Genomic DNA, 57671 nt, shown 5'->3' with positions numbered 1-57671 from the left:
CACTTCCCCACTGCTCGAACGCTGCTAAGCTTTGATCATATGCCTGCTTATTATTCTCTGACAAAAAGATATAAGGCGTATTTGGAATGGAAAGTGCGTCGTACCAGAGTTTGGACGTGATTTTGTTAAAGCTATTCGTACTTGCTTCAGGTCCACAGCCTAAATAAGGAATGCCTGTAAGTTCGAGCATCGATTGGATATCACCAGTTTCCCCCGGAAAGCCATGAATACATGGAACAACAAAATCCAATTTTGTTGCATTTACTTCAGAGTTCAAGGTTCCAGCGTTTGTATCGAGATAAACCAGTTGCTCACCTTGATACCAACCTTCAGGTTTCATTTCTACTCGAATCACCTCAAAGTCAGGTGTTAGCTCAAGTTGGGATTGTACGAAATCTGCTGAAACGAGCGACACTTCATGCTCAGCGGAACCGCCACCACAAAGTAGTAAAATTGTTGTATTCGCCATTAAGGATCTTTCCGTGAAATAACAGAGGGATTAGTAGAGTTAATCATAATAAAAACTCGGCAAGGATTCATCGATTTAACCGAATTATGACCGTTCTGACAGTTTGTTTGATTGATTAATACGCATTAAAAAAGGGGCTGATGCCCCTTTTTATGAAATTAGTTAAGCTTATTCAGCGTTGGGAACTCGGAGTTCTTAATCGCATCAATACTCTTAACGAAAGGTTTCATGTCTTGTAGCTCGCCTGGCAGTTTAGAAATGGCTTTCTTCGCATCAGCGCGAGTGGCGTAGTCACCGTAAAGGACTGTGTACCACTTTGTGCCGTTGACGACTTTATAGTTTTCCCACACTGGCTCGCCATCACGTGGTAGTTTACGTGCAAACTGGTCCACTTTGGTTTGGCTACCAACCGCAACAACCTGAATCGTGAAACCATAACGTGGGTTCATCGCTTTTTGTTTTGCTGTTGGAGGGATAATCGCGACTGCTGGCTTAGCCTTCTTCTGAGGTTGCATAGTAGTCATTTGCTTCTCAGCCATCGGCCTTACAGTTTTAACCGCTTCTTCCGTGACGCCGTTGGTAACGCCTTGCTCTGAAACAATCGGCTTTTCTACTGCCGCTGTTTTGTAATCCTCACGATAGCTTTCAGAGGACACGTCAGTTACGTAATCACTCGATACACACGCTGAAAGCACCACTGATAAGCCAACTATTGCGATTTTTTTCATGAATTCTTCAAATGCCTTTTGTAGAAATTACTGTAAATCATGCCGTTAGATAGGATTAGAATCAACCCAACATTCTAATTATATATCAATACACTGTGACACATGGCACAAAGTCGGAGTCACGTCAGGTGATCTGATTAAAACAACGCCTATTTAACTCTGAATTCGTTTAAGTGCTTGGTTAATATTAGCTTAAACGCTGAATGTCGGAGTGTAGAAATGAATAGTCTAAGCCACTTGCTTAAACCAAAGTCAGTCGCTGTTGTTGGAGCTTCGACCAGAACGATGCGAGCAGGCAATATCGTTATGAAGAATCTTCTTCAAGGCGGATTCGAAGGTGCGATTATGCCCGTCACCCCACGTTATAGTTCAGTGTGTGGCGTTCTTGCTTATAAAGATATCGCGTCTCTTCCAATTACACCCGATGTCGCTATTTTATGTACAAACGCGAGCCGGAATTTAGAGCTCTTCAAACAACTCGCGGATAAAAGAGTTAAAACGGTTATCGTGTTATCAGCGGATATGCACTTAGCGACCGATGAAGGCATCAGTATTCAAGATGCCTGTCTTACCATCGCTCAGCAGTCAGGTATTCGGATATTGGGTCCAAATAGCCTTGGCATTATTCTCCCCTGGCTCAACTTTAACGCGTCTTTCTCACCAGTAACGGCACAGCAAGGAAAGATAGCCTTCATCTCTCAATCGGCAGCTATGTGCACGACGATCTTAGATTGGGCGAACGACAAAAACATTGGCTTTTCAGCTTTTATCTCTCTAGGTAACGCTTCCGATATCGACTTCGCGGACTTACTCGATTATCTAAGCACTGACTCCCACACTGAAGCCATATTGCTCTACGTAGATACGATTAAAGACGCCAGACGATTTATGTCTGCAGCTCGTGCCGCCTCACGAAATCGTCGAATTCTAGTGTTAAAGGGGGGAAAAACCTCCGCAGGTAGATTGGCCGCTCAAGCACATACCGGCGGTGACGATACGCTCGACATTATCTATGACTCCGCAATTCGCCGTACAGGCATGCTAAGAGTAAACAATTCCCATGAATTGTTTGCTGCAGTAGAAACACTCACCCACTCAGTTCCGCTTCGGGGTGAACGTTTAGCGATCATTACTAATGGCGGTGGCCCTGCAATCATGGCAGTTGATACATTGTTAGTCCGCGGTGGCAAATTAGCGGCGCTGCCCGATGACGTCGTGGACAAACTGAGCAATGTGCTCCCTTCAAGTTGGAGTTATAACAACCCTATCGATCTGGTAGGTGATGCAGGACATCAGCGCTACATCGACACACTAAACATTTTAATGGACAGTGACTGTGCAGATGCCATTCTGATCATGCACAGCCCCTCAGCGATTGCACACTCAGAGCAAACGGCCTTAGCGATTGTGGAAGCAATTAAAGGGCATCCTAGACATAAGCGATTTAATATTCTGACCAACTGGTCAGGTGAACTCACCGCGAGACCTGCTCGTCAGATATTTACTCAAGCTGGCATTCCTACCTACCGAACACCGGAAAGTGCTGTCGTCGCGTTCATGCACTTAGTTGAGTACCGGAGAAACCAGAAGCAGTTGATGGAGACTCCAACTACAGCGGAACCAGTGCACGTTGGTGAGTTAAACGAAGCCAAAAAGTGGATAGATGAAAAGCTACTGGATAAAGATACAGTAGCTTTGGATACTCACCAAATTGGCCACTTTCTTAAGCATTTTGATTTTAATGTCCTACCGACATGGATAGCTTCTGACGCTAGTGAAGCAGTTCATGTTGCTGAACAAATCGGATACCCCGTTGCTGTTAAGCTACGTTCCCCTGACATTGCTCATAAGTCAGATGTGCAAGGTGTAATGCTAAATCTACGTAACAGCCAAGAGGTCGCGAGTGCTTCTCAAGCTATACTCGATAGGACTAAGCTCTCTTACCCTTCAGCTCATATACACGGCTTGTTAGTACAGGGCATGGCGAAACTTGCCGGCGGCGAAGAAATTCGAATCAAGGTTAAAACCGATGAAACATTTGGCCCCGTCATTTTGATTGGGCAAGGTGGCTCGGAATGGGATGAGTCGATTGACGCAGCTTCAGCGTTGCCTCCACTTAACATGACGCTCGCACGCTATTTGATCGTTAGGGCCATTAAGAGCGGTAAGATACGCCCGCAGAAACTGCCCGTTCCGATGGATATTCAAGGACTCTCAGAATTATTAGTTCGAATTTCCCAGATGGTGGTAGATTGCCCTCAAGTACATGAACTGGATATCCATCCAGTACTTGCGATTGGAGATAGTTTTACGATCCTAGACGCAGATTTAGTGCTCAAAGAATACCAAGGTGATGCCCAGAAACGCTTAGCCATTCGTCCTTACCCTGTTGAGTATGAAGAAAAGATAGAATTGAGAGATGGCGACACGATCTTAATGCGCCCTATTCTTCCCGAAGATGAGCCTGGTCATGCAGACTTCATCAACAATGTCTCTAAGGAAGATTTATACAAACGATTCTTTAGCGATGTCGGAGAGTTTAATCATGAGGCTTTGGCGAACCTAACACAAATTGATTACGACCGTGAAATGGCGTTTGTCGCGGTGGCTAATTATGATTCAGAACCTAAAATCATCGGTGTATCGCGCGCATTGATTAACCCAGAAAATACGGATGCTGAATTCGCAATATTGATTCGCTCGGACTTGAAAGGGAAAGGGCTGGGTAAAATTTTGATGAACAAAATCATCGCCTATTGCCGACACAAAGGCACGAAGCAAATATCTGGAATGACAATGCCAACCAACAGAGGAATGTTGATGCTGGCTCAGAAGCTCGGTTTTAAGCTGGATGTGCAGTTCGAGGATGGCGTTGCTGACATGGTTTTACCATTAAATGAACCGGTGGATCGTGGGTGATCCACCAGCTTCAACAGGATCACTCTTTAAGTGGCCAATTCTTTTTTAGGTATTTGATACACCAAGATTTTGCTTCACCCATCTGATTGCGTTTCCAAGCCAGAATGATATCTATTTCAAATTCTTCAGTATCTGAGATTTGAGCTAACGACCCTTTCTCTATTAATTCTTGGGCAACCGATTTCGGCAATGTTCCGATTCCCAAACCTGACTGCAGGGCATCAACCTTAGCCGACAAATTTGTTACAGTCAGTCTCGGTTGTCTCTGGAGGATATTTACACTAATTGCTGGCTGCTCTCTCGCCGTATCGGCAATTGCAATAACTCGATACTTGGCTCTGGCCTCTTCGTCAAACGGCCCATTTCGCTTGTGGACGTAATGGTTCGGTTCCGCAACCCAAATCATTTTCATCGAACCAATCGATTCAGCTTTGACATCAAGCGATAACGTTTCCGGTTTTGGGCAAACCAATAGATCTGCCCTACCTTCATCGAGTGATTCCCAACAACCCGCTAGGATTTCTTCTTGTAGTCGGATCCGTGTTGAGCTGACATTCCCTAGAGCATCAACCATAGGGAAAAAGTTCTGAACAGGCACAATACCATCGAAAGCGAGTGTGATATCGAGCTCCCAACCATTAGCGAGAACGCTAGCATCATTAACCAGTTTTTCTGTTGCAGACAAAATGACTCGCCCTCTTTCAAGAATCAGTTTTCCTGCTTCTGTAAAAGTGGCTTTATGGCCAGAGCGGTCAAAGATCATGATATCGAGATCTTGCTCAAGCTTTTGAATCTGATAGCTTAATGACGATGGCGCCCGATCGAGCTCATTAGCTGCTGCCGCGAAACTTCCTCTGCGATCTATCGCATCAAGGATATGCATCGCCTCTAGTGTTATTGGACTTTGCAATATTATTCTTCCTATTAATACACTCAATGAATAACGTGATTTAAATCACACCATCGACACGTAAGTCGAACCTTTACAATTGTTAACAGAATGTTCATCTGTTTGTATTTTAAAGATTTATCTCTAATTGAAACGCAGATCGGTAAAAAAGCCATCAATTACCAATAATGCGAACGATAGTAATTATCATTTAGATCCTATAGAGTTCTTTGCGTTCAAACATAAGCCTAATTATGGATTTAAAGGTAATTACAACAATGTATAAAAAATCATTATTGTCAGCTTCTATTGTACTCGCCCTAGCGCCGAGTGTGCATGCTGAAGAGTATGCACTATTTGATGAAGTAGTGGTATCCGCTTCACGTACAGAACAGCAACTTGAAGATGTTGCTGGATCGGTATCTGTTGTTACAGATAAGCAAATTGACAAAAATCTAGCTTCTAACGTTGATGACGTACTGAAATACACACCGGGTGTTGACGTCATTTCTGATGGACGAATGGGTATTCAGCAGATAAACATTCGAGGTATGGAAGGTAACCGAGTTAATATTTTAGTCGATGGTGTAGCCCAACCGTACCTTTATGACCAATCTTATACATTCATCTCTTCAGGTCGTATTGCGTTAGACACAGATATGATTAAAGCGGTCGAAATCGTTAAAGGTTCAGCTTCAAGCTTATACGGCTCAGATGGTATTGGCGGTATTGTTGCGTTCCAAACTAAAGACCCAAGCGATTTCCTAGGTGAAGGAGATGGGTTTGGAGGGCAAGTAAAATTAGGCTTTGCTTCTCGTAATGATTCTTTCACTGAAAATGTTGTTCTAGCTAATCGTAGTGGTGATTTAGAAACACTCGTCGCATATACTCGCAACGATGCAGGCTTGACAGACAATTTTGCTAATGGTGACTATCAGGATTACTCACCAAAAGACTTAGACTCTAAAGCCGACAATGTTTTGGCTAAGGTTCAGTATCAAATAGATACCGCCAACAGAATAGAGTTTACTGGTGAGTTCATTAACGAGAATAGTAAAGGTGACATCCAACATTCGTCATTCCCTACATTCAACAGTGATGATACTACCGAACGTTCACGCTTAAGCCTTAAACATATTTGGGAAGGCAGCACGAAACTTGCCGACTCGGTAACATCGCAGGTTACGTGGCTATCTCACGAACAGAACAATGTTACTGACCGTGTTGGAACTTCGTTTGGTAGCGCTGTAAATGAAATAAAAGACTATTCTTACGAAGATAAAGGCATTCAAGCAGATTTGCAGGTAAATAAATACCTATCACTTGAATCTTCCGAGCACTTCTTTACGTACGGTCTGGCTTATACCAATAAAGATATTACCAACTACAACAAAATCATTGATCGCTCTAACAATGACCAAACATCGGTATACTTTTATCAACCTGATGCGACCGAAACCAGAATTGGATTGTTCGTTCAAGATCAGATTTCACTCCTTGAAGATAAGTTAGTTGTAACCCCTGGTTTACGTTGGGACAGATTTGAAACTAAGCCTGATAGCTCCACTGAAGGTATACCTTCAGGACAAACTTACGAGACAAACACAAGTTCAGCGCTTACCGCACGTCTAGGAACAGTTTATTCTTTGGATGACGAGTCTAAAGTCTTTGCTCAAGTAAGCCAGGGGCATAGAGCCCCTACGTTTGAAGAGTTGTATTACTCAATGCCAGGTCATGGTTACACAAACGTACCAAATCCTAACCTAGAAGCAGAAGAAAGTATTACGTACGAAACAGGTTACCGTTATACAAACGACTTCTCTCGTTCAGAAATTGCGGTTTTCTATAGTGATTACAAGAACTTCATTGACGTCATAGACATTGGCTCTGGCTCATCTGAGTATCAGCACCAAAACGTTGGTAAAGCGACAATTAAAGGCATTGAGTTCTCAAGCCGTATTGCTATCAGTGAAGTGTTCGAACTACCTAAGGGCATCTCTACTAACTTTGCCGCTAGCTACACTGAAGGTGAAGATGGTGAGAACAAGCCGCTTAATTCAGTAAATCCGTGGAATGCTGTCGCGTCATTGGATTACGATGCACCTAGCCAGACATGGGGTACAAGTATTGCAATGAACTACTACGCAGAGAAAAAGCTATCTGATATTAATGTTGATCCTGATAACAGTACTCGTACTCCTGATGAAGTCGGTACGCCTAGCGCAACCGTTATTGACCTAACTGCATACTACCGCCCTATTCAAGATCTCACGCTAAGAGCAGGTCTTTTCAATATTACTGATAAAGAATATTGGAAATGGAGCGACGTTAGAGGCGAAGGTGCGCTGCATGCGGATGACACTCAAGCAGGTCGCAACTGGGCAATTACTGCTAAGTACGAATTCTGATAAATCCAACACACTGTCTATAATTCAAAGCCAGCTTTATGCTGGCTTTTTTTGACCTTTCAACCAAAGATAGCTAAACGCAAAAAACAAAAAAGCCCCCGAATCTGGGAGCTTTCATAGTTCATTCAAAAAAAGATAACAAAAATGTTATGAATGAAACGGTAATTATTTTGAGCTTGTCATCTCTTTCTTAACCATTACAGCTGACGTGATGATGAAAGCGATGATGAGACCTAGCTCCATTGATAACCCCTATTGTTTGCAAAGTTGATAGACTGGACTAATTTTTGAACAGCGACATTCTAACACTTTTAAAATTCAATGATAGCTCTTAACGATATTTTTACGATTTTTATCGACTAAGATCAAAATCGGTGCGCCTAGCCTCATTTTCAACAGAATTCCCAGTCAATATTACTGTTAATTTTGTTAAAAGATTATGCTAAATCAGCCCTACTTCATAGTGACTTTTCCGCCAATAATTTTGTATGCGGGAGCACCTCTAATCAATGCTTCTCTCGCAAATTCACGACCACATTCAGGACAATGGCACGCCAGTTTTGTGTAATCTTCGACAATACGCTCTTTAAAACACTTCACCAGTGCCCCTTTACCACCCTTTCGGTATTTGAAGAGCTGAGATTTGCACTTGGAGCAATAGATATCGACGGTTTTACTGGGTTGCTTCTTATTCGGCTTTGCCATTTAACACCTCTGAATCTTCGCTTAGCTTCTCTGGTTTCAGCCAAACCTGACTAAAATCAAACCAACCGAGCGCATTACATTTTGCGTTTTGCAGCGAGCCACATTGGTCTTTACTGATTCCCAACCAGCAATGAAACATAGGAATGATCTGCATTTTTTCTACAAGAGATTTTCCTAAGTCTTTTGCTGGGAAAACGCTATTTTCTTCTGCTTGCCAAACCTCAACAAGGCTAGACCAATATTTAAAGTCTTCAGGCTTACTCAACTGCTCAATATCGCTATAGTTAAGTAGCCAGCCAGCTAAGCCATCTTCGCGATTGTTAGCAATACCCATCGGTTTGACCCAAATATCAACATCATCAATATCCGGTAGAGTGATGTCATACTTAATAAGCTCAACTTCTAGGTTATCTTGCTTCAATAACGACTCAATACACTTTACCAATGTTGGAAACATTGGGTGTTGTCCGTGGTATGCGATCGTTACTTTTCGGTAGGAAGGCGGTGACGTATAGTGCCCTTGCCTAGTATGGTGATACCAGCCTGGCTTCAGCCCATGTGCAGGTAGCACACCTAATTCCACTATCTTTTCCTGAGGAAGTTCCTGATATAGATTCAGGGATCCAAGGCGGTGACTGAAGTAATTCGCCCATTCGTCAGATTTCGCTAACCCACTACTACGGTTGAGCAACAAATAGGTACAGCCTGGGTCAAGCTCAACTTCATCACTGTAGGTTCCTGTTTCAGGTTTAATTGGATTCGTCATACTCGGAAATACCATTGATGAATGAATATCATCAATTACCCAGACTTCTACACGGTCCATTAGAGGCCTGAAACCAAAATAGCCATCAAAAGCTTGCAAAACAAGCCTTTTGTCATCATTTTGAATTACTTTGTAAGGCCCTGTTCCAACCGGGTTTATGTCGTAATCTTCCGCTCTGGAGTTCTCTGGTAATAGGACTTTAGCATCAGATTCAGACAATAATAGTGGTAAGTGGAAGTTATTCTTTTTAAGAATCACATCAACAACGCAACGGCCTGGGCTAACCACATCTTCTATATGTGAGTACAGGTTTTTGCTCTTTAGTGCGAGTAGTGAGTTAACAACCATGTCCGTTGTTAGGAGGTCGCCGTTGTGAAAACGGACATTTGGTCTGAGGTAGAACCGCCAATGCTGAGGAGAGAGCATCTCCCATGTGTGGGCAAGATCAGGACAGAGCTTCTCACTGTCATCAAGGCGAGTCAGCCCACTAAAGATTTGACGAGCAATATGCTGCTCTGAACGACGAACTGGCTTTTCAGGATTGAGCATGGATAGCGGGCGATAGTATGGCAATCGTAAGACTTGTTGCCCTTCTAGCTGCTGCACGCCCAAATAACTTTCAACTACTTGCGCAAGTTTCGCAGAGTCTTGGTCCAGTACTTTAAGCGCTTGGCCAATTTTCCCTTCTTCAAGATATCGCCTAGCGAGGTTTTCGCTGACATCAGTACGACTGCGTTTGAAGTTAAGTTGAGAAAGCTTCCCTCGCCCCGGAGAAGGATGCCATTCGATCCACCCTTCCTCTTCCATTTTGTTGAGTACGATGCGTGCGTTACGTCTAGTACAAAACAGAATCTCGGTAATTTCTTCAAGTTGAACACCACAATCTTTGCCATTGTAGTGTTCAAATAAGGTTTCAAATTGAACACGAAGTCTGGGGCTACTCATAAAGAGGAAATCTCAAATATATATGACCAGACTAAGTTTCCTTATTTATATCGAAGAAGCAAGTACGTTTTAGGGTTATTGAATATCGATCCCGATTTCGTTTGCGATTTTGAGCAGTTGTTGTTCGTTATCAAGCTTGATAGACCATTTGGTCTCAGAGCCATTGGCAGCAATAACGTTAGCACCTCGACCGATAAGTTGAATTGCATCCACCTGAGCCTGCAATGTGATCATGTGTTCTGTAGCAACTTTCACCACAATTTCATGAGACGTGACGATGATTTTTCCGCTTTTAAATTCAACAACCATTATTGGTTAGCCTTAAGAGATTGTTTAGCGTTGCGTTTCTTCTTTACTGCAATGGTAAGACGACTGGTACACACTAATCTTTCTCGCTCATCAGTAATATTGATTTGCCATACTTGCGTAGAGATACCGAGATGAATCGGCTCCGCTCGGCCTATGACCTGGCCCTCTCGCATTGAGCGAATGTGGTTGGCATTAATGTCCAGCCCGACGCAATAGGCATCATCTTCAACACAAAAGTTTGCCGCAACAGAACCTAAGGTTTCAGCCAACACTACCGAAGCACCGCCATGCAGCATTCCCAACGGCTGGTGGGTGAAATGACAGACTGGCATTGTGGCTTCAATGAAATCTTCGCCAACTTTGCTATAAATGATCTTTAAGTGATCTATCAAAGTATTTTCAGATGTCGCATTCAGACGTTCAAGGTCAATAGGTCGTTTCCAGATAGTCATATAAGTACTCGTGATGATTCGTTACAAAGCATTGTAACCTAATGGTATGATTAGAAAAATAATAAGAGTGAAACGGAGCGTTCCATGCATAACTGGTTGAAATATACAGCCTTAGCTACCGTTGTAGGGTTAGCGGCCTGCACCTCATCGCCAACAGGACGAAATCAATTGCTGCTTTTTTCTGATCAAGACATGAGTGCTCTCGGCGCCCAGTCTTTTGAACAAATGAAGCAGCAGCAAAAAATAAGCAAAGACAAAAAGATAAACGCATATGTCCAGTGTGTCGCGAAAGCCGTCACGCAGCAAGTTCCTCAACAACCAGAGTTTAAAGATTGGGAAGTTGTGGTTTTTGATAGTGACCAAGTCAATGCTTTTGCACTGCCTGGAGGTAAAATTGGCGTTTATACTGGGCTGCTCAAAGTCGCGAAGAATGAAGACCAACTCGCGACTGTCATTGGTCACGAAATTGCACACGTTCTCGCTGACCATAGTAACGAGCGTCTGTCTCAGTCCCAGTTAGCCAACGCCGGATTACAAATCACCAGTGTGGCTTTGGGTTCTTCTGAGTACGCTCAATACCAAGGTGCGACAATGGCTGCTTTAGGACTTGGACTGCAATATGGTGTTTTACTGCCCTATGGCCGCACTCAAGAATCTGAGGCAGACTTGGTGGGGTTAGAGATCATGGCAAAAGCGGGCTTTGATCCAAACGAGAGTATCAGCTTGTGGCGGAACATGGCGAAGGCCTCTGGAGGAAAACAGCCGCCAGAATTATTGTCGACCCACCCTTCTCATGGGACTCGCATTCACGACTTGTCAGAAAAAATAAAATCACTACCGCACTACAACGTGAAAAAACCAAACTGTTCTTAAAAAAATGGGGAGCAACGTGCTCCCCATTTTTATGTTCCCAGAATCATCAGTGGTAAACGCAGCAACTGGTCACCAGTTCCGGCAAAATACCAGATGATGCCAATTAAACCTGCGACTAACGACAGATACCAAACAGCAGCAACAACCTGACCATAACGATCTAGCGGTAATAGGTGGCTGTGATGTCGACCACGCCATTCAATAACAATTTCTAGCGTACCCATGATAAGCAGAAAGCCGAACAGTGTAAGGCCTAAAGAATAGCTCAGCGCAACACCACCTAGTGCGGCAGCTGTACAAAGGGTTATCCCCATAAGGCTGTTCATAGAAAAGCTGATGCTCTTCAAAACATGGCCACCATCAAGAGGCAATATGGGGAGCAAGTTGAAAAGATTTAAGAATGCATTAAACACCGCTAAACCGGCGAAGAACATCTCTCCTGTTATCCAATACAGAACAACTAGAATCAACGATAGTACAAATCCAAACATTGGCCCCATAATCGAGATCACTACGTCTTGCCAACGCGTGTTGATCTTCTCGTCACTCAACGCTAAACCGCCAAGAAAAGGTACTAAGTAGATACCTTTGGTTTTCATTCCAAAGTACTTCATTGCTTTAACGTGGCCGTACTCATGGAAAACTAGGCAAGCAATCAACGCTAAGGCAAACTGAAATGAAAATAACCATGAATACGCTGCGAGGCTCGCAGAAGCCAACACCACCTTGATCAATTTTGCGCTCTTAAGAGCTTTCATTCCAAGTGACAATAAGCCAATTAGGCTAAATCTTTTCTCTGGTTCCGGTGGAGTAAAAGGTGTCTGCTTTTCTATATCTTTGGTGTTACGGCTCCCTTGAATCACAAGCTGCTCATTCAATGTCGCTTTATACTCAATCATGAACGGTTGCCATTCTAGAGATGTCTCAAGCCGACAATTCAGCTCTTCTTCACCATTGAGGAGTTTAAATTCGTGCGCAGACTCTTTGCCACGCTCTGAATCCGCGTTAAGTTGGGAGACTAATTGGTTGTCCCAAAAGAGTTGTTGCCACCCAGCAAGGGAGCCTTCCAAGCGTAGAGGCTTACCTAAAAAATCAATAGAAAGCAGTTCCAATGTGTGTCCTAAATATTTGTTATATAAACGCCGCTCATTATGCCGATTGTTATAAAAATGGTAAAGAATAGGGATTAAGATAGTGACAATGTCACACATATAAGATAACTATTGCGGGAATAATCCGCTAAATCAAGGCGGTTCGTACTCTACAAAGCCAATACCCCTTTATTTTCGATGGATAAAGTGGATAATAGCGCCCTTGATTTAATACCTATTTATATGTGAGCCCATTATGTCTTCAGAAGCGACCATGCTAGAACGTTGCCAATCTAAGTGTGAATTGTGCAGTGCTGAATCTCAGCTAACCGCCTACGCCGTTCCACCACACAGCCATGTGACTGTGGATCACGCTATTATGGTTTGCGACACATGTCTTGGTGAAATTGACGAGCCTAAAGACATCAACCACTGGCGTTGTTTGAACGATAGCATGTGGAGCCAAGTTCCAGGTGTGCAAGTCACAGCATGGCGCCAGCTAACGCGCTTAAACAGCGAAAGCTGGGCACAAGATGCGCTAGACATGATGTACATGGAAGAAGAGCAAATGAACTGGGCCATGATTGGTATGTCTGCAGATGACAAACCACTTGATTGCAACGGCGTTGAACTGAAAAAAGGTGACGACGTAACGGTAATCAAAGACCTGCCAGTACGTGGTACTAACCAAGTCATCAAGCAAGGTACGGTCATCCGCGGTATCAGCATTGGCGACGATCCGAAACTAGTCTCTGGTAAAGCGAACGGCGGTCAATCTATGTACGTTATCGCTGAATACTGCCGTAAGAAGTAGTTATAAATTGGTGATTTTTCTAAGGGCGCTATTCAGCGCCCTTTTTAATGCGCTTAAATTTCACACCAAATTTTCTAATTAAAGTCTAATTCATAATGATTAACTGTTAATCAACCAATATGAAGCCATACACTTATGCTTCGGCTGTTTAAGATTCAGCATTTCTCACGTCTAGAGATAACATAAAGTTGGCTATGAAAAGTATAAAACTCTTGCTCATATTGGTGAGTCTCTTCTCTTCGCACGTTGCTTTCAGTAACGAGTTCTATTCAGAAAAACATCATGGCAATGTTCAGTTCTACTCTTTGGGAGATTTTGAGCTAGAAAGTGACCAGATTTTGCGTGATGCACAACTTGCGTACACAACGCACGGTCGTCTCAATAAAGATAAAGACAACGCGATACTTGTCACGACCTGGTACGGCGCAACGAATAAGGTAATGGACGATGTTTACATCGGGCCGGACAAAGCGTTAAACCCAGATAAATACTTTATCGTTGTGGTCAATCAATTGGGTAACGGCTTATCGACATCACCTAACAACTCCAAAACACAGCCTGACGGTACATTTCCCAAGTTAAGCATTAGCGATGACGTGTGGGCACAGCATCAGCTCTTGTCTGACAAATTTGGCATCAAACAACTCGCTTTAGTCGTGGGTGGCTCCATGGGAGCACAACAAGTTTGGGAATGGGCGGTTCGTTACCCAGACATGGTTCAGAGAGCGGCTCCAATAGCGGGCACAGCAACCAACTCTGCAATGGCTTCACTCATTTCTGCAACACTAGAAGATGCGATCATCTCTGATCCTGCGTTCAGCGAGGGTGATTATGATGACTATAGAAATGTGAATGATGGTTTGAGTAGACATGCTGATTTATGGTCAGTGTTTGGATTTAGCGAAGACTTCTATGACCAGCAGCTATACAAAAAGTTAGGCTTTCAGAGCGTAGACAGCTTTCTCGATGGCGCTACAAGACGCTCATTCACATCAATGGAGCCTAACGTTCTCCTTTCTATGATTGATAAATGGCAGAGTCATGACGTAACACTCCCGGGAAAATCTCTCGAACAAACACTCCATGGTATCCGCGCCCTCACCTACATTATGTCAATCGATACTGACGGCGTTTTCCCACCACACGAACTGAAGAAGCTTCAGACAATAACGCCGAACAGTACCTACAAAGAACTTAAAACACCTTATGGGCATTTTGCGCTTGCCGGTTTAGACAATCACTTTGTTGAACAAGTTGATGAGAACCTAAGTGAGCTTTTGAATTTATCAGCCAAGAAATAACGCTGAAACATGGGTGAAACAAATCTCACAGGGTGATGCATTAGTCTGCGAACGTCGCATAGCATAGGTGCGACACCTATCCGCCTTACGGATAAACCAACATTTAATCTCTACTCTCTCGTAGATCGGTTAGCCCCAACTTCGGTTGGGGCCTTTTTTATCGTCATTCATAAAAGCGATACACGTTTAAAACACAACATTCCGCGCGTTTATCTAGTTTAGTGGTACGACTAACGAAGAACACCGCACTATTTATGTATTTAGATTCCATCCTTAACACGCTTCGCCCTATTGGAGAAATCACAACAACACCTATGTTTGGTGGATTCGGACTGTTTAAGGACAAAGTTATGTTTGCTCTCATTCATAAAGAACATATTTACTTTCGCTTTGACGACGCATCACAACATACCTTCGAGCCTGAAGCGCTAATACGATTCACTTATAAAAAGTCTGGTTCAATAACAAATACTCAGTACTTTACGCATGAGAGTTTCAAGTCCAACACAGCGCTTGTCTTGGAACATGCTCAAAACGCTTTAATCAGAGCTGAGCAACGTCAACAGAGCTCCAGAGTAAGCTTTAATGAGCAACGTATTAAAGACTTACCCAATATGACTTACAACATGGAGATCATGCTGAAAAAGTCAGGTGTAGATAGCGTCACAGCATTAAAGCGACTCGGGGCTTTGCAATCTTTTGTAAGGCTGAAAAAACGATTCCCAGAAGTCGGTGATAAAGCAGTTTTATCAATTCAAGGAGCCATTTCCGGTCAGCACAGCGCGGTATTGGCAAAGTCAGAACGTTCCAAGCTTTTAAGACTGGTTAAAACCATATAAAACAGAGGAAAATCTATAACTCGTTTGTTTTCGTAAGTTTGTTCACCATTCTTTCGAAGTTGAAGCAGTGCCTGATAGCTAAGAATTTCACTGGCCCCTCACTTTCTGGAGGGGCTTTTTGTGCGTTAATGAAAAATTGCACTCACCTAGTTCACATTAAAAAATGATAGGGTGTTTTTGAGATTGTTCACCTGAACAGAGATCGCCGTGTTTTCGCTTTTTACTTGCTGTGAGCTCACCGAGCTGTGTTTTACCGTCTCGTTAATACCATTAATTCTGTAAGAGATATCTTCCGTAACACAGCGCTGCTCTTCAGATGCAGCAGAAACAATCGAGTTCATGTCTGATATTTGTGTTGCCTGATGTTTAATCGCATCAAACGCTTGCGATAACTGTCCCATCATCTTGCTCGACTTATCAACGAGATCAACCGTCGAAGTCATATATTGATCAGCACATTGTGATTGTTCCTGTAACTTAGTAATGATGTCCTGTATATCGACAGTTGAAGACTGAGTTCGTTGCGCTAATGAACGTACTTCATCTGCAACAACTGCAAACCCGCGACCGTGCTCTCCTGCCCTTGCAGCTTCAATAGCCGCGTTTAGAGCCAATAAATTGGTTTGCTCAGAGATAGAATTGATCACTTCAACAACCGAGCTGATCTCTTCACAATGGTTACGCAAACCATTGACTATCGCAGCAGCAGAATCCATAGCCTGATTCACTTCCAGATGAACGGCATCTGTTTGTGACAGAAGTTCAGCACCACTGCTCACTACATTGAGTGTAGAGCGTGCAATTTCATCTGCGTTTGCTGCATTCTCAGATACTTCCATCGCAGCAATTGAAAGTTGCTTAGTTGCTGTCGCGACTTGCTCCACATCCGTAAATCCGGTTTCGGCACTTTTTACAGATGAGTCAACCAGTGTTTCAATTTTGCTCTGATTCGCAACTAACGAATGCATCTGATCTGAGGAACTCGAAACAATACCGGACACACTCGATTGAAGAGATATAAGCGACTGTTGAATATGATCGAGTTCATTGTTCGCTTTTCTCATCTCTAAAGGTTCAAAGCGCCCCTCCGCCATATTGGTAATGGTATGAACGATATTAGGTAAGTTACCCAGAGAGCGTTTAACAACCCAATACAAAGCGATCATTAGCAATATGCTGATGACGGCAAATATTAAGACTAAACCGTAGAGCATGTTTTTATGGATCGCCTCAGTGCCAGTCTGATTACTCCACACAAATAGGTCGTAGGTATCATTCAGCGCCTGTTTGGTAACGGTATATGGGATGTCTTCTTCAGGCGTGTGATAGAAATAAGGCGTATCACTAAGCTGATTAAAGTCAGGCCTTACGGTGTAAATATTTTTGTTGACCCACCCAAGATCCACCGTTCCTTGATCTGCCAAAACAATTTCACCCTGTTTAGTTGTTATGGCGTACTCAAGCTTAAAGTCTGGCATTAGGTCAGATAGAGAAACATCAATACCCAAAACACCAACCAACTTTTGATCGCGTACTATCGGTGCTGAAACTGACATAACGCGCTTACCAGTGTTACTAATATAAGGCATAGAGACATAACTACTAAAACCTCGCTCAGCAATAGCCAGATACCAGTCGCGTTTCATGCTGATTACGTTAAAATCTTTAACCCAACCTCTAGATAGTGCGCTAAATGGTGTTCCATTAAGGTCAGCAAAGTAAACGTCAATGAAGGCTTTATTAGTTTGTCGTACTTCTTCTAAAGCAGCTAAGGCTTGCTGCTGGTCGAACGCTTTATCCTCACCATAATAAGGAAGTAACGCTGCAAATTGCTTCGTGAGCACTTCTGTAGCATTTAAATTCTTGGAAAAAGTACTTACAACAATGTCAGATGTCGCATCCTTACTGGTTTGAATGTTCTTCCATTTCCAATCTTGTAAGTAATAATTCGCCACTCCACTCGCGACAAGTAGAACAGCAAACAAAACGGTTAAAAAAACCAATGATATCTTTTTCAGCATCTATTTTTACCCTAGTTTATTACTTCGATTGAATGAGCTCCTCTGCTTTAAAGGAGCCTAATTCGAAGAAGACTGGGATATTAGTTCAAAAATGCAGCACTCTTTGTTTCAGTTGCGTTTCATTGATGAATTAGCAACCAACCGCTGTTTATTTGTTGTTTGACAGCCAATATATTCATTAAAAACAACAAATTGATAAACCTTCCGCGCAATACTAGAATCAATTTGATTGCGTATTTTCAATGATTTAGTAAGAGATTTTGCAACAATGTACTCCAGCAGACGTTACATAGACCTTTTTGGCACAGCTTTAAAAGTTCAAATCATCGTCCTTGTCGTTCTTGTCATCGTGCTTTCTTGGCTGAATATCAAAGTAACGTCACTCAACAATGATCAAAGTGCTCTCTTAGATTACGAGTTTTGTACTTACAAAATAGATAAAGCATTGACGCAATTCGTCTTCTCCAGAAGCAAAATCAGTGATGCAAATATTCAGGAGTACATTGAATTAAGTGCAGAAAGGACTGCGTGTGTCGAAGGGCTATTGCAGTTATTGCGTTTATCTGCGGCGGATCTTAGCGACTACGAAGGGGTTGTTCTTCAGTACCTTGAAGACTTCAACACTGAGCAAGCCTATCTGATTAGCTTGGGCAAAGCTTATTCTGGCAAACGGATGAATGAGGTTCTCACGAAACACTGGCCTAAGGAAAAAGACAAGCTTTCTTACCATAGAAGCAGGCACGACACGTTTTATAACGTGAGGTTCACGTTGGAAGTGGAAGCCCAACAGGTTCAAACCATCTTTTTCTCCCTCTCCATCATTGTAATTATGTTGTTCATTGCGATTTGTTTCACCGTATTTGTCTTCTTCAAATACATTAACAAAGAGGTAATTCACCCACTACACTTCGCATCTAACGCGCTGCCGACAAATTTGGATGGAGAGAGCTCGACAGCGACATCGCTTTCGCAGGTAGAGTCAAAATCTTTAGAGTGTAACCTCCTCTTTTCTGCCATTGATAAATACTCAGAAAAAGTCGATAAGTTAAAAACGGATGCGGTAGAAACGGCGGAGAAAAAAACACGCTTTGTGAACTTTTTGAGCCACGAGATTCGCACACCGCTTAACGCCATCATTGGTAACTTGGATCTCGCTGATCAAGACAAAACGTTCGACCAAGCAGCGCTTGAAGACGTCATTACTGCATCTAGACTGCTCGACGACATCATTAACAACATCCTCGATTTTGCGGCTTTAGAAATTAATTCCATTACTCCCCAGCCTAAATATCACAGCTTACAGCACATTCTGGATTCGGTTTTACACACACTGAGCTATCTAGAGAACGAGCATAAAATCCAAAGCCATCTTGTCGTTGCTGACAACGTTCCTAGCAACTTATTTGTCGATCGCTTTTTGTTGTCGCAGGTAATGATAAACATCATTAGCAATATCATTAAACACAGTGAAACCGCCATTTATCGCATTAAGATCACTCAAAAAAATGGAAGTCTGAGACTTAGATTTATCGATAACGGCAAAGGCATCAGTAAAGCGTTGCTTCCAAGACTCTTTGATGAATTCGCACAGAGTGAACGTCATCAAGGTACATCTGGGTTGGGAATGAAAATCGTCAAGGAGTCAGTGCTGCTGCTTGAGGGGAAAATTCATATTTGGAGTAAAACGTCCTTTGGTACTGTTTTCCAAGTCGATATTCCCTTGTTACAGGATTCGGATAATGTAATCCAAGATCCTACCGATGCTCAGGCTACATCTGAGCTTCCAGCTACTAGGATGAAAATACTGGTCGCCGAGGATTTTGAACTCAACGTAAAACTGATGAAAAGAATTGCTAAGAAGCACCACCTGACAATGGATTTTGCCAGCAATGGGCGTGAGGTTCTTGATAAGTTAAATGATCAATCGTATGACCTAGTATTGATGGACATTCAGATGCCAGTATTGGATGGCATTGAAGCGACCAAGTTAATACGAAGAGATCAGCGTTTTGCGCACATCCCCATTTACGCCCTGACCGCAGACTCTGATCTTGTACAACAAGAGGTGTGCACCGATGCTGGGATGAATGGGTACATCACTAAACCCATTAAAGCCGATAAGTTGTTTACTCTATTAGCGGAGTTAGAAAAGAATTCTAGTTAATCATTAAAATTGAGTTGGTAGCCCTTGCCGCGAATCGTGCTAATCGACAGCGACTTTTTAAACGCGGAGTCGAGTTTCTTGCGAAGTCGAAACACGGAAAGGTCCATGCTTCTTGACCAACCATCGTAGGCGTAACCTTTAGTAATAAATGACAACTCATCACGAGAAACGGCCCGATTGGAGTTGATGGCCAGATAGTAGATGATGCTCATCTCTTTTAGCGTCAGTTCAAGCAAAGTGCTCTCGTGAGTAACCGTGTTTGCCCCTTTGTCGAAACTGAAGCCGTTTATGCTCAGTTCAGTTTCTTCGGATTCAGTGTCAGAAAGATCATCGTCTTCTTCAAATTTAAGGTGCTTCTTCATTCTCGCGTAAAGCACCTTAACCCCTCTCTCCTTTTGAATAAAATCGTCAGCCCCGAGATTAAGACTGAGTAGCTCGATCTCTTCATCACGACGCGCGGTATAAATAACAATGGGACTATTGACCACAGACTTCAACTCTTTGAAATGATCCAAAGAAAAACCCGATGGTAAAGAAAGATCAAGGATAACAAGGTCAATATTGTTCTCTACCGCTTTATTGAATGCAGAACCGACATCGAATGCCTGATGAACGATGACATCCCTGCACTCGAGGTACTTCTTAATTAACCTCGATGTAAAAATATCGTCTTCGACCAGTAATACAGATTTATAAGGCATTGGTTTTTCCGCGTCTTGTTATTAATATTCTGATTTTATGAGTAAAATGTATGTTGCCAGCATTGTATTGAATTGTTCTGCAATGAGACTCGAGCTACTGGTATTACGTTGTAAACGCTTTAATGTGGCTGCTAACGTATCAAACCCCATCACACCACAACTTCCGGAAATCTTGTGAATAGCAGAATCCAAATGGCTTTTTGAGTCCGAGTCTCTGATCAGAGTGTTTGCATGAACGGACAATTCCTCAATTAAACCCAACGCGTCATCCACATCTCCGTCGCATAACTCTTGAATAAAATAGAGGGTTTCTTGCTGAAGAATTAACCGTTCATTTTCAGGTATCATGTAAGTCCCAAAGTTTTCATCGCAGGTTAAGTAGGCATTTGTGTCGTATGAGTATAACTTGCGGGCCGGCGCTCAACGTCAAATCAAGGTCATCGTTCATTTGGATCAAGCACTTAGTGGAACAATCTACAACCATTAAGCCGTATTCAGAAGTTACCTTACTGAGCATGAAACGACTTAATGAGTTTAGATCATACTTTTTACTATTTTAACGAATGTTTCAATTTGGTTTCGTTGCTGGCAAAAATTCAATTTGATTGGAATGAAAGTCTCATGAACTGTTTGGGCATAAAAAACGCCCTTAATTAAAAGGGCGTTAGTAAGAATAAAGCGGGTAGTTTACCAACTATCGATATGAACCTGATTCCCACCATGCGACGATGCACCCCAGACTTTAATAGAGCCATCGCTTAGCACAGCGGCGAATGCTTGGTCATTACTGACAACCTGTTTAGCATTCTTAATGTCTAGGGCATCCACTTCGGCTTGCTTTCCACCATATTGAGTGTGTCCCCATACTCTAACGGAGCCATCTTCCAATAGGGCCGCAAATGCGCTGGAGTTACTTACAATTTGTCGTACTTTGGCGTCTCCGATTCTGGCGTTAACTTCCTGCTGATTTCCGCCGTAATAGTTGTTTCCCCATACACGTACCGAACCATTTTCTAGCAGTGCGGCAAATGCCCAGTGGTTGGCGCTAATTTGCTTTGGTTTAGCAAATCCAAGTGCATTAACTTCTTCCTGATTTCCACCGTGGAATTTATCTCCCCACACTTTCACCTTTCCATCCGATAGTAAGGCACCAAAAACCTTGCTATTGCTGAAGATGCGCTTTGCATCGCGTATCTCCAAGCTATCTAATCGTTGCTGGTTTCCGCCATATTTGTCATCCCCCCAAACGTTGACCATTCCATCTTTTGACAACGCCGCAAATGCCGCGTGATTACCGACAATACTCACGACATGTCCCATGTCGAGCAAGTTCACATCAGCTTGATGCCCACCTTTTTCGCGGTCACCCCAAACTTTTACTGAACCATTTCGCAGTAAAGCGGCAAAAGCCCCTGGTGTTGATACAACGTCATAAACATTATTGATGTTAAGCGCATCGACCTGCGACTGGTTCCCCCCTCGCAACGTGTCACCCCAAACTGATATGCTGCCGTCGGTTTTAAGAGCCGCAAATGCTGCGCTTGTACTGACGACCTTGCTAACATTGCGAAGATTTATCGTGGAGAAGGCTTGTTGATCACCGCCAAATCTGTTGTCTCCCCAAACACGTACTGAACCATCTTCCATTAACGCAGCGAACGCTTTGTCATTGCTGACTATCTCTTTTGCATTAACGATATTAAGCGCTTTTACTTCATCCTGACTTCCACCAAAGCGTCCATCACCCCACACTTTAACCGAGCCATCCTCAAGCAAAGCAGCAAAAGCACGCCCATTAGAGACAAGGTTCTCAACATTGTCTAAAGCAAGAGAATCAACGGAAAATTGGTCACCACCATTGTTTGCGTTACCCCAAGCCTTAACCGATCCGTCCTGCATTATTGCAGCAAATGTATCCTTACCAGACGTAATTGATACGATAGGAGCGCTTTCGTTCACACCATGATCCTGAGACTCCCCGTTTGAAGTCAGAATTTCTGCACTTTCTTGATTACACCCAACAACCCCAGCTAATGATGTAACGATCAATGCCATTCCACCCACTCGCTTTAACGCCCGTCCCATAGTGCCGAACCCAATAAACGTTAAGTTTGGAGCCCTACGGTGATTAGCTCTTATTGTTGCCGCGTTGCGGTACAAACAATGAGTTAATGGTTCTCTCTTGCTATGTTTCATCGACAGTAATTCCTTTGCACTACCTTTTACAGCGATCTTTTCGCCACCTCCATTCAACATAATTAATCGTATGCAATAGGTTGTTTCACTAATGTATCAAAGCCTTATACGCTTAATACATTTGAGAAACATTCGCCGTAGTTAGCGATGAAATACTGTGGATTCAAACACTTGTAGGTTACGTAACTCGGCCCTTTACTTTCTATTGGATACTGGATTTATGCACCTATATTTATATGCTATTTTCACAACTCTACACTTAACATCAGGAACTTATTTCAATGCGACTTTTACCCCTCCTACTCACCAGCGCAGTCATGTCTTTTCAAGTCTTCGCCGCCCCTACAAAAACAGATATTTTCTCAACCATTGATCATCGCCTCAGTTACATGGAGGACGTCGCACTGCACAAAGCAAACAATGGTATAGCGGTAGAAGATAAGAAAAGAGACGCCGTTGTCATTGAGTCTGCTAGCGTAGCGGCAGAAAAAGAAGGCTTAGACAAACAAAGTGTTGAAGCATTTTTTGCCGCTCAGATTTCCGCAGCAAAGGCGATTCAGTTCCGATACCGAGCTGATTTATTGACCGCACAAGAAACGCGTACCCCAAGAGATCTTAAGACAGTTATTCGCCCTGAACTAATCAAGCTTGGCCAAGAGATTACGGCGGGAATTGCGGAGTACCTAGATGAAGGCGGCGAATTTAAACAAAGTGACTGGCCAACATTTCAAGCAGCGATTAACGAAAGATATTTGACAGACGTCGATAAGAAAGCGCTCTTTGATGCATTGGTGCTCATTAAAACTCAATAACTTATTACTAGGAGGCTATGCGCCTCCTTTACGCTCGCTCTCGCTGAGCGTATTTATCGCATAGCTGATTGAAGGTCAGGGGTTTATCGAAATAGTAGCCTTGAAGCACCTGGCAGCCCATTTGATTTAGCAACTCCGCCTGACGTTTGGTCTCCACCCCTTCTGCCACTACATTAAGCTGATTAGAGTGCCCCATCGCTATGATGGTATTAGCTAAGCTGTCCAAATAGTTATCATCGTTGATATCGCGGATGAACTGTCGATCAATTTTGATCTCCGATATTGGAAGTTCATTAACGTAACGGAGAGAACAATAACCCGTCCCAAAATCATCAAGAGAAACACCAAACCCTTCCGCACTCAGGTTCGTTAATATGTTTTTGACTCTGTCCGTATCTTCAATGACAACATTCTCTGTAATTTCAAAAATAACCAGATGATTGTTCAACTCGTTTGAATTGAGAATGTCTTTGGCTTTTGATTCAAAATCTTTATGAAGAAGCTGCAGTGGAGAGATATTAATCGCAACGCCAACTTGGCTTTGATTCAATCGATTGAACAAGACGATATCTTTACAGGCCTGCTTCATCACAAAGTCGCCAATCTCGATAATCAATCCAGTTTTTTCAGCGACATCTATAAACTGATCCGGAGAAACATAACCAAATTCAGATGAATGCCAACGACACAATGCCTCAACTCCAATGATCTCGCCACTAGCAGCATTAATTTTAGGTTGGTAATGAACGCTGATTTCTTCTCTCGCCAAAGCAAAACTTAACTGCTCTTCTAGCGCAAACTGATATTCCAATATGTCGTTGATTCCTTTGGTGAAAAGCTGAATTTGACCTTTTGTTTTTTCTTTGGAAGTGTAAAGAGCAACATCAGAGTGAGATAACAATTCGGAAGAATTGGCGCCATGCTCAGGAAAAATTGCGATACCAATACTGCAGCTGGTGGATAACTGAATACCATGAAATAGAATAGGAACGGCTATAGCCTCTTGAATCCTTTCAGCTCTGAGATTTGCTTCTTCCACTTCAACAATAGGAAAACCAAAAACAAACTCGTCTCCACCAAAGCGAACCAATATCTCATCATCACGTTTGAGTTTCGAGAATGTCGCACTCACAGCTTTAAGCAACTCATCTCCAGCGTGGTGACCATATTTATCATTGATCCTTTTAAAGTCATCCAAATCAACGAATAAGACCGCGTATTTCGACTTATCTGTTTTACATTTCTCGATGCAGCTGTCTAATTGCGCATCCAGTCGGCTACGGTTAGGAATACCTGTCAACGAATCGATGTGGGCCAACCTTTCCAATTGCATGCTGCTTATCTCAAGCTGCTTAATATCCTCTTCGATTCTTTGCTGATAGTCATCGAAGCGTCTTTTGACCAATTTGCTGGCCCAAAACGACAAAGTGACAAGAAGCGACATTAATCCAACTAGAATAAGAATCACGCGAAGGAGGTCTTCTGAGTGGGCTTGTTTTAGCTTAACCACTTGCGGACTCAAAACACGTTCAACATGCTCAGTAAAAAAACCCGTTCCAATAATCCATCCCCATTCGGGTAATACCTGAACATAACTAACTTTATTTGAGTTGAAGATGCCCTCTGGGGTATAAGGGCTTTGGTATTCCACAAATCCTGACAAGTTGCCATTTAATGCCGTTCTAATTGTTTCAAGGAGTTCAGGCTCAGGATCTCCAATTCGGTCAGGGTCTTTATGCGCTAGTGTCACGCCTTTCATATCCATTACAAATACGTAGTTATCTTCTCCAAATCTTAATGCTGTCAGCCATTCCAGGAGCCTAAGCTTTATCTCATCCTCGACGTCAGAAACGTACTCACCAGTCCCGATAAACCAGTCAAAAGGTTCAAATTCCTTACCAAATCCAATCTTTTCAAACTCAACATCACCTTGTCCGGGTTTCTTATACCACCATTGGTAAAAGGCTTCGCCATTGGTTGATTGTCGGATGAGATCGATATGTTCTTTTAATATCAATGTTCCCTTGCTGTCTTTAGCGTCAATTTTGGACGTTCCTTCAATATGAGGAAGCAATCCATGCATAACGCTCGTACCTTCCATAGAAAATATAAAGAAATAGCCACGACCTTCATTAAACCTCACATCTCTCAATGCTTCAGATATTAAGGATTGAAGTTCTTCTTCTGCGTAATTGGGAAAAGAGCGATACAAACCGCTGGCGATGCCATGCGCTTCATAAATTCGCTCTCGAATATCGGCTTTTAATACATCGACTGCTTGAGAGGCTTCGAAAAGCAAATGTTGATGGATATTTTGCAATTGGCGTTTTGATTGATCGCGCTGGCTCTCTATAAAGTCTTGTCGAAAGCCGTCCAACAACGCATCAATTTTTCTTTGCTCCTCTCCGACAAAAATCAAAGTTATGGCTAACATTACCGTCATGGTGAGTGTCACCGGTAATATTTTTATACTTCGCAAAAGCCATAATTCTGAATCATTTGTCATAGACCAGCCCTGTAACCATAACCACAATCCTCTAATTATAGCTTTTGATTGTTAAGAGCTTTTCGTAATACAAGGTCACTTGTCGCCCGGTATCGCATATTTGAGTTTTCCTTCACTCTTAAGCATTTCAAAATACTTCCCAGACTCTCTCATTTTTTCAAAACCTCGCTCACATTGATTAAGAATCTCCTGTGCATTGGGAAAAGAGCGGGAAACCATGAGATGAAGTGAAGTTCCGGGAAATGGGTCGGGTAAGATACCGAAGAGATGCTGTGAATCTGGAAACAGTTTAGCAATCCATTTCCAACCAGATTCTGGATCAGCTGGGAGATAATCAATTCGGCCTTTTTGTAGCATTTGAAACGCTTTTTCTTCTGTTTGGGCTAGCACATACTCGTGCCCCTGCTCATCAAATTTTTCTTTAATGTAATAACCGAGATAAGTTCCGATACGGTAGGACATAAGTTCTCCAAGACTGACAGAGTCAGCCTTGGGTACAAGTGGTCGATAGTAAAATATTCTAGGCGGGTTTGCCGATTGGGTTATTGAAACAGAAAAGTCAGCAAATTCCTTTCTCGTTTTTGTGACAGCATAAGGGAAGGCGGCGAAAGCAGAGCCATGTTTCACCATAGTTTCAGCCCTTAACCAAGGAACATACGCTACTTCAATGTTCGTCTCCTCGCTTTGGCACATTTCAATAACGAGATCGACAAAAAAACCTTTACCTTCTCCTTTTGATGCATCTAAAACATATGGAGGCCAAACATCAGTAACAAAAGTCACCGTCTTCGCATATGTTTGACTGGTAAAAAATGCGAGCAGTACAAATAGACTTGGCAATTTAATTGCCTCTCTTAAAGTGCCCATATTAATGCCCTGCTAACAAAACCATTAATATGCTTCTAGTACAAAAGTGGTAACACTTCAAGCGTGACGGCGTCACATTAAGTCGGGTAATCTCTATTCAATTTTTCCCGCTACAGTCTGAATTCTCTCAAAACTGCCTGGTTTTGTTACCCATGCAACCACAGCATCAATGTCATTCAGTTCATTCGTCAATTCAAAATGCCAAGTTCCAGTCGAGGAGCGACTTTGCTGACGCTCCTTAGCGATAAAATCGTGTTCAAGTGACTTCCCTCTGTTTTCTCCGGCCTTCACTATGGTAGTTTGATTGTTAGCAAGAAACACAATCGTCGCGTCGAGATGTCCAGATTTGTCGAAGTTAAGAATGAATTTATTTCCTTTGCGACTAAGTGTCAGTCTCTCTGCGTTTCTAGGCTCTAAAGCTGGTAGCTCGCGGTTAACCCAATTGAAGAAGCCGCGCCATTCTTTACCATCAACAATAAATCCTGGCGTATAGACGCTACCCACGACATCATATGCACGATAAAGACGCTGAAGTTGGGAGTATTCAGGTTTAGCAAAGTCGTCTTGCCAGCCAAGGTAATCCCAATAGTCGACGTGATAAGCCACTGGGATAATTTCCTTCCATAGTCGATCACTTTCTTCAAACGTCGATAAATACTTGTCCGCTGGTGGGCAACTGGAACACCCTTCTGACGTAAATAACTCTATAACTTGAGCAGGTTGACCTTCGTGTGACCAGATTTGTCCACTAGAGAGGGTTGAGGCGACGGATATCGCTAATAATGTGTTCATAGACAGATCCTCTGATGTACTACTGACTATGACCGACCTAATGCTGACTCTATTTCATTAAAATTAAACAAAAAAAAAGCGCCAGCATTTCTGCTGGCGCTTAACAGTCTGTAAATGTACGTCTATTAACGATATAGACCGATATCCTTTTGGATGTGACCAGACATGTCACTTGCGTAGTAAGCGCGAGGTGTATTGTCTGTGAAAAGAATATCTAGTAGGTGTGCAATCAATCCTTTGAAAGTAACCGAGTAGGTTTTTTTGTCCATAGAGATTGGAGCGTTGATAGTTCCGATGTGCATTGCCTGTGCCATGATTGCCTCTCTATAAATCGTGTAATTCGTTTCGTTGAGGGGATATTAAGCAATAAATTACTGTTCAAAAAATGACAAATTTTTCTTTTTGGCATTAGTTTTTCTAATAAAACAAACCATTAACATGGTAGTTTGAAAAAAATGCAAACAAAACTAGATATAGTGCTTATTTATCCACTTTGATTGCATTTACTATTTATTGACCACTCAGAAACACGCTTCAAGTCACAAATATTTTACAAACTTACACATATTCAAGCTGGTAATTTGTCTCGATTAAATTAGTTTATTTATCGATACTTACTTCAACTTCTGATACCAATCTCTTTTGTTTGACCACCGATGCCACAACTGCAATAGACATAGTAATCAGTAATACAGCTAATGACAGCGGAGTGGGTATCTCCCAAGGTGACCCAACTAGCATCATCTTAATGCCAATGAAAATCATGATGAAGGACAATGCTGGTTTAAGGTAGATAAACTTATCCATCATGCCTTGCAAGACAAAGTACAAAGAGCGAAGGCCCAGCAAGGCGAATACGTTCGCCGCAAGTACAAGAAACGGCTCTTGCGTTACAGCGAAGATGGCAGGAATGGAGTCAAGCGCGAACATGACATCCATAAATGCAATCACACCAATCACAATCGCCATCGGTGTTAACACTCGTTTGCCCTGCTCCACAACCATCAGTGCGTTACCACGAAAATCATCCGTTACGTTCGCCCACTTCCTTATTAGCTTTTCAGGCAAGGGGTTCACCTCATCTTCTCCTTTGTCTCTTGCCAGCTGTACACCCGTCCAGATGAGGAACAGAGCAAAGACATAGAGAATCCAGTAGTACTGAGCAAGCAACTGAGCACCAACTGCAATCATGATGGCACGCAAGACAAGCGCACCAATCACTCCCCAGAGTAATGCTCGTGGGCGCAAATGTTCTGGCACTAAGTACTGATGGAAGATGATGGCAAACACGAACAAGTTATCAACGCTCAGTGACTTTTCTAGCAGATAGCCGGTTATGAATGATATGGTCGCTTTTTCAGCGCTGTAATTGCTTGCTGGGGCATAGATATCCCAAAAGAAATAAATGCTGGCAGCGAAGATGAACGCGATCAAAAACCAAAATAGGCTCCACGCTGCCGCTTTCTTGATAGTGATGTTGCCGCCACGGGTTTGCCATATATCTAAAGCCACCATAGACAGCGTTAGCAAACCAAAACCGAGATAAATAGATAGGGTCATTGTTCCTCCTGAGCGGAGGGATCTGAATAGTTCTTTGACGATCCCACCGCAAACAAACCAATCCAATGTGTAATTACATTGGTAACTTGATTGCGTTGGTCTCGTCGAAATGTGCGCCGCGTAAAGACGACAACATTTATACTTACCGGATAGAACTGAGTCTAACGAGATGACGATAAGTAAACTAGAGGCGACTACTCCCCAAACAGATCGGATTGTATTCTTGCGTATGGAAAACGTCTATAGCTAAAATCAAAAAAGGAGCCGACTTGGCTCCTTTTTTACATTAAGCGGAAAATTTACCGCCAGGTTATACTCCCCCGACAGGGATAAAGTATACCAGTGCAGACCAAACGCCTACCCAGCTAATCACGACGGCAACGTCGATCCAGTCTCTACTCCACATAGATTCCCCCAGAGTAATATTCATTTACTCAATTAACTCGGGGAATAAATTAGCAACCTTTATGCCACCACGTTTGCACGCACTGCTGTGGTCTATTCAAAGTATCGGGCAAGTCTGTCAGCAACTCGATAAAACAGTCGGCCATGGATGTCGTTGTAACAACGCCTTCATCTAGCATGTTCAGCATCGCCTCATACCCTTCTTTCCCTTTCATGGTATAGGCTGACGACGTCCCAACATAGTACTTTTCATCATCGACTTTTTTCCAACCGGCATCGGAATTAAAGATTTCCAGACCAAGGATCCGGCTACCGATTGGCGCTTCAGGCGCGTATTCAAAGTTCAAATTAAATGTATATGGATAGGAACCATCGCCTGTCCCTACTACGCCATTATTAGTGGCATTGTTGATTGCCCCTTCGAGTGCAGCGGCAATGTCCTTCCCTTTGAGTTGATAAACACCAATCGGCACGGCAAACGGCAATAGTTTTCCTGCAATATCAGCAACGGAAACATTTCCGACATTGAGTGAGTTTCGAACACCACCAGCGTTATGAATAGCAAACTCAGCATTGTGACCAAGCTTTTTCATAGAGTGAACAAAAGATTCCGCTACTAATGGCGCTAACTCACTGGCTCCTACCTCATCAGGGATTCGGACATGCCTCAGTGGCTTGTTAGCGTGCGCGATTACGTTACGTTGTAGCGTTCTAACGCGAGAAACATACTTTTCGTTGAGTAAAGTCTGTACTTCTTTGTCTTTCTTACACACTAAAACGTTCGGGTGGTTATCAATAAACTCACGAGCGGTGTGATAAGGCAGCTCATTAGTTGTTTCACTCATACTAGCATCTAGGAACACCCTTCGGCCTAGCAAGAGCTCATTCTTTCCATTGAACTTAACGATCTCACCTTGCTCGTTAAAATCGATGTCACAATGGCCCATGCTTAACGCGTGGTATCCCGCCTGTACAACATGAGTCCCATTGATTTTGATGCCGTAATCGTCATCTTTTTTAAGTCCGAGATCACTGAAATCACCTTGTAAACGGTGACTATGACCACCAACAATGACGCTGATTCCATCCACTTTTTCCGCCATATCTAGATCAGCATCGTAGCCCATGTGGCTCAATAGAATGATTTTGTTGATACCTTGGCTTCGAATCTGCTCTACCGTGCGAGTTGCTGTTTCTATCGCATTTACGAACGGCGTATCTAAGTCTGGGTTGGAAATATCTGCCATTTTATCCAGTGCCAAGGAAAAAATAGCAATGGGTTCACCGTCTACCTCTTTTACTATCCACTGAGCCGACTGAGTATCAGGGACATAAGAATGGACACGCGGCTTACCTCTTAAAGTCAGTTCTTTATCCTGACTTTCATTCGATAGATCCCAGTTGCCGGCAAGCAAAGGGAATTCAATTTGCTCTACAAATTTCGCAACAGGCAGGTTACCCATATCCAATTCATGGTTACCTAAGGCCATCGCATCTATATTGAGCGCATTGAGCATGGTCGCATTCGCTTCCCCCTTAAACAGGGAGAAATATAAAGTTCCCTGAAAACAATCTCCTGCGTGGAGGAACACCATTTGGCGATTGTCAGATAGTGATTCTTCGAGCTGTTTTTTACGTGTCGCTATACGCGCAAAGCCCCCGGCACTCACATACGGAGTAAGGGTTTCGCCTTCTACATTAATCGTAAGCTGTAGCGACGTTGGTTCAAAATAAGAATGGGTATCGTTTATGTGCGCAAGCCTAATCTTAGCCGCTTTATTGTTTTTATATTTCATATTTTCTTCTCTCATATTCGGCTACATCGTATCCCATCCTTTATGACAAATTCATTAACTTTCACACTTTTATTGTATACGCCGTTCTATATACATTGACTAAGGTGAGCAAGATCTCTTGTTGTTGATAGTAGATTACACCGAGCAAGCACAAACTTTGTGAGGTAAGCTTCTGCTTATTAGAGGTTTTTCTATTATGCTTTAGGTAACAATAGCTCAAACGGAGTCACTTCATGCTGCTAGAGCGGATTGAAATTTCCGGCTTTCGTGGGATCAAACGGCTATCCATCGCTTTTGACGAGCTCACGACCCTAATTGGTGAAAACACCTGGGGCAAATCTTCGCTGTTAGATGCCCTATCGGTCGCCTTGCCTCCTGAAGGCGTACCTTATCAATTTGAGATGACTGACTTTCATGTCGACTACTCGATTGCACACCCTCAAACTCAGCACCTACAAATTGTAATTAGCCTGATTTCTAACGATAAGAACGAAATAAACTCCGGGCGTTATCGCAAAATCAAACCGGTCTGGATTCAAGATGACCAAGGCACTAATAAGATCATTTATCGCTTAAGCGCCAGCCGTGACGGCTATGATGTCACCACACGATACGCTTTTCTCGATCGTGAAGGTAACCCACTTCCCTTACATCATTCAGAAAAGTTAGCGCAGGAGCTCATGACACTTCATCCTGTCATTCGCCTTAAAGACTCACGTCGCTTTGAGCGCCCAATCGGTAGTTTGGGTGATACCAATGACCGCATCGAGAAACGAATCAACAATACCTGCCGACGCTTGATGGCGATTCCTGGGCATGTAAACAAAGGCGAAATGAAAAGTAGCCTGAGCTCTATGAATGTATTGGTTGATCACTACTTTTCATTTAAGTCCAATGCGCGCAAGAACCTTCGTAAGCAAAGAGATGGTATCTTTTTCAGTGGCTCCCCAAACAACAAAAGCATCTCCCAAGTTGTAGAGGAAACGAAAAGTAAACAGACTCGACTTCTGTTTATGGGCTTACTCAATGCCTACCTTCAAGCTAAGGGGCCTAACAAGCTTCGCCGCTGTGCCAGACCATTGCTTATTCTCGAAGATCCTGAAGGCCGATTACACCCAACGCACCTTGCTCGTGCTTGGAGCCTACTTCAGCTTCTCCCAATGCAAAAGATACTCACCACTAATAGTGGAGATCTTCTTGGTCAGGTGCCACTTAACAGTATTCGTCGTTTAGTCCGGCAATCAGATCGAACCATCACGACATACCTTCCTGCGCAGGGATTTAGTAAAGACGAACTGAGACGAATCGGATTTCATATCCGCTTCCACCGCTCTGGAGCATTGTTTGCTCGATGCTGGCTATTGGTTGAAGGTGAAACGGAAGTCTGGCTTTTTAATGAGCTCGCTAACCAATGCGGATACAACTTAGCCGCTGAAGGCGTGCAAATTATCGAGTTTGCACAATCAGGATTGAAGTCACTGGTTAAGATCGCCAAAGCATTTGGCATCGATTGGCATGTAGTAACTGATGGTGATGCCGCAGGTAAAAAGTACGCGGCAGCCGTTCGTGCTCAGCTAGGGAATGATCAGGAGCGTCATCGTCTTACCGAGTTACCAGATCGAGATATTGAACATTACCTCTATAACAACGGTTTCGAACCCTTCTTTAAAGACATGGTTCGTATACCACTAGACCACCCGATTCCGGCAAAGAAAGTGGTGACCAGAGTACTCAAGAAATTCGCTAAACCTGACTTGGCATTGGCGATTGTTTCTCATTGTGAAGACAGAGGAATGGATTGCATACCAATACTGCTTAGATGGACGTTAAAGCGCGTAGTAACAATGGCTAACGGCAACACATAAAAAAGCGGCCTTGGTTATCTTATGTAACCAAGGCCACGTATCAAACATCAAACGATACTAATCAATCGGGGGTTCACAATCACGAACGAGTCGGTAACTCGCTGGTAGATTGTGTTTGAGATGACTTCTGATGCAGCCATAAGCCGCTTGCTTTCATCAAGTAACCAAACACGCCACCTAAGATCAACGAAGGTACAACAAGCTGCCAGTTACCATCTGCTGCGAAAGTCGCGCAAGAACCAATAAAAGTACCCGGTATATACCCAAGCCAGTTTTGCTTAGCCTGAATACACATCATAAATGCCACGATAGCAGTGATCACATAACCCAGAATTTCTAATGAAGCGTATTGAGAAGCGTGGATGATCACCATCGCCCAAAATACTCCTGTCATGTTGGTGACTAAGCTTTCAGCCAGACCTTTAAGGCCGCTGGTTGGAGACGCAAAATAGCTGGTGCAACCTAAGAAGCCAGCCCATGACAATAAGCCTAATGAGATGGCAATCCACCCCCATAGACCTGAAAGAATTCCCGTAGTTAATGAAATCGCGACAAGTGTGCTCATACCGCCTCGCTAAGTGTGCTTATACACACATCAAAAGTACAAGACGGCATGTTAAGGGTTAAGTAAAAGAAACAAAACGATCTTGATCACAATGAATAAGCAACAAAATGAAATATTAACAATATTTTGTGACGCAAACGTTATTTCAACAGATATTGAAAATATTAAAGTACCGAAGGCTTACCTTTCATCATTCTCAATCCCTCTCGTTTAATACACTCAACGAGGGGGTTTTCCACCATGTCAGCCCGCCATATAAACGATAATGTCCGCTCCATACTCAGTTCAGGGACGTTGAGCGCGACCAACTGCCCGTTCTCAATAAAACGTTCAACGTCAAGATACGGTAAACATGTCAGGTACTGGCCATGTTCCACCATACTACGCAATACGGGGACGTGCTCGTATTCACGCCAAACGTCTAAATCCTCAATTAAATGGTGAATGGAGCTATCAAAAATCTTGCGAGTACCACTACCGTGCTCTCTCAAAACCCACCTTGCCTGCTCTAGCTGTGCAAGGCTCACTGTTTCATGCCTTGCGAAAGGATGATGCGCGGCGGCAACAACGGTTAAATGGTCACGACACCAGACTTCCTGATGAAGCCGGTTATCATCGCAACGCCCTTCAATGATACCCAGATCATATTTGTAGTCTAAGACGCCTTGCATCACGCTATCGGTACTTTTGACTTTAAGAGAGATCCGCATCTCAGGAAATGAGTTATCAATAATACTGATGAGGTCTGGAACCAAATGTTCCGCAGGTGTTTGACTTGCACCGAGTTTGATGTGGCCACTCAATAGATGCTGTTCGTAAAAGCCCATCTCTATTTGTTGTGCATCCTGTAACAACCGCTTGGCTTTTGGCCTTAACCACATCCCCCAATGCGTTAACGCCATCTGCTTACCTTGGCGTTCGAACAGTGGTCGCCCTAGCATTTTTTCAAGCTGAGCCAGTGACATACTGGTTGCCGACTGCGTTAATGCCAGCTTATCTGCGGCCATACTAACACTCCCCATATCTGCAACTGCATCAAATACGGCAAGTTGTTTAAGAGAATATCTCATTAAGCTTCAATCCTTTGCTTAGAGAATAACAACGACTAAAAACGCTTATAAATAAGCAAGTTGTTTCATTTTACGTTGCTCTCAGTCCATATCAACAATTTTGATAAGGTTTTTAAATATTATCAATTTTACGTGTATTCCTGGACACCATAACCTGAATGGGCAGTGAGACATTTTCACTGCAATAACAGGAGGTAATCATGACTAATAAATTCGGGGGCGACGATGACACAACAAGCTCAGACGAATAATCTCTACTTCTCACCCAGTGAGATGATGGCAGAGGCGGAAAAATTCGCACTCAGTAAAGCCAATAAAACCAGCGGTATGACTTTGGGATTAGCAGTAATGGCTGGAGCCTTTATTGGGCTGGCTTTTCTGTTCTACATTACTGTCACTACAGGCAATACGGAATCTGGCTGGGGGCTAAGTAGACTCGCAGGAGGATTAGCGTTCAGCATGGGGCTGATTCTCATCGTTATCTGTGGTGGCGAGCTCTTTACCAGCTCTGTTCTGTCCAGCATTTCATGGGCGAACAAGCAAATCAGTTTCAGTAAAATGCTATCCATTTGGGGCAAGGTGTATATCGGCAACTTTGTCGGGGCAATGTTACTTCTGCTGATCGTATCCGCTGCGGGCTTATACCAAATGGACCATGGTCAATGGGGGCTAAACGCTCTCAACATTGCTCAACATAAATTGCACCACTCAACAGTCGAAGCTTTCTCACTCGGCGTGCTATGTAACTTATTAGTGTGCCTCGCTATCTGGCTCACATTCAGTAGTGCCAATGCTATGACTAAGGCGGTGATGACCATCATGCCCGTAGCGATGTTTGTGTCCAGTGGGTTCGAACACTGCGTCGCAAACATGTTTATGGTACCGCTTGGTCTCGTTATTCAAAACTTCGCACCTGAGGCCTTTTGGAGTCAAGTAGGCGCGACATCGACTCAATACAGTGATCTCAACATTTATCAATTTATTACTGCAAACCTCATCCCAGTAACCTTGGGCAATATTGTCGGCGGTGCAGTATTAGTCGGGCTTGCCAATTGGAGTATCTACCGTAGACCAAAACTCAAAGCGGCATCCATTTCCAGCATTACTACAAGCACTAACATTACGTCAGCTAAGGAAACCAACATGAACAATCTATTATTCGTTAAAGACATTATGAACAATGATCCGATCACTTTAACGCCTGAAATGAGCACTCCCGCGGCCATTGACACTTTGCTAGATAATCATGTGGTGAGTGCACCAGTTGTTGATGCAGAAGAACGCTTGATCGGCTTCTTTTCCGTTCACGATGTCATGGTCGATTTATGGTGTCAGGACTATATCCCGGTTGAAGGTCAAAAAGTCGTGGACTTGATGTCGAGAGATGTCATCGCTATCAGCGTGAACGACAAGTTAATTGATGTCGCAGAGTATCTTTGTATCGACAAAGAGCAACTATACCCAACATCCAGCATTGGAATAGCGACAACGTTTACATCACTCTCACTTGAGGAACGAGCGAAAAGCATCAAGGTTCACAAACCTCATGTATTACCGATTCTTAACAATGGAAAGTTCGTAGGAGTCGTAACAAGAGAAGATGTATTGAAGGCGTTACGCACTATTTATGGTAACAGGGTAACTATAGTAGACAACAGCACACAGCTTGAATCAGCCTAGCGCATTTTGGTCAGGAAATAAGTCGCTTGATCAAAAAGCCCCCGACGCAAGTTGGGGGCTCTTTTGTTGTCAAGCAGTAAATGGATTACTTCTTAATACCTTCTACATGAAGTTCCATATCAACGTAGCTAGATGCACCCATAACTGGAATATTGAAGTCTGCAAGCTCAAGGCGAGTAGAACCTAAGAAACCAGCGCGCTCACCACCCCAAGGGTCTTGACCAGCACCAATGAACTCAGCATCAATAGTAATCGGCTTAGTAACACCGTGTAGGTTTAAGTCACCGTTGACTTCAAGTTTGCCGTTTCCTTTATCGACAACACTTGTGCTTGTGAATGTTGCAGTAGAGTACTTCGACGCGTTAATAAAGTCTCCGCTGCGGATATGCTTATCACGCTCAGCGTGGTTTGAGTCCAAGCTCGTAGTATCAATTGTTACTTCTACTTTAGATGCACTAATGTTTGCAGGGTCGTAAGAAAAGTCACCTTCAAATGTGTTAAAACGACCTTTGATAAAACTGTAGCCTAAGTGACTTACTTTGAAGTTAACAGATGCGTGAGCACCTTTGTTGTCAATTACGTAGTCCGCTGCGCTTGCACCAAATGGCAATGCCATTGCCATAGCTAGTCCGGTAGCAAATAACGTTTTTTTCATTTCGAAGCTCCTATCATCTTGCGTAGCGTGTTGTCTTTGTTAATCACGTGATGTTTGATCGCAGCCAAAGCATGAACGGCTGCCATTAAAATAAGTGCCCAGGCGGCGTAAAAGTGAATCTCACCAGAAAGATCAGCTTGATTCTCAAATAAAGCGCCAAGCCCAGGAACAGTAAACCAGTTGAAGACGTCAATACCTCTGCCATCTTCGGTAGAAATAAGGTAACCGGAAGCAAAAAGTACAATCAAAACAAGGTACATAGCTAAGTGAACTAACTTTGCGCCGAGAATTTCATACGCTTTACCTTCAACTTTTGGAGAAGGTGTTGTGTGCTTCCAAACAAAGCGAAATAGCGTCAGAGCAGCAAGTAAGATACCCACTGATTTGTGCCAATGCGGAGCGGTTTTATACCATTCACTGTAATAAGTCAGGTCAACCATCCATAGCCCCACAGCAAACATGCCGATAATGACAATTGCTGATATCCAATGGATTCCCCGCGCTACAGGGTTGTAATTCTTTACTTCTGATCTCATTGCGCTAATTCCAAATGTTGAATACTTCTCTTTTTCAACGAGACTATCGTCTCCCCTATTTCTATAACAGATTATTTACCATTCTTTACATTCGGGAAACGGAGTGAATTTGATTAAGTCATTCAAAATTTTTGAAGGAACTTTTTCATCACCTTTAATAACTTAATACTCACTGACTTGTTCAATCTCATAAATCTCGTCAGCAATATCCATCATCTTTCGCTGCATAACCGTCTGTGCATCGGCTAGCCCCTTGTTATAGAATGCAGGACCAAATGCTTCTATTATGAAGTCCATCATAAATTCCGCATCAAACTGACCAATTTCTATATTTAGCTCATCTTCCAAATATCGCAATAAAGCAGATGACATCGCTTGTTTTTGTTGTGATGTAAATTCAATCTTGGACATAAACCCTTAACCATACTCAATATTTTTCGGACTAAGTGTAACTAAATAATACTTTCACATGCTAATCTTCATTGTGTAAATATCGACTTGTGGAGAGAAGTCTTGCTATTAGATGTGCTAATTCAGAGTGTGAATGAATTTCAGGCAGACTGTATGAAGCTGTGTGAAAAACATTATCCGACAATTCACAACAAAGGAATGAGTGAGCACCATCTGAGCTTGGCATTTTCTCGACGTCTATCCCGAACGTTGACCGAATTCGGCCACCACTGCGAATACGTAGCGCTAGAATCTCACTCAAATACGGAACAACCTCATCACTATAGAGTGACATCTGACGCTGGCACGGTTTGGATACTTTCTTCACATTTATTGAGTGCAGGAAGCAATTGTCGGCAGAAATTATTTAAAGCCGTAACAAACTGGCAAGAAGAATACGCTTTCGCTATTCAGCCCAATGATCTTTTGTTATTAATCAGCGATCATTGGATTTCTCGAAATAAGCAGAGCCGAGAGTTACTACATTGGTGGACTGGGCAATTACCTGATGAAATAGACCAATATAAGTTACAAGGGATCAGCTTATATGAAAGCGAGTCGCAACTCGCTTGTTCGTTAGAGCACCACTTTGGCTTAAGCCCCTATTTTGTTAAGTTCACCCACCCTCTTAGACGTTCAACGGATCAGCAGTTGGTTCGCAAGTATATTCAGCTCTACTCTGTCGTGCAGTTGAGCTAACCAACCTCACTCACTGGCACTGATTGTAGTGTCATCGCAATTTCACGTTCTTCGACCATACTCAAACAATGATTCGGTGCGTGAGCTAAGTGTGAAGAAACTAAAACGTTATCAATATGAACGTTACGCCGTTTTATGCAATCTGGCGTACTCTAGAGTCCTCAAACAGACACGATATGGTTTTGCACCTAACGGACAACGCGTTATTGCCAATCGATTTGGAAAACCTATGATGCGCGTGCTCTGGTCCAACGACAGCGAAGAAGTCATTGTGGTTATCAAAGGTTCCCACAATCCTTGGGACTGGATACTCAACCTTGCGTTGTGGAAACGAAGGTGCAAGCAACTTAATCTCAACTACGCCATTCACGCGGGCTACCACTACCTGATATTTCAAGAGAGTCTCCCACTGCATAAGAATGACAAGCTTGGTGCTAGCGTTTATGAGCAACTCTCTTCTGTCCTAGTCCCGCTCATTGAGCAGGGAAAACGTCTAACCTTTACCGGTCATTCTTCAGGAGGAGCGATAGGATGTGTGCTTGCGGATGCGTTTGAGAAACAGTTTCCAAAATCCATCAAACGCGTCGTCACCTTTGGTCAACCATCTATTGGTGGGTATGGATTTAAAAGTCACTATAAGCTCAGTCATAAAACGTATCGTATTTGCTGCGATCTCGATATTGTGACTTTTCTCCCTCCTTTACCTTTGTTTTACTGGCATGTCGGCAAGGTGCTTTGGCTCTATAATGGTCGTATTTATGAGAACACACCGACTTTGATGCGACTGGGCCGATCCATCGGATCCTGGCTAATTCGCCCGTTTTCATACCACTTAATGACCAAATATATTCGTAACAAAGATTTCTTTGACGAAAGATAGGACGGATAGCTCCTTACTTTGCAAGATATTAAAGTCTGGGAGATTGCATTAGGTGTTTGCGTTGTTAGAAGCAATTTATCTCACATAAGTAGAATGAAATAGTTTGTGCCTCCTCTCTGGTGCCAAGTACAACTGAGTGCTTTTATTGGCATTGCTACGCGCTTATTTAAGCCCATTATTTGATATTTTTATCATTTTTAAACATCCTCATATGTCTTTCAAACTATTAATAACATCTAAAACACCAATCCATTACAACATTATTCGCCAATATTAATGAGTCAATCCATTTATTGTTCTAGATCATCAGAAGTTTAACTAGCACTCGTGCTACAGCATAGTTTTATGTACATTCCTTGTCATAGTTTGAAACAGTTTTTATATAATTTTCATATCTTAAGGTGATATCTATGCTGGAGCTCTTCATTGGGTTAGTCGTCACTGTGGCGGTCGGCTATTTCATTGTTAAAGGTTACAAACCTGCGGGTGTACTTTTAACAGCAGGTGTTTTACTACTTATTCTTACAGGCCTCATTGGCCACACGGTTCTACCATCAAAAATAACCTCGACTGGCAATATGTTTACAGATGCCCTGGAGTACGTGAAATACATGCTCCAATATCGTGGTGGCGGTTTGGGTATGCAAATCATGTTGCTTTGTGGTTTTGCGTCTTACATGACACATATCGGTGCTAATAACGTCGTTGTTAAACAATTTTCTAAGCCTCTTTCTGTCATCAAATCACCTTACGTTCTGCTGGTTGCGGCTTATATCGTTGCGTGTCTCATGTCACTAGCAGTAAGTTCTGCCACTGGTTTGGGCGTTCTGTTGATGGCAACTCTATTCCCTATGATGGCGGCAATGGGTATCTCACGCCCAGCAGCAGTAGCGGTGTGTGCGTCACCAGCCGCGATCATTCTTTCCCCAACTTCGGGCGATGTAGTTATTGCTGCAGAAAAGTCAGGATTGGATTTGGATGTGTTTGCCGTTCAAACCGTTCTACCAGTGTCTATTTGCGCCATTATCGTCATGGCGGCAGCAGCTTTCTTTTGGAACAAATATCTGGATAAGAAAGATAACTCACCAATGGAACGCGTTGACGTTTCTGAAATCGAAGTTAATTCCCCGGCGTATTACGCTGTATTGCCGTTCCTACCTATCATCGGCGTTTTTCTGTTCAATGGACGCACCATTCCAGGCCTAAAACTGGACATCTATACCATTGTTGTTTTGTCGATTTTCATTGGTGCACTTGTCGACTTTGTCACTAAACGATTCAAAGGCAAGGAGACGCTAGAGGACTTAGAGTCTTGCTATCAGGGTATGGCAGATGCATTTAAGGGCGTGGTAATGCTGTTAGTTGCGGCTGGTGTATTCGCCCAAGGTCTGATGTCTATTGGAGCAATTGATAACCTACTTCATCTTGCTGAAACAGCGGGGGCTGGTGGTATTGCGCTCATGCTTATACTGACTGGTTTAACCGTTGCGGCAGCGATCGCGACCGGTTCGGGTAACGCGCCTTTCTATGCGTTTGTAGAGCTGGCACCTGCTCTAGCGGCAAAAATGGGGTTAAACCCGGCCTTTTTGATCATTCCGATGCTTCAGGCTTCAAACTTGGGCCGCACTGTTTCACCAGTGTCTGGTGTGGTAGTTGCGACATCAGGTATGGGTAAGATCAGCCCATTTGAAGTGGTAAAACGTACGTCAGTACCCGTTCTATGTGGCTTAATCACGGTTATTTTAGGAACGTTAGTCTTAGTTCCAATGTCAGCATAACCTAGACAAAAATAGTAAGGGCGCTCGTTGAGCGCCTTTTTTGATACTTTCTAAAACCAATTATTTTATTTCGCCGTAACGCTCAAGATACAAAACAGTTGCAGCGGTACGCGATGGAACCTTAAGTTTTTTTAGCAAGCTCTTCATGTGAACCTTCACTGTAGACTCTGAGATGAACAAGCTATCCGCGATTTGTTTGTTCCGATAGCCCTTCGCGACCTCTCTCAAAATCTGCATTTCGCGATCGGTAAGGTCGTCAAACACATCACTTATGTTTTCTCTTTCAGCCAAGTATTTAGCGACTTCTTTGCTATACGCTTTGTTACCTTGTAACGATGATTTCAACAGCTCGACCAACTCATCAGGCTCAGTGTCCTTGAGCAGGTAACCATCCGCGCCCGCCTTGACGATAGCTTCAATATCACCAGGGCTATCAGAGACTGTCAGGATAACAATGGTAGCGTCACACTCGTCAGCGCGCAGAGCATTGAGAGTATCTAGCCCGGACATGCCTTTCATATTGAGATCCAGTAAGATTAAGTCAGGCTTATGTTCGTGGTTTTGTGCGACTGCATCCGTACCATTGCTGGATTCAGCGACTACAGTGAACTCATCTTCAAAGCTTAATAGCTGATTAATACCTCTTCTCATTAGTGGATGGTCATCCACCAGCAATACTCTACACTCTGTCAATGTTATGTTCCTTAATCTTTGGATATTCTAATAAAATTTCACAGCCAGAATGTAAAGCAGTTATCACTTGTAACTGGCCATTCAGACGCGAAGCTCGCTCCTGCATAATGTTCAAACCATAGTGGTTTACTTTTTCAACACCCTTGTCAAAACCCACACCATTATCTTTCACTGACACGGTAACGGCGGTGTCGCTCTCGCAGCATCTAATTTCTATCGTTGAAGCTTGCGCATGCTTAATTGCATTGATGGTTGCTTCACGGATTAATTGCAACAAGTGCACTTGTTGGTTTGCATCTAATTCAATTGATGACAGTTCGTTAATCAGGACGATATTTGATTCCGTTTGTTCTCCCAGTTGCTCTGTCATCTCTTGCAAAGCGTTGCCGAAGCTACCCTCTCTGATTGTCAGCCGGAACGTCGTCAACAGCTCTCTGAGCTGAGTGTACGCGGAAGAAAGCCCAGTATCGAGTTCCAACAAGATCGGCTGAGTTTTTTCCAGTTGTTCAGACGCTGGCAATTTGCTCATACCACGCTTTAACAGAGAAACCTGAATTTTTAGATACGACAGTGCTTGAGCCAGTGAATCATGCAGTTCACGCGCTATCGTCGCCCTTTCTTCCATCAGCAATAATTGTTCAGCTTGTCTCTGGGCTTGATTATAGTAAATAGCGCGAGAAATTATCTGGACAAAGTTATCAATCAACGCAGGATCAGGACACGGAAGAACGACCTTCCAATACAAGGTGCCAAGCTCTTGGCCATCAAGGGATAATGTTTTCCGCTGGCAGTCTGAATCACAGCCTGAACATTCCTCACCTTCAGTGAGAGTCAGGGTTTTCTCACCTTTTTCTCTTATCTCTAATCTGACTGCCCTTATACCTTCAAGACTAGCAAGGTGCTGAAGTATCGCTTCAAAATTTTCTTGGGTGATCCTTGATGCGGTTAACTCCTGAGAAGAGTTATAAAGAACCTGAAGGGAATCATTCGCATGTTGAAGTTTCTGGGTTTTCTCATTGACTGCGTGCTCAAGACCACGGTAAAGCTTACCGAGATCCGCAGCCATATTATTAAAAGTACGGGTCAGAATACCCATTTCGTTATCGCTGGAGACATTGAGAGATACATCAAATGAGCGAGACTGTATCTGCTCGCTTGCCGTCACCAGGGCATTAAGAGGCTTAACGATTTGCTTGCGGATGTAATGAACGACAAAAATGCTGACAATCAGTATCCCACCTAAGCCCATACCGCCAGCCCAAGCCAGCTTGATCAACTTTTGTTCAGAGAAGCTTTGCAGTTTAAACACAAAGGCGTCTATTTGATTAACAAAACCTGCTACAAGAATGAGATAGCGTTCTCTGTCATGACTACCGAGTACTTCCTTGAGTTCATGCCATCGGATAATCAAACGGTAATAGTCGTGCGTTATGTCTTCAGGAACTGTCCAGCTTTGAAGCGCTTTCATGGAAGGTGAGTAGATCGAGCGCTCAAACATCTCTATATGCGCCGCATAGTCGACTGACATGATCTGAATGTCGTGCGCTAGCCGGTAGCTTTGCATGCGCATCGAACCTGCAACGTTCACCGCTTCCGCGTCATTTAAACTCGACGCTAAGGTAATGATCGCAAAGCTAGTTGTTGCTATCGATAACGACAAAATGAGCACCATCGCTTTCGCAATCGTACTCGTCACCGATTTCTTCACACTTTTAAACACTCACTCTCCTGCACACGCCTTTTGGCGCCATATCACTATTTATAGTTTTATATATTGACGAAGACAATATCTGATCAAATGTTCCGGAATTTATTGATCTAAAACAAGAAGCACCTCTATTTAACCCCTAAGGGGTATTTATACAAATATGTCAAAAACTACAATTTGTGTGAGGTTAAATGACAAATTATTAATAAGAAATGTGAGCTATGGTTAGTTTAGGTTTCATCAACTTTAGGTAGCGTAGTGGTCGACCTTTCAAAAAGACGTTTTTTCTCAAGAAAGAAGCTGGAAGATAACGAACTGTATCTGCCTTGGCTATCGCAGCCTGCTTTTTTCACTGACCAGTGCACTAGATGTGGCAAGTGCGTAGACGCTTGCGAAACTCAAATCATAGTCAAAGGGGATGGCGGCTTTCCTCAAGTCGATTTTGCTGTCGATGAATGCACCTTTTGTTATCAATGTGCAGACGCTTGTCCTGAACCCTTGTTTAACCCAAAAACTGAGCAACCTTGGGGAGCGAAAGCTACTATTAACGAGGGCTGTTTAGCAAAACAAAACGTTGATTGCCGTACTTGTGGCGATATGTGCGAGCCCATGGCAATCACATTCAAATTAGAAGTTGGCAAAGTAGCACAACCCATTTTAAACCTTGATGAGTGTAACGGCTGTGGCGCATGTGTTTCTGTGTGCCCTACTTCATCCATCAATGTGAGCAATTTTTAATAAGAACGGAAGATATCTATGTCACTTAACGAAGTGCATATTTCTAGCTTAGTGGTACACGTGTCACCTGAGCACCTGACTGAGATTAAGTCTCAGATTGAAGCATTCAGTAATGCCGAGATCTACGGTGATAGTCCGGAAGGAAAAATTGTCGTGGTTCTGGAAACCGAAAACCAGGGATTCATTACTGACACCATCGAAGCTATTAACAACTTACCGAACGTTTTGAGCACAGTACTGGTTTATCACCAAATCGAGACTGAGCTGGAAGAAGACGAATCAAAAAATAAAAACACTGGAACTCAATATTCCCAAACCGAGGGTGAAGTATGAAGATGACAAGACGTGCGTTTGTGAAAGCAAACGCAGCAGCATCAGCAGCAGCGGTCGCAGGTATCACTCTACCAGCTTCTGCTACCAACCTGATTGCTAGCTCAGACCAAACAAAAATCACATGGGACAAAGCACCTTGTCGTTTCTGTGGTACTGGCTGTTCCGTTCTTGTAGGTACACAAAACGGCAAAGTGGTAGCCACTCAAGGTGACCCAGAAGCGCCTGTTAACAAAGGCCTTAACTGTATCAAGGGTTACTTCTTATCGAAGATCATGTACGGACAAGACCGTCTGACTCAGCCGTTACTTCGTATGAAAGATGGTAAGTTCCATAAGGATGGTGACTTCGCTCCAGTTTCGTGGGATGTAGCATTCGATGTCATGGCCGAAAAATGGAAAGAAGCACTGAAAAAACAAGGCCCTTCTGGTGTTGGCATGTTCGGTTCCGGTCAGTGGACTGTAATGGAAGGCTACGCTGCCGCTAAGATGATGAAAGCCGGTTTCCGTTCAAACAATATCGATCCAAACGCACGTCACTGTATGGCTTCTGCTGTTGGTGCGTTTATGCGTACATTTGGTATTGATGAGCCTATGGGCTGTTACGATGACTTCGAGAACGCAGACTCTTTCGTTCTTTGGGGTTCAAACATGGCAGAAATGCACCCTGTTTTATGGACTCGTATCACTGACCGTCGTCTAAGCCACCCACATGTTAAAGTGAATGTACTGTCTACGTACTATCACCGTTCTTTTGAGCTAGCAGACAAAGGTTACATTTTCGAGCCACAATCTGATCTGGCTATTGCTAACTTTATCGCAAACTACATCATTGAAACTGATGCGGTTAACTGGGATTTTGTTAACAAGCACACCAATTTCAAACAGGCTGCGACCGACATTGGCTACGGTCTGCGTGATGATGATCCATTGCAGATGGCGGCTGCTAATCCGAACTCAGGCAAAATGTCTTCAATTTCATTTGAAGAGTACAAAAAGTCTGTAGCGCCGTATACGGTAGAAAAAGCTTCTGAAATGTCAGGTGTTTCTGAAGAGAAACTGATTGAGTTAGCGAAACAATATGCGGATCCAGACACTAAAGTAATGTCTTTATGGACTATGGGTATGAACCAACATACTCGTGGTGTCTGGATGAACAGTCTGATTTACAATATTCACCTTCTAACCGGTAAAATCGCAACACCAGGTAATAGCCCATTCTCTCTAACAGGCCAACCTTCAGCGTGTGGTACAGCTCGTGAAGTGGGTACTTTTGCACACCGCCTACCTGCAGACATGGTGGTTGCAAATCCTAAGCACCGTAAGATTGCAGAAGGTATCTGGAACATTCCAGATGGCGTAATTCCCCCTAAACCGGGCTATCACGCAGTCGTTCAAGACCGCATGCTTCGCGACGGCAAACTTAATGCTTACTGGGTAATGTGTAACAACAACATGCAAGCAGGTCCGAACATCAACGGTGAGCGTTTACCGGGCTACCGTAACCCAGAAAACTTCATCGTTTGCTCTGACCCATACCCAACAGCAACAGCACAAGCAGCAGACCTTGTTCTTCCAACAGCAATGTGGATTGAAAAAGAAGGTGCTTATGGTAACGCAGAGCGTCGTACACAAGCTTGGTACCAACAAGTGGATACCGTCGGCGAAGCGAAGTCTGACCTTTGGCAGGTGATGGAATTCTCAAAACGCTTCAAGATGGAAGAAGTGTGGACGGAAGAGCAACTAGCAAAAGCACCGCAGTACCGTGGAAAAACCATGTACGACATGCTGTTTGCTAACGGCGTAATCAATAAATTCCCTATTGAAGAAGCTCGTGAGTTGAACGACGATGCTCACCACTTCGGTTATTACGTACAAAAAGGCCTATTCGAAGAGTACGCGGCCTTTGGTCGAGGACACGGACACGATTTAGCACCGTATGATGTTTATCACCAAGTTCGCGGTTTACGCTGGCCTGTTGTTGATGGCAAAGAGACACTTTGGCGCTACAAAGAAGGTTCAGATCCTTATGCGAAAGCAGGAAGTGGCTGGGACTTCTATGGTAAACCCGATGGTAAAGCACTGATTATCTCTGCTCCATACGAAGCGCCACCAGAAGTGCCAGATTCAGAGTTCGATCTCTGGCTATGTACGGGCCGTGTACTTGAGCACTGGCACACAGGAACGATGACACGCCGCGTTCCAGAGCTTTACAAAGCTGTTCCTGATGCCGTGTGCTACATGCACCCTGAAGATGCAAAAGCTCGCGGAGTACGTCGAGGCGAAGAGGTGCTTATCGCCAACAAACGCGGTGAAGTACGTGTTCGTGTTGAAACACGTGGTCGTAACCGCCCACCTAAAGGCTTGGTATTTGTACCATTCTTTGATGCACGCATCCTGATCAACAAGTTGATCCTTGACGCGACGGACCCTCTGTCTAAACAGACCGACTTCAAGAAGTGTCCTGTCAAGATCACCAAAGTTGCATAAACCAGAAAGCGTCGGTCGCTCTTACGGGCGACCGCAGATAAGAATTTAGCCATAAGGCGGAGAATGTAAGATGAAAAAATTACTTATTGCACTGTTATCTGTTGGTGCTTTAGTCAGCGGTTTTGCAGTAGCTGAACTTGAAAACCCAGGTGGTATTGGTGGTCTTGAATCACTACGCGGTGTTAGTGAACTAGAAGCAACTCGCCCTGCTGATGATTTCAAGAAATACCCTCGCGAACAGGCGCTTGATAGCAGCTATGTTTATCAACCACCTTTGATTCCTCATAACATTCGTGGTTACGAAGTCTCATTGAACGCAAATAAATGTCTTTCATGCCACAGCTGGAAGAATGCCAAAGAGATGGGTGCAACGAAGATTAGTGTAACTCACTATGTAAACCGTGAAGATGCAGTTCTGGCGGATATGTCTCCTCGTCGTTACTTCTGTCTTCAATGTCATGTTCCTCAAGCAAATGCTCAGCCTTTAATTGAGAACGACTTCAAGAGTGTTGATTCACTTAAGTAAGTACTACGTGAGTAAGTAAGAGGCTATCTATGAAATTATTGAAAGCGTTTTGGAAGAGACTAGCATCCCCAAGTAAAACAGCCGTTGGTGTCGTTTTATTTATGGGCTTTGCTGGTGGCCTTCTGTTTTGGGGCGCATTTAACACGGGTATGGAAGCAACCAACACAGAGGAATTTTGTTCTGGTTGTCATGCCCCTATTGTCGCAGAAATTCAAGAAACGATTCACTACTCTAATCGCTCTGGTGTGCGAGCTATTTGTTCAGACTGTCACGTTCCACATGAGTGGACAGACAAGATCGTTCGTAAAGTACAGGCATCTAAAGAGCTGTTTGCACATTACGTGCTGAGAACTATTGATACTCCGGAAAAATTCAAAGAACGCAGAGCTCACTTGGCCGAACGGGAATGGGCTCGATTCAAAAAGAATGACTCTTTAGAGTGTCGAAACTGCCACGAGTTCGAATATATGGATTTTTCAGAACAAGGCGCACGTAGTGCTAAACAACACTCCACAGCTCTGGCTTCAGGTGAAAAAACTTGTGTAGACTGTCATAAAGGCATTGCTCACAAACTTCCTGACATGCATGGCGTTGAAGGCTGGCAATAGGAGCACTAATACATGAGTACTTTAGAATCAGTTATCTGGCATATCTTGGGCTACGGCGCGATGCCTTTTATTATCTTGTCTGGCTTTGCCGTTGTCGCCGCAATCTCTGTCTGGCTACTCTCGCTGGGCAAAGATAAAGAGGTGGATTAACCTCATCCGCATTGTCAATTTTGCCTATTTTGTATAATGCGTAAAAAAGCCACCGCTTGCGGTGGCTTTCTTCTTTGTAACGATAAGTTATGCGTCTGGATACCCTTGAGGATTATTGGACTGCCAACGCCACGTATCAGTTGTCATTTCTTCCAATGTACGATCCGCTTTCCACTCCAAATCACGCATTGCTTTGGAAGGGTCTGCCCAACATTCAGCGATATCACCAGGACGACGTTCGACGATTTGATAAGGCACCTGCTTACCAGATGCCAACTCAAAGGCTTTAACCATATCTAGGACACTGTAACCGTTACCAGTGCCTAAGTTGTAGACATGCAAACCCTCTTTCTGACCGACTTTCTTTAGCGCCGCTACGTGGCCATCTGCAAGATCCATCACGTGAATGTAATCACGAACTCCCGTCCCGTCTTTAGTTGGGTAATCATCACCAAACACAGACAAACATTCACGTCGACCAACCGCTACCTGAGAAACAAAAGGCATTAGGTTATTTGGGATACCCTGAGGATCTTCACCTAAATGACCTGATGGATGTGAGCCTACTGGGTTGAAATATCGAAGTAACGTAACGCTCCAGTCTGGGTTCGCTTTCTGAAAATCCGTCAGGCACTCTTCCACCATTAACTTACTCCGACCATATGGGTTCGTCGCGCTGGTAGGGAAATCTTCAGTAATTGGCACACTTGCAGGGTCACCATAAACAGTAGCGGAAGATGAAAAGACAATAGACTTGACGCCAACTTCACGCATAGCATCGACAAGTACCAACGTACCATTAACGTTGTTATCGTAATATTCGAGTGGCTTCTCTACTGACTCACCTACAGCTTTTAAACCAGCAAAGTGGATCACAGCGTTGATCTGATGCGCTTTCATTACCGCTACAAGCGCCTGCTTGTCACGAATATCCCCTTCGATGAAGGATGGCGCCACACCTGTGACTTGTTCTACTCTTTTGAGAACACTCTTTTTACTGTTGTATAGGTTGTCGAAAATTACAGGTGTCATCTCTGCTTCGATCATTTGTATACATGTATGGCTGCCTATGTAGCCCATACCGCCTGTAACCAGTACGTTCATATCCCTAACCTTCTGATAAGTTTGGTGCAAATACTAACGAATCTTCATGTTAAAACATAGCTTATTAATGAGAATCAAACTGCTAATTCCGCCCCTAGACGCCTTAGGCGAACCATAAGAACAAGATGCTTACAATAAAAGTAATAAATAGGCTTAGCGTTGGCAAAATAATGAAATAGATCATTGATTGTTTGTTATTTTTATAACATGTTGACTCAATAGATGAATGTTGGAATGGATTCAATGACAAAGCGTTCTATTACACTGAATTGCGATATGGGTGAAAGCTTTGGCTCTTGGCGTATGGGCAACGATGAAGCGGTCATGCCTTGGGTAGACATGGCAAACATTGCTTGCGGGTTTCACGCCTCCGATCCTCAGATTATGTCCAATACGATTAAACTGGCAATTGAGCATGACACTCAAATAGGTGCTCATCCGAGCTACCCAGATTTACAAGGCTTTGGTCGACGTTCCATTCCGATGTCGACAGAAGAAATAACCAATATGCTTATCTACCAGGTAGGCGCGCTTAAATCCTTAGCAGAAAGCCATAACGCGCAAATTGGCTACGTTAAGCCACATGGTGCTCTATACAATGACATGATGCGAGATATCTCAATATTTGATGCGGTTGCAGATGCTGTATCGTGTTTTGATGTGCCACTTATGATGCTGGCCATTAATGACAGCGAAAAACATTTGGATATTGCTGACAAGTATGAACTTCCTGTTCTATTCGAAGCATTTGCCGATCGCGCCTATCTATCAAATGGTTCATTGTCTCCGCGTTCAATGCCTGGTTCCGTGTTGTATAAAGAAGAAGATATACTCGATCAAATCAAACAGATTGTGCACTACGGAAAAGTGAGAACCATTGACGGCTTTTTAATCCCTATTGAAGCTGACACGATTTGTGTTCATGGCGACAACGAGCACGCGATTAAAATGATTCAGAAAATACGAAACGTCCTTTAGCGTAAGGAGATCATGAGTGAATATCGAAACATCTGTAGATCCCGTTGCTGAATGTTCAATACTCATCCATTTTGAGGCAGAACCAAGCCACAAGTTATCTCTCTTGATTGGAGAGATAAGCCAGTATCTGAGTAATCAACTTGGGGCCATGATAATGAACGTGACCCCTTCGTTTGATTCAATCCTGATTGACTACCTTCCTCATCGAGTCTCAATATTCGAATTTGTGCCTTATTTGGAAAAACTGGTAACAGAAGCCATTAAAGCGCTTCCTGATGATACTGACTCACAACACATCGAACTGCCCGTCTATTATCATGACGATGTCGGCCCAGATTTAGCTTATTACTACGATCAAGGGCTAAAGCTCGACGATGTGATTGAACTGCATTGCGCTCAGGAATACACGGTAGGAGCCATTGGTTTTGCACCAGGCTTTGCGTTTTTAACTTCGGTAAATGAGTCACTGCGCTTACCTAGAAAGTCTTCACCAAGAGTTAAGTTGCCAAAAGGCAGTGTCGGTATCGCCAATTCCAATACAGCTATCTACCCCGCAGAGTCTCCCGGTGGCTGGAATATTATTGGTAACTGTCCAGTAAATCTCTACACACCAGACAGCTCGCCAATATTGCCCTTCTCTATTGGCACCAAAGTTCGTTTTAAACCAATTTCCGGTGATGAGTTTCTTCGTTTAGGCGGACGTATCGCCAAGGGGTGGCAGTGATGAATAGCAATGCAATTACTGTAATTAAACCCGGCCAGCAAACGCTCATCCAAGATTTTGGGCGATTCGGATTGGCTCACTTTGGTATTACACAAGGTGGCCCTGTCGATGACTATGCCTATAGCTGGGCGAATCACCTTTTAGGCAATACCACTAATTGTCCTTCCTTAGAGATTACTCTTGGTCAGGCCGAATTTCTCATTCACTCAAAATGCGAAATGGCCATCACTGGTGGAGACCTTAATGCCCGCCTTGACGGTGTAGCGATTGAAAATTGGTCTACGTTTGTTGCACGCCAGGGGCAAACTCTGACCTTTTCTTTGCCAAAGAACGGGTTAAGGAGTTATCTCGCCGTAAAAGGCGGTTTTAAGGTTAAAACTCAACTGGGTAGCTGCGCCACCGTCACTAGAGATCAACTCGGGGGCACTCAGTCAGGCCAGCCAGTACAAGCAGGTGAAGTCATTGGTTTCGAGCCTCATGAGGTGAGGGAAAAATCACTGCAAATGACTTTCCGTTATAAGCCAGACTACGACTTACCGCTTGAGCTACGCGTTATTGAAGGCTATCAAGTGGTTGATTTTTCACAAGATGCAATAAACTCCCTCTACAAACAGGAATTTACTGTCAGTCAGTTGGTAGACCGGATGGGCTATCGACTATGTGATGCGAAAATCAGCCCGCCTAACAAAGAATATCTCAGCGAAGGCATTGCGCTTGGCGCAATTCAGATCCCGCCTAATGGGGAACCCATCATTCTACTTAATGACAGACAAACGATTGGTGGCTACCCCAAGATTGGTTGCGTTGCGCGCATTGACCTGCCCAGACTCGCTCAAGCCAAGCCAGGACAGAAAGTTCGCTTTGTCAGAGGTGATCTATTGGGGTTGCAAGATGTTTGGTGCCAATGGGCAAGATTCTTTGGCTACTAACCGATAATAATGAAAAAGCTCCCAATTTCGGGAGCTTTTTCATTATTGACCATAAACATTGGCAAGTTCTGGCGGATAATCTCGCATTTTTGCCAATTCCTCCGCTTTGGATTCAATCACTTTCGGATCCAATGCCATACTCACAGGATGCATAGACTCAATAGATGCCCCTTGGTAATCAAATAACGCCCATTCTTCAACTAGCTTGGTGGCGGCTTCTAGAGCGGAAGAACCTTTAACTACTTCGATCCTTGCATAGTGTTGTCCTTCGAAGGTGACATCCGCAGCTCGAAGGGTCTCATCTGATCCAGGAATCTGCTGAGCTCCAAATAAGGGCGTACCAAATTCATGAGCGGTCTTGTAGTCCGGTACGAAATTAGCCATGTGTTCAATAGCGCGTCTCGTGCGCTCCAATATCACAGGTTCATCCCAACCTTGTTGAATTTTTCTTCTTAACCTAAGAGGAAGCGTTGGCTGAGAAGATTGCTCACCGGAAGCAACCAAACCGTCATCAAATAAGGTGATGTCTTTCGTCATACCATGTAATTGGAATACACCATTAGGGTACGGCGTTAACTGCGCCATGCCCTTTGGCGTACCTCTCGGGCCATGGAAAATTACTTCTGGCCAGAGTTCGTTACATTCGTCCCAACGAGTGACATAAGCTGCTTTGAACTCAACCAATCGATTTCTCGGTTTTTGTGCTAAATCGTCAATGTTTCCTGTTTCGTATCCACAAGCATTGATCAAGTAGTCGACATCCAAAACGGATTGTTGCCCTTGTGCATTCATACACTCTACACGCCAGCCTATCTCAGTATTGTCAAGACCGATAACCTGTGTTTCTGTTAACAGCTCACAATTGTTGATTGACTCAAGCGCTAACGTCGCGGATGCAGCAATACGAAATACGCTCCAACCATGTTCCTGAACGGCCACAACCGGAAACTTCAAAGATTCCAAGTCCGCTGATTTCGCGAAAGGGATCATCCAGTCGTCAACATGTCTGGGGTGTTCAGGTTGAGTACGGCTGGCAAGCTCTTCCAATTCGTCTCTGCCATAGAACTTGTAATAGTCACAAGGTTTTCCCAACACTTCATTCGCTGGATCCGAATCTACCAACTCCTGATAGCATCGTTGTATCGTAATTAATCGTTCATATAACTCTTCAGGGCTACCACCATCACTGTAAGGGACAGCAATGACGGTCGGACGGCGATTAATGGTATGTGGATAAAGGCGAACAGATTCGATGGACTGTTTTAACAGCTCGATGCACTGAGAGGTCGAGATCTCCCTGTACAAATTTCCACCAGCATGTAAATGACAAATTGGTGGGCCACTGATTAAAGTTTTGCCTTTTTCAAGCAACACAACATTTATACCGATTTCTGCCAAGTGCAAGGCTGCGGTCGAACCCGCGATGCCTCCACCGATTACAGCGACAGTAGGCGTATCAACTTTAGTATTATCAGACTGCATTTATGTTGCTAATTTATTCATTCTCAGCACATTTTACTGAGTTTGTGCGCCCAAGAAAATCACATTTTTTGAAGGGGATAAATGTGACAATTTCAAGTAAAAAAAATGAAAAAAAACTCTTGACTCATATCTTGTGAAAAGAAGAAAAATTGCCACTGTGAATAACAAAAATCCTCTAAACATTATGCTTATTGGCTTCGGAGGAAATAAGGAGTTATCTACAGGCTAAGTTATCCCAAACTTTATCCACTGTTTTTGTGGATAACTGGATAACTTAGCCACTGGTGAGTTAGTTAAACTCTTTATTTATAGGGACTAGCAGCCGTTTTATCAGACTGTTCACAACCAGCGCAAGTGTGCAAAAAGTCACCAAAGGAAGTGCAAACCAGAGTGAAAAATGAAGGTTGGGAGAAAGATCAAATCCAAATGACATAATGCCCCCTACAACAGCTTCTGCGCCAATTGTAGCTATCAACCCAGCTACAAGCGCCATTAATCCATATTCGGCCCAAATGGTTCGGGTTACTCTCTTTTTACTTGCACCCAATGTGCGGTAGAGCTGAATTTCAGATTGTCGCTGGCCCAAACTCAGGCGTAACAAAGTGAATATCAACAACACACCGGCAATCACGCCTAATGCGGCAAGTACCGTAATCGACCAGACAATTTGCGTGAGCAGTTCCTGAATTTTTGCACCCATACTGCGTATATCCATCAAACTAACCGTAGGATGACTTCTGGATAGTTCATTCAACACTCCATTGTGCTGGTCTTCTACCCTAAAGCTCACTAAGTATGTCGCAGGGATGCTTTCTAAAACATCAGGTGTGAAGATGAAATAAAAGTTCGGCTTCATATCACGCCATTCAACATGGCGAATGCTATTTACTTTCGCAGTAACAACCTGGCTGTTGATCACGAACTTAAGCTCATCTCCCAGCTTGAGATTAAAGTCTTCAGCGACATCCGATTCAACAGATACACCATTACTCTCAGACCATTCTCCTTGTAGAATAGTGTTATGTTCCGGGTTTTCTGTACCGAAGGTAAAGTTAATCTCTCGTCTCAATACGTCACTGCCCTCTTCTCCTTGGGCCTGTTCTTTCGCATCAATGCCATTAATTTCAGTCAAACGTCCACGAATAATTGGGTAGTCTCTTGAGCGCTCAATCTTATGCTCATCTAACACACTCAAATAAGCGTCTTTTTCATATGGAGCGATATTCAGAGCAAACGCGTTTGGTGCATTTTCAGGAATCGTTTTTTGCCAATCAGACAACAAGTCGGTGCGAACCAGCCACATAACGGCCAACAACATTAACGACAGCGCCAGAGCGCCGAATTGGATGCCTGTAGCAAGCGACGAGCGGTTAATTCGACTTAGTGCAAGTTTGAATGACGTCGACAACGGAAGACGACCCAACATTCTGGTGACAATTAAGCTCACGACTGCAAGCGCAGCAAATAAAGCAATCATGCCCCCTAGAACGATCCAAACCAGCGTGTTTTCTCGATAAACAAACAGCATTGGCACAATTGGCACCAATATCAGCCAGCTTGTTTTACGCCCCTTTTCGGTTGTTGCTTGGGGTTGCATAACATCTACTGCACTGACATTCAAAAGACTTAGCAGAGGAATACCCAATGCAGGGACAGCGATTAGAATACTGGTGATAATTGATAGAAATGCAGGTTGCAACCCATAACTTGGTAGAGGGTTGGGTAGCAAATCCACAAGCGGTATACGAAGCAGGTATTCTAACGCGATACCAATTATGAGTCCGATGACAGATGCACTGGTTAGTAAGATCACTACCTGCATACCTAGCCAACGACTGATCCATCGCTTACTTGCGCCTAGGCTTTTAAGCATTGAGATCGTTTTCCGACGTGTCGCCACATAATGCTGGCAGGTCAAAACTAGAGTAGTTGCTGCCATGATGACAACAATCGCCACCGTCAAGGAAAGGTATTGTTCAGTGCGCTGAAACACTTCGTTGGTTCGACTAGCACTATTTTGGTCACGCCATCGGTCACTAGGAGTGAGTTCAATTGACTGTTTGACCTGCTCAATGTCGGATTCTTCACCATTAATAAATAGGCTAAAACGGACTCGACTTCCTAGCTGAACTGCACCGGTCTTGTCTAAATCAGAATTATGGATAAATGCTGAAGGCATCTGCTGGAAAGGATTAAAACTTAAACCGGGCTCTTCAATAATACGTCCAGTAACAGTAAAGTCAGCGTCACCAACGGTGACGCTGTCACCAATAGTAACATCCAATTGAGAGAAAAGTCGTTCATCAAGCCATAGCTCCCCAGGCTTAACGGCGCTGAAATCTTGTTGGTCATCTGACAGCACCATCTCACCACGCAACGGATAAGCACTGTCGACGGATTTAACCGTAATCAGTTTCATACTCTGATCGCTAAACGCCATGGTTGCAAAGCGAGTTTGAGTTGAAGTTACGAGCCCTGCGTCATTGGTAGCTTTGTAGAGCGTATCGGGAATTGGATTAGCTGTCGCAAAAACCGTGTCAGCCGTCAACGCCTCCTTTCCCTGCTTAACGACAACCTGCTCCATTCGTTCTGCGAGGGCCGTTAGCGCAAAAATACAGGCGATGATCAAAGTCAAAGCAATGGAAACTGGCCAGAGCTGACCATGTCTAATTTCACTAAGACTCCAAGAAAAGAGTCGTCGATTTAGGGTTGGAGAATTGGTCGTTCCCATTACGATTCCTCCAGATGTCCCGCCTGAATATGAACACGACGATCACACAGTTCCGCGAGCTTCATATCATGCGTGACCAACACTAAAGTCGTCCCGTGCTGTTTATTAAGTTCGAAAAGCAGTTCTACCACTTTGGCGGCTGTTTGCTGATCTAAATTACCGGTTGGTTCGTCGGCGAACAGTACTTTAGGCTGAACCATAAATGCACGGGCAAGAGCCACGCGCTGCTGCTCACCACCAGACAATTGTGATGGCGAATGATGAATTCGATGTTCTAAACCAACCGATGCTAACAAGGCTTTAGCACGCTCAACATCTTCGTTTTCACCTTTCAATAAGCAAGGTAAGGTCACGTTTTCTAATGCACTGAGGCTTGGGATCAACAAAAAGCTCTGAAATACAAAACCAACGGATTCGCTTCGAATAGCTGCGCGCTCTTCATCACTCAATGTATTCAGCGTTTTACCCAGTAAATGCACGTCACCCGAGCTTGGGGTATCGAGACCCGCTAACAAGGTCATTAACGTCGATTTACCCGCTCCGGAAGTACCCACGATGGCGATACTCTCGCCTTCCTTGATGTCAAGATTTACATTTTCCAGGATTGTTAATTGTTCCTGATTAGTAGAGACTACTTTGGATAGTGATTCAGCTTTAATTACGGATGCATGCATGTTTCGATTACTTTCCTTTGTATTTGTTCTTTTCTTCGTTAACCCAGCAAGTGCGACCAAGCTCTTGATTTTAGGTGATAGCCTAAGTGCAGGCTATCAGATGTCAATTGAAAAAGCATGGCCTACATTATTACCTGATGTAATGTCCAAGAAAGGTAAAAACCTGACTGTCATTAACGGTAGTATTTCGGGTGACACAACAGGTAACGGCTTAGCACGTTTACCTGAATTGTTAAAAAAGCATCAACCTGATTCGGTACTGATTGAGTTAGGTGCAAACGATGGTTTACGAGGTTTCCCA

52 protein-coding genes (2 of these 52 running past the window's edge) are annotated in these 57671 nt (G+C 43.5%); 23 read left to right on the top strand and 29 right to left on the bottom strand.

Annotation, left to right across the window (positions count from 1 at the left end; translation table 11 throughout):
• A protein-coding gene (locus FIU99_RS17295) for a D-alanine--D-alanine ligase (RefSeq protein WP_006961005.1) crosses the window boundary here: on the bottom strand, positions 1-469 show its start. It extends 521 nt beyond the left edge of the window; only the first 469 of its 990 coding nucleotides appear in the window; it begins with the start codon at positions 467-469; its stop codon lies beyond the left edge, outside the window.
• 158 nt (positions 470-627) lie between these two features.
• Positions 628-1197, bottom strand: a complete 570-nt coding sequence (locus FIU99_RS17290) for an SPOR domain-containing protein (protein WP_006961006.1) — start codon at positions 1195-1197, stop codon at positions 628-630.
• Between the two features lie 219 nt (positions 1198-1416).
• Here FIU99_RS17290 and FIU99_RS17285 point away from each other — a divergent pair, with 219 nt between their 5' ends.
• A complete protein-coding gene (locus FIU99_RS17285) occupies positions 1417-4116 on the top strand; it encodes a bifunctional acetate--CoA ligase family protein/GNAT family N-acetyltransferase (RefSeq protein ID WP_006961007.1) in 2700 nt (899 codons plus the stop codon).
• 19 nt (positions 4117-4135) lie between these two features.
• Here the strand turns inward: FIU99_RS17285 and FIU99_RS17280 are convergent, their stop codons facing one another.
• Positions 4136-5026, bottom strand: coding sequence for a LysR family transcriptional regulator (locus FIU99_RS17280; RefSeq protein ID WP_006961008.1), 891 nt, complete (start codon positions 5024-5026; stop codon positions 4136-4138).
• Positions 5027-5283: 257 nt separating this feature from the next.
• On the opposite strand from FIU99_RS17280, the gene FIU99_RS17275 reads away from it, so the two are divergent.
• On the top strand, positions 5284-7413 hold the full coding sequence (locus tag FIU99_RS17275; RefSeq protein WP_006961009.1) for a TonB-dependent hemoglobin/transferrin/lactoferrin family receptor: 2130 nt from the start codon (positions 5284-5286) through the stop codon (positions 7411-7413).
• A gap of 453 nt (positions 7414-7866) precedes the next feature.
• Here the strand turns inward: FIU99_RS17275 and FIU99_RS17270 are convergent, their stop codons facing one another.
• The 4 genes from FIU99_RS17270 to FIU99_RS17255 form a co-directional block, all read right to left on the bottom strand.
• Positions 7867-8118, bottom strand: coding sequence for a hypothetical protein (locus FIU99_RS17270; protein ID WP_006961010.1), 252 nt, complete (start codon positions 8116-8118; stop codon positions 7867-7869).
• Positions 8102-9829 (bottom strand): SgrR family transcriptional regulator, encoded by a 1728-nt coding sequence (locus FIU99_RS17265; RefSeq protein ID WP_006961011.1) that lies wholly within the window; start codon positions 9827-9829, stop codon positions 8102-8104. Before FIU99_RS17265 ends, FIU99_RS17270 begins: the two co-directional genes overlap by 17 nt.
• Positions 9830-9904: 75 nt before the next feature.
• On the bottom strand, positions 9905-10138 hold the full coding sequence (locus FIU99_RS17260; RefSeq protein WP_006961012.1) for a DUF3389 domain-containing protein: 234 nt from the start codon (positions 10136-10138) through the stop codon (positions 9905-9907).
• A complete protein-coding gene (locus tag FIU99_RS17255) occupies positions 10138-10590 on the bottom strand; it encodes a hotdog fold thioesterase (protein ID WP_006961013.1) in 453 nt (150 codons plus the stop codon). The genes FIU99_RS17260 and FIU99_RS17255 overlap by 1 nt, the downstream gene beginning before the upstream one ends.
• An 84-nt stretch (positions 10591-10674) precedes the next feature.
• On the opposite strand from FIU99_RS17255, the gene FIU99_RS17250 reads away from it, so the two are divergent.
• A complete protein-coding gene (locus tag FIU99_RS17250) occupies positions 10675-11463 on the top strand; it encodes a M48 family metallopeptidase (protein ID WP_152472427.1) in 789 nt (262 codons plus the stop codon).
• 29 nt (positions 11464-11492) lie between these two features.
• On the opposite strand, the gene FIU99_RS17245 is transcribed toward FIU99_RS17250, so the two are convergent.
• On the bottom strand, positions 11493-12575 hold the full coding sequence (locus FIU99_RS17245) for a site-2 protease family protein (protein ID WP_006961015.1): 1083 nt from the start codon (positions 12573-12575) through the stop codon (positions 11493-11495).
• A gap of 235 nt (positions 12576-12810) precedes the next feature.
• On the opposite strand from FIU99_RS17245, the gene FIU99_RS17240 reads away from it, so the two are divergent.
• From FIU99_RS17240 to FIU99_RS17230, 3 genes are all read left to right on the top strand, one after another.
• Positions 12811-13368, top strand: a complete 558-nt coding sequence (locus FIU99_RS17240) for a PhnA domain-containing protein (protein WP_006961016.1) — start codon at positions 12811-12813, stop codon at positions 13366-13368.
• 194 nt (positions 13369-13562) lie between these two features.
• A complete protein-coding gene (locus tag FIU99_RS17235) occupies positions 13563-14669 on the top strand; it encodes an alpha/beta fold hydrolase (RefSeq protein WP_006961017.1) in 1107 nt (368 codons plus the stop codon).
• Between the two features lie 254 nt (positions 14670-14923).
• Positions 14924-15508 carry a TfoX/Sxy family DNA transformation protein gene (locus tag FIU99_RS17230; RefSeq protein ID WP_006961018.1) on the top strand — a complete coding sequence of 195 codons (585 nt, stop codon included), beginning with the start codon at positions 14924-14926 and terminating at the stop codon, positions 15506-15508.
• 146 nt (positions 15509-15654) lie between these two features.
• Here the strand turns inward: FIU99_RS17230 and FIU99_RS17225 are convergent, their stop codons facing one another.
• Entirely contained in the window at positions 15655-17529 is a 1875-nt protein-coding gene (locus FIU99_RS17225) for a methyl-accepting chemotaxis protein (RefSeq protein WP_006961019.1), read from the bottom strand.
• A gap of 268 nt (positions 17530-17797) precedes the next feature.
• On the opposite strand from FIU99_RS17225, the gene FIU99_RS17220 reads away from it, so the two are divergent.
• Positions 17798-19693, top strand: a complete 1896-nt coding sequence (locus FIU99_RS17220) for a response regulator (RefSeq protein ID WP_006961020.1) — start codon at positions 17798-17800, stop codon at positions 19691-19693.
• Here the strand turns inward: FIU99_RS17220 and FIU99_RS17215 are convergent.
• From FIU99_RS17215 to FIU99_RS17205, 3 genes are all read right to left on the bottom strand, one after another.
• Complete coding sequence (locus FIU99_RS17215) at positions 19690-20394, bottom strand: response regulator transcription factor (RefSeq protein WP_006961021.1); 705 nt, start codon at positions 20392-20394, stop codon at positions 19690-19692. The genes FIU99_RS17220 and FIU99_RS17215 overlap by 4 nt on opposite strands.
• A gap of 21 nt (positions 20395-20415) precedes the next feature.
• Positions 20416-20742: an Hpt domain-containing protein gene (locus FIU99_RS17210; RefSeq protein WP_039952100.1), complete on the bottom strand. Its 327-nt coding sequence runs from the start codon at positions 20740-20742 to the stop codon at positions 20416-20418.
• Positions 20743-21081: 339 nt separating this feature from the next.
• Positions 21082-22590 (bottom strand): WD40 repeat domain-containing protein, encoded by a 1509-nt coding sequence (locus FIU99_RS17205; RefSeq protein ID WP_006961022.1) that lies wholly within the window; start codon positions 22588-22590, stop codon positions 21082-21084.
• 281 nt (positions 22591-22871) lie between these two features.
• Here FIU99_RS17205 and aroQ point away from each other — a divergent pair, with 281 nt between their 5' ends.
• Complete coding sequence (aroQ, locus tag FIU99_RS17200) at positions 22872-23402, top strand: gamma subclass chorismate mutase AroQ (protein ID WP_039952102.1); 531 nt, start codon at positions 22872-22874, stop codon at positions 23400-23402.
• 28 nt (positions 23403-23430) lie between these two features.
• Here aroQ and FIU99_RS17195 read toward each other — a convergent pair whose 3' ends face one another.
• From FIU99_RS17195 to FIU99_RS17170, 6 genes are all read right to left on the bottom strand, one after another.
• Positions 23431-25908: a cache domain-containing protein gene (locus FIU99_RS17195; protein ID WP_152472426.1), complete on the bottom strand. Its 2478-nt coding sequence runs from the start codon at positions 25906-25908 to the stop codon at positions 23431-23433.
• Positions 25909-25983: 75 nt separating this feature from the next.
• Positions 25984-26775 (bottom strand): ABC transporter substrate-binding protein, encoded by a 792-nt coding sequence (locus tag FIU99_RS17190; RefSeq protein ID WP_152472425.1) that lies wholly within the window; start codon positions 26773-26775, stop codon positions 25984-25986.
• Positions 26776-26868: 93 nt separating this feature from the next.
• Positions 26869-27567, bottom strand: a complete 699-nt coding sequence (locus FIU99_RS17185; RefSeq protein WP_064486338.1) for a DUF1223 domain-containing protein — start codon at positions 27565-27567, stop codon at positions 26869-26871.
• A gap of 125 nt (positions 27568-27692) precedes the next feature.
• The gene (locus FIU99_RS17180) at positions 27693-27881 is read right to left on the bottom strand and encodes a hypothetical protein (RefSeq protein WP_006961027.1); all 189 of its coding nucleotides are present in this window, start codon (positions 27879-27881) and stop codon (positions 27693-27695) included.
• Positions 27882-28167: 286 nt separating this feature from the next.
• On the bottom strand, positions 28168-29127 hold the full coding sequence (locus FIU99_RS17175) for a TerC/Alx family metal homeostasis membrane protein (protein WP_152472424.1): 960 nt from the start codon (positions 29125-29127) through the stop codon (positions 28168-28170).
• A 455-nt stretch (positions 29128-29582) separates the two neighbouring features.
• On the bottom strand, positions 29583-31328 hold the full coding sequence (locus tag FIU99_RS17170; protein WP_152472423.1) for a bifunctional UDP-sugar hydrolase/5'-nucleotidase: 1746 nt from the start codon (positions 31326-31328) through the stop codon (positions 29583-29585).
• 233 nt (positions 31329-31561) lie between these two features.
• Here FIU99_RS17170 and FIU99_RS17165 point away from each other — a divergent pair, with 233 nt between their 5' ends.
• A complete protein-coding gene (locus FIU99_RS17165) occupies positions 31562-33193 on the top strand; it encodes an ATP-dependent endonuclease (protein WP_021457128.1) in 1632 nt (543 codons plus the stop codon).
• 79 nt (positions 33194-33272) lie between these two features.
• Here the strand turns inward: FIU99_RS17165 and FIU99_RS17160 are convergent, their stop codons facing one another.
• Positions 33273-33758, bottom strand: coding sequence for a DUF1097 domain-containing protein (locus tag FIU99_RS17160; protein ID WP_019277010.1), 486 nt, complete (start codon positions 33756-33758; stop codon positions 33273-33275).
• Positions 33759-33922: 164 nt separating this feature from the next.
• Complete coding sequence (locus FIU99_RS17155; protein ID WP_006961032.1) at positions 33923-34828, bottom strand: LysR substrate-binding domain-containing protein; 906 nt, start codon at positions 34826-34828, stop codon at positions 33923-33925.
• 225 nt (positions 34829-35053) lie between these two features.
• Between FIU99_RS17155 and focA the strand changes: the two genes are divergently transcribed.
• The gene (focA, locus tag FIU99_RS17150; RefSeq protein ID WP_152472422.1) at positions 35054-36508 is read left to right on the top strand and encodes a formate transporter FocA; all 1455 of its coding nucleotides are present in this window, start codon (positions 35054-35056) and stop codon (positions 36506-36508) included.
• 85 nt (positions 36509-36593) lie between these two features.
• Here the strand turns inward: focA and FIU99_RS17145 are convergent, their stop codons facing one another.
• From FIU99_RS17145 to FIU99_RS17135, 3 genes are all read right to left on the bottom strand, one after another.
• Complete coding sequence (locus tag FIU99_RS17145) at positions 36594-37163, bottom strand: YceI family protein (RefSeq protein WP_152472421.1); 570 nt, start codon at positions 37161-37163, stop codon at positions 36594-36596.
• Positions 37160-37699: a cytochrome b gene (locus FIU99_RS17140; protein ID WP_021457132.1), complete on the bottom strand. Its 540-nt coding sequence runs from the start codon at positions 37697-37699 to the stop codon at positions 37160-37162. Before FIU99_RS17140 ends, FIU99_RS17145 begins: the two co-directional genes overlap by 4 nt.
• A gap of 162 nt (positions 37700-37861) precedes the next feature.
• Positions 37862-38110, bottom strand: a complete 249-nt coding sequence (locus tag FIU99_RS17135) for a DUF2164 domain-containing protein (RefSeq protein ID WP_021457133.1) — start codon at positions 38108-38110, stop codon at positions 37862-37864.
• 102 nt (positions 38111-38212) lie between these two features.
• Between FIU99_RS17135 and FIU99_RS17130 the strand changes: the two genes are divergently transcribed.
• The 3 genes from FIU99_RS17130 to dcuC all read left to right on the top strand — a co-directional run bounded on the left by FIU99_RS17130 (position 38213) and on the right by dcuC (position 41506).
• Positions 38213-38848, top strand: a complete 636-nt coding sequence (locus FIU99_RS17130; RefSeq protein WP_021457134.1) for a hypothetical protein — start codon at positions 38213-38215, stop codon at positions 38846-38848.
• A 91-nt stretch (positions 38849-38939) separates the two neighbouring features.
• Entirely contained in the window at positions 38940-39728 is a 789-nt protein-coding gene (locus FIU99_RS17125) for a lipase (RefSeq protein ID WP_031342936.1), read from the top strand.
• Between the two features lie 410 nt (positions 39729-40138).
• Positions 40139-41506 (top strand): anaerobic C4-dicarboxylate transporter DcuC, encoded by a 1368-nt coding sequence (gene dcuC, locus FIU99_RS17120; protein ID WP_006961040.1) that lies wholly within the window; start codon positions 40139-40141, stop codon positions 41504-41506.
• 60 nt (positions 41507-41566) lie between these two features.
• Here dcuC and FIU99_RS17115 read toward each other — a convergent pair whose 3' ends face one another.
• Entirely contained in the window at positions 41567-42199 is a 633-nt protein-coding gene (locus tag FIU99_RS17115) for a response regulator (protein ID WP_006961041.1), read from the bottom strand.
• Positions 42186-43919, bottom strand: coding sequence for a nitrate/nitrite two-component system sensor histidine kinase NarQ (narQ, locus tag FIU99_RS17110; protein ID WP_040121646.1), 1734 nt, complete (start codon positions 43917-43919; stop codon positions 42186-42188). The genes FIU99_RS17115 and narQ overlap by 14 nt, the downstream gene beginning before the upstream one ends.
• A 246-nt stretch (positions 43920-44165) precedes the next feature.
• Between narQ and napF the strand changes: the two genes are divergently transcribed.
• The 6 genes from napF (at position 44166) to FIU99_RS17080 (ending at position 48748) form a co-directional block, all read left to right on the top strand.
• The gene (napF, locus tag FIU99_RS17105) at positions 44166-44645 is read left to right on the top strand and encodes a ferredoxin-type protein NapF (protein WP_152472420.1); all 480 of its coding nucleotides are present in this window, start codon (positions 44166-44168) and stop codon (positions 44643-44645) included.
• 18 nt (positions 44646-44663) lie between these two features.
• The gene (locus FIU99_RS17100) at positions 44664-44978 is read left to right on the top strand and encodes a chaperone NapD (RefSeq protein ID WP_006961044.1); all 315 of its coding nucleotides are present in this window, start codon (positions 44664-44666) and stop codon (positions 44976-44978) included.
• Complete coding sequence (napA, locus tag FIU99_RS17095) at positions 44975-47464, top strand: periplasmic nitrate reductase subunit alpha (RefSeq protein ID WP_006961045.1); 2490 nt, start codon at positions 44975-44977, stop codon at positions 47462-47464. Before FIU99_RS17100 ends, napA begins: the two co-directional genes overlap by 4 nt.
• A 70-nt stretch (positions 47465-47534) precedes the next feature.
• Positions 47535-47990, top strand: a complete 456-nt coding sequence (locus tag FIU99_RS17090) for a nitrate reductase cytochrome c-type subunit (RefSeq protein WP_019276633.1) — start codon at positions 47535-47537, stop codon at positions 47988-47990.
• A gap of 29 nt (positions 47991-48019) precedes the next feature.
• On the top strand, positions 48020-48598 hold the full coding sequence (locus FIU99_RS17085; RefSeq protein WP_006961047.1) for a NapC/NirT family cytochrome c: 579 nt from the start codon (positions 48020-48022) through the stop codon (positions 48596-48598).
• A gap of 12 nt (positions 48599-48610) precedes the next feature.
• Positions 48611-48748: a TIGR02808 family protein gene (locus FIU99_RS17080; RefSeq protein ID WP_006961048.1), complete on the top strand. Its 138-nt coding sequence runs from the start codon at positions 48611-48613 to the stop codon at positions 48746-48748.
• 87 nt (positions 48749-48835) lie between these two features.
• Here the strand turns inward: FIU99_RS17080 and galE are convergent, their stop codons facing one another.
• Entirely contained in the window at positions 48836-49852 is a 1017-nt protein-coding gene (gene galE, locus FIU99_RS17075) for a UDP-glucose 4-epimerase GalE (RefSeq protein ID WP_152472419.1), read from the bottom strand.
• Between the two features lie 243 nt (positions 49853-50095).
• Between galE and FIU99_RS17070 the strand changes: the two genes are divergently transcribed.
• The 3 genes from FIU99_RS17070 to FIU99_RS17060 are packed head-to-tail and all read left to right on the top strand — an operon-like array spanning position 50096 to position 52483.
• The gene (locus FIU99_RS17070; protein ID WP_152472418.1) at positions 50096-50830 is read left to right on the top strand and encodes a 5-oxoprolinase subunit PxpA; all 735 of its coding nucleotides are present in this window, start codon (positions 50096-50098) and stop codon (positions 50828-50830) included.
• A 16-nt stretch (positions 50831-50846) separates the two neighbouring features.
• Positions 50847-51554, top strand: a complete 708-nt coding sequence (locus FIU99_RS17065) for an allophanate hydrolase subunit 1 (RefSeq protein ID WP_006961052.1) — start codon at positions 50847-50849, stop codon at positions 51552-51554.
• On the top strand, positions 51554-52483 hold the full coding sequence (locus FIU99_RS17060; RefSeq protein ID WP_006961054.1) for a biotin-dependent carboxyltransferase family protein: 930 nt from the start codon (positions 51554-51556) through the stop codon (positions 52481-52483). Before FIU99_RS17065 ends, FIU99_RS17060 begins: the two co-directional genes overlap by 1 nt.
• 42 nt (positions 52484-52525) lie before the next feature.
• On the opposite strand, the gene FIU99_RS17055 is transcribed toward FIU99_RS17060, so the two are convergent.
• The 3 genes from FIU99_RS17055 to FIU99_RS17045 form a co-directional block, all read right to left on the bottom strand.
• Positions 52526-53965 carry an FAD-dependent oxidoreductase gene (locus FIU99_RS17055; protein ID WP_006961058.1) on the bottom strand — a complete coding sequence of 480 codons (1440 nt, stop codon included), beginning with the start codon at positions 53963-53965 and terminating at the stop codon, positions 52526-52528.
• A 289-nt stretch (positions 53966-54254) separates the two neighbouring features.
• On the bottom strand, positions 54255-56696 hold the full coding sequence (locus tag FIU99_RS17050) for an ABC transporter permease (RefSeq protein WP_006961060.1): 2442 nt from the start codon (positions 56694-56696) through the stop codon (positions 54255-54257).
• Positions 56696-57370 carry an ABC transporter ATP-binding protein gene (locus FIU99_RS17045; protein WP_006961061.1) on the bottom strand — a complete coding sequence of 225 codons (675 nt, stop codon included), beginning with the start codon at positions 57368-57370 and terminating at the stop codon, positions 56696-56698. Before FIU99_RS17045 ends, FIU99_RS17050 begins: the two co-directional genes overlap by 1 nt.
• On the opposite strand from FIU99_RS17045, the gene tesA reads away from it, so the two are divergent.
• Positions 57369-57671, top strand: the 5' portion of a protein-coding gene (gene tesA / locus FIU99_RS17040; protein WP_006961062.1) for a multifunctional acyl-CoA thioesterase I/protease I/lysophospholipase L1. Its footprint extends 297 nt past the window's final position; only the first 303 of its 600 coding nucleotides appear in the window; it begins with the start codon at positions 57369-57371; the stop codon falls past the right edge of the window. The genes FIU99_RS17045 and tesA overlap by 2 nt on opposite strands.

The sequence above is a fragment of the Vibrio sp. THAF64 genome, assembly GCF_009363455.1.
GTDB classification, from domain to species: domain Bacteria; phylum Pseudomonadota; class Gammaproteobacteria; order Enterobacterales; family Vibrionaceae; genus Vibrio; species Vibrio coralliilyticus.
Note: the sequence above shows the minus strand (reverse complement) of the source record. Positions and strands in the feature narration are given on the sequence as shown.

Bases quoted from the DNA above. Each gene is read 5' to 3' on its own strand.
- FIU99_RS17290 (WP_006961006.1), bottom strand. From the start codon at position 1,197: ATGAAAAAAATCGCAATAGTTGGCTTATCAGTGGTGCTTTCAGCGTGT.
- FIU99_RS17285 (WP_006961007.1), top strand. From the start codon at position 1,417: ATGAATAGTCTAAGCCACTTGCTTAAACCAAAGTCAGTCGCTGTTGTT.
- FIU99_RS17275 (WP_006961009.1), top strand. From the start codon at position 5,284: ATGTATAAAAAATCATTATTGTCAGCTTCTATTGTACTCGCCCTAGCG.
- FIU99_RS17270 (WP_006961010.1), bottom strand. From the start codon at position 8,118: ATGGCAAAGCCGAATAAGAAGCAACCCAGTAAAACCGTCGATATCTAT.
- FIU99_RS17265 (WP_006961011.1), bottom strand. From the start codon at position 9,829: ATGAGTAGCCCCAGACTTCGTGTTCAATTTGAAACCTTATTTGAACAC.
- FIU99_RS17260 (WP_006961012.1), bottom strand. From the start codon at position 10,138: ATGGTTGTTGAATTTAAAAGCGGAAAAATCATCGTCACGTCTCATGAA.
- FIU99_RS17255 (WP_006961013.1), bottom strand. From the start codon at position 10,590: ATGACTATCTGGAAACGACCTATTGACCTTGAACGTCTGAATGCGACA.
- FIU99_RS17250 (WP_152472427.1), top strand. From the start codon at position 10,675: ATGCATAACTGGTTGAAATATACAGCCTTAGCTACCGTTGTAGGGTTA.
- FIU99_RS17240 (WP_006961016.1), top strand. From the start codon at position 12,811: ATGTCTTCAGAAGCGACCATGCTAGAACGTTGCCAATCTAAGTGTGAA.
- FIU99_RS17235 (WP_006961017.1), top strand. From the start codon at position 13,563: ATGAAAAGTATAAAACTCTTGCTCATATTGGTGAGTCTCTTCTCTTCG.
- FIU99_RS17230 (WP_006961018.1), top strand. From the start codon at position 14,924: ATGTATTTAGATTCCATCCTTAACACGCTTCGCCCTATTGGAGAAATC.
- FIU99_RS17225 (WP_006961019.1), bottom strand. From the start codon at position 17,529: ATGCTGAAAAAGATATCATTGGTTTTTTTAACCGTTTTGTTTGCTGTT.
- FIU99_RS17220 (WP_006961020.1), top strand. From the start codon at position 17,798: ATGTACTCCAGCAGACGTTACATAGACCTTTTTGGCACAGCTTTAAAA.
- FIU99_RS17215 (WP_006961021.1), bottom strand. From the start codon at position 20,394: ATGCCTTATAAATCTGTATTACTGGTCGAAGACGATATTTTTACATCG.
- FIU99_RS17210 (WP_039952100.1), bottom strand. From the start codon at position 20,742: ATGATACCTGAAAATGAACGGTTAATTCTTCAGCAAGAAACCCTCTAT.
- FIU99_RS17205 (WP_006961022.1), bottom strand. From the start codon at position 22,590: ATGAAACATAGCAAGAGAGAACCATTAACTCATTGTTTGTACCGCAAC.
- aroQ (WP_039952102.1), top strand. From the start codon at position 22,872: ATGCGACTTTTACCCCTCCTACTCACCAGCGCAGTCATGTCTTTTCAA.
- FIU99_RS17195 (WP_152472426.1), bottom strand. From the start codon at position 25,908: ATGACAAATGATTCAGAATTATGGCTTTTGCGAAGTATAAAAATATTA.
- FIU99_RS17190 (WP_152472425.1), bottom strand. From the start codon at position 26,775: ATGGGCACTTTAAGAGAGGCAATTAAATTGCCAAGTCTATTTGTACTG.
- FIU99_RS17185 (WP_064486338.1), bottom strand. From the start codon at position 27,567: ATGAACACATTATTAGCGATATCCGTCGCCTCAACCCTCTCTAGTGGA.
- FIU99_RS17180 (WP_006961027.1), bottom strand. From the start codon at position 27,881: ATGGCACAGGCAATGCACATCGGAACTATCAACGCTCCAATCTCTATG.
- FIU99_RS17175 (WP_152472424.1), bottom strand. From the start codon at position 29,127: ATGACCCTATCTATTTATCTCGGTTTTGGTTTGCTAACGCTGTCTATG.
- FIU99_RS17170 (WP_152472423.1), bottom strand. From the start codon at position 31,328: ATGAAATATAAAAACAATAAAGCGGCTAAGATTAGGCTTGCGCACATA.
- FIU99_RS17165 (WP_021457128.1), top strand. From the start codon at position 31,562: ATGCTGCTAGAGCGGATTGAAATTTCCGGCTTTCGTGGGATCAAACGG.
- FIU99_RS17160 (WP_019277010.1), bottom strand. From the start codon at position 33,758: ATGAGCACACTTGTCGCGATTTCATTAACTACGGGAATTCTTTCAGGT.
- FIU99_RS17155 (WP_006961032.1), bottom strand. From the start codon at position 34,828: ATGAGATATTCTCTTAAACAACTTGCCGTATTTGATGCAGTTGCAGAT.
- focA (WP_152472422.1), top strand. From the start codon at position 35,054: ATGACACAACAAGCTCAGACGAATAATCTCTACTTCTCACCCAGTGAG.
- FIU99_RS17145 (WP_152472421.1), bottom strand. From the start codon at position 37,163: ATGAAAAAAACGTTATTTGCTACCGGACTAGCTATGGCAATGGCATTG.
- FIU99_RS17140 (WP_021457132.1), bottom strand. From the start codon at position 37,699: ATGAGATCAGAAGTAAAGAATTACAACCCTGTAGCGCGGGGAATCCAT.
- FIU99_RS17135 (WP_021457133.1), bottom strand. From the start codon at position 38,110: ATGTCCAAGATTGAATTTACATCACAACAAAAACAAGCGATGTCATCT.
- dcuC (WP_006961040.1), top strand. From the start codon at position 40,139: ATGCTGGAGCTCTTCATTGGGTTAGTCGTCACTGTGGCGGTCGGCTAT.
- FIU99_RS17100 (WP_006961044.1), top strand. From the start codon at position 44,664: ATGTCACTTAACGAAGTGCATATTTCTAGCTTAGTGGTACACGTGTCA.
- napA (WP_006961045.1), top strand. From the start codon at position 44,975: ATGAAGATGACAAGACGTGCGTTTGTGAAAGCAAACGCAGCAGCATCA.
- FIU99_RS17090 (WP_019276633.1), top strand. From the start codon at position 47,535: ATGAAAAAATTACTTATTGCACTGTTATCTGTTGGTGCTTTAGTCAGC.
- FIU99_RS17085 (WP_006961047.1), top strand. From the start codon at position 48,020: ATGAAATTATTGAAAGCGTTTTGGAAGAGACTAGCATCCCCAAGTAAA.
- FIU99_RS17080 (WP_006961048.1), top strand. From the start codon at position 48,611: ATGAGTACTTTAGAATCAGTTATCTGGCATATCTTGGGCTACGGCGCG.
- galE (WP_152472419.1), bottom strand. From the start codon at position 49,852: ATGAACGTACTGGTTACAGGCGGTATGGGCTACATAGGCAGCCATACA.
- FIU99_RS17070 (WP_152472418.1), top strand. From the start codon at position 50,096: ATGACAAAGCGTTCTATTACACTGAATTGCGATATGGGTGAAAGCTTT.
- FIU99_RS17060 (WP_006961054.1), top strand. From the start codon at position 51,554: ATGAATAGCAATGCAATTACTGTAATTAAACCCGGCCAGCAAACGCTC.
- FIU99_RS17055 (WP_006961058.1), bottom strand. From the start codon at position 53,965: ATGCAGTCTGATAATACTAAAGTTGATACGCCTACTGTCGCTGTAATC.
- FIU99_RS17050 (WP_006961060.1), bottom strand. From the start codon at position 56,696: ATGGGAACGACCAATTCTCCAACCCTAAATCGACGACTCTTTTCTTGG.
- FIU99_RS17045 (WP_006961061.1), bottom strand. From the start codon at position 57,370: ATGCATGCATCCGTAATTAAAGCTGAATCACTATCCAAAGTAGTCTCT.